Source organism: Duganella fentianensis, assembly GCF_009857835.1.
In the GTDB taxonomy this organism is placed as follows: domain Bacteria; phylum Pseudomonadota; class Gammaproteobacteria; order Burkholderiales; family Burkholderiaceae_D; genus Rugamonas; species Rugamonas fentianensis.
On record NZ_WWCL01000001.1, the window covers coordinates 511,682 to 569,352 of the forward strand.

General features: G+C 62.1%; 48 protein-coding genes and 2 tRNA genes (1 of these 50 cut by a window edge). 22 read left to right on the plus strand and 28 right to left on the minus strand.

The window, feature by feature from the left end; genetic code table 11:
* The 8 genes from GTP23_RS02360 to GTP23_RS02395 form a co-directional block, all read right to left on the minus strand.
* Positions 1-1,749, minus strand: partial view of a TonB-dependent receptor plug domain-containing protein gene (locus tag GTP23_RS02360; RefSeq protein WP_161033687.1) — the 5' portion only. 369 nt of this gene lie to the left of the window's left edge; 1,749 of the gene's 2,118 nt are visible here — the first part of the coding sequence; its start codon is at positions 1,747-1,749; its stop codon lies off the left edge, out of view.
* A 157-nt stretch (positions 1,750-1,906) separates the two neighbouring features.
* Entirely contained in the window at positions 1,907-2,293 is a 387-nt protein-coding gene (locus GTP23_RS02365) for a DUF2946 domain-containing protein (RefSeq protein WP_161033688.1), read from the minus strand.
* Positions 2,294-2,369: 76 nt separating this feature from the next.
* Positions 2,370-3,206: a MetQ/NlpA family ABC transporter substrate-binding protein gene (locus GTP23_RS02370; RefSeq protein WP_161033689.1), complete on the minus strand. Its 837-nt coding sequence runs from the start codon at positions 3,204-3,206 to the stop codon at positions 2,370-2,372.
* A 52-nt stretch (positions 3,207-3,258) separates the two neighbouring features.
* On the minus strand, positions 3,259-3,921 hold the full coding sequence (locus GTP23_RS02375) for a methionine ABC transporter permease (RefSeq protein ID WP_161033690.1): 663 nt from the start codon (positions 3,919-3,921) through the stop codon (positions 3,259-3,261).
* Positions 3,914-4,708, minus strand: coding sequence for a methionine ABC transporter ATP-binding protein (locus GTP23_RS02380; protein ID WP_161033691.1), 795 nt, complete (start codon positions 4,706-4,708; stop codon positions 3,914-3,916). The genes GTP23_RS02375 and GTP23_RS02380 overlap by 8 nt, the downstream gene beginning before the upstream one ends.
* Before the next feature lie 191 nt (positions 4,709-4,899).
* Entirely contained in the window at positions 4,900-5,283 is a 384-nt protein-coding gene (locus GTP23_RS02385; protein ID WP_161033692.1) for a hypothetical protein, read from the minus strand.
* 30 nt (positions 5,284-5,313) lie between these two features.
* Positions 5,314-7,371 carry a sensor histidine kinase gene (locus GTP23_RS02390; protein ID WP_161033693.1) on the minus strand — a complete coding sequence of 686 codons (2,058 nt, stop codon included), beginning with the start codon at positions 7,369-7,371 and terminating at the stop codon, positions 5,314-5,316.
* A 146-nt stretch (positions 7,372-7,517) separates the two neighbouring features.
* Positions 7,518-8,255, minus strand: a complete 738-nt coding sequence (locus GTP23_RS02395; protein ID WP_161033694.1) for a substrate-binding periplasmic protein — start codon at positions 8,253-8,255, stop codon at positions 7,518-7,520.
* A gap of 235 nt (positions 8,256-8,490) precedes the next feature.
* On the opposite strand from GTP23_RS02395, the gene GTP23_RS02400 reads away from it, so the two are divergent.
* A complete protein-coding gene (locus tag GTP23_RS02400) occupies positions 8,491-11,949 on the plus strand; it encodes an EAL domain-containing protein (RefSeq protein WP_161033695.1) in 3,459 nt (1,152 codons plus the stop codon).
* Positions 11,950-11,969: 20 nt separating this feature from the next.
* Here the strand turns inward: GTP23_RS02400 and GTP23_RS02405 are convergent, their stop codons facing one another.
* Together GTP23_RS02405 and GTP23_RS22945 are read right to left on the minus strand one after the other, a co-directional pair.
* Positions 11,970-14,216 (minus strand): putative bifunctional diguanylate cyclase/phosphodiesterase, encoded by a 2,247-nt coding sequence (locus tag GTP23_RS02405; RefSeq protein WP_161033696.1) that lies wholly within the window; start codon positions 14,214-14,216, stop codon positions 11,970-11,972.
* 101 nt (positions 14,217-14,317) lie between these two features.
* On the minus strand, positions 14,318-15,952 hold the full coding sequence (locus GTP23_RS22945) for a methyl-accepting chemotaxis protein (RefSeq protein ID WP_161033697.1): 1,635 nt from the start codon (positions 15,950-15,952) through the stop codon (positions 14,318-14,320).
* Between the two features lie 247 nt (positions 15,953-16,199).
* Here GTP23_RS22945 and GTP23_RS02415 point away from each other — a divergent pair, with 247 nt between their 5' ends.
* Positions 16,200-16,961 (plus strand): substrate-binding periplasmic protein, encoded by a 762-nt coding sequence (locus GTP23_RS02415; protein ID WP_161033698.1) that lies wholly within the window; start codon positions 16,200-16,202, stop codon positions 16,959-16,961.
* An 82-nt stretch (positions 16,962-17,043) separates the two neighbouring features.
* The gene (locus tag GTP23_RS02420; protein WP_161033699.1) at positions 17,044-18,063 is read left to right on the plus strand and encodes a transporter; all 1,020 of its coding nucleotides are present in this window, start codon (positions 17,044-17,046) and stop codon (positions 18,061-18,063) included.
* Between the two features lie 66 nt (positions 18,064-18,129).
* On the opposite strand, the gene GTP23_RS02425 is transcribed toward GTP23_RS02420, so the two are convergent.
* The 5 genes from GTP23_RS02425 to GTP23_RS02445 form a co-directional block, all read right to left on the minus strand.
* Positions 18,130-18,206: transfer RNA gene (locus GTP23_RS02425), tRNA-Met, on the minus strand.
* A gap of 59 nt (positions 18,207-18,265) precedes the next feature.
* Positions 18,266-18,342: transfer RNA gene (locus GTP23_RS02430), tRNA-Met, on the minus strand.
* Between the two features lie 144 nt (positions 18,343-18,486).
* Positions 18,487-19,443: a tRNA (adenosine(37)-N6)-dimethylallyltransferase MiaA gene (gene miaA / locus GTP23_RS02435; RefSeq protein WP_161033700.1), complete on the minus strand. Its 957-nt coding sequence runs from the start codon at positions 19,441-19,443 to the stop codon at positions 18,487-18,489.
* A gap of 13 nt (positions 19,444-19,456) precedes the next feature.
* The gene (gene mutL / locus GTP23_RS02440; RefSeq protein WP_161033701.1) at positions 19,457-21,481 is read right to left on the minus strand and encodes a DNA mismatch repair endonuclease MutL; all 2,025 of its coding nucleotides are present in this window, start codon (positions 21,479-21,481) and stop codon (positions 19,457-19,459) included.
* A gap of 74 nt (positions 21,482-21,555) precedes the next feature.
* A complete protein-coding gene (locus GTP23_RS02445; protein WP_229255895.1) occupies positions 21,556-22,458 on the minus strand; it encodes a peptidylprolyl isomerase in 903 nt (300 codons plus the stop codon).
* A 160-nt stretch (positions 22,459-22,618) separates the two neighbouring features.
* On the opposite strand from GTP23_RS02445, the gene GTP23_RS02450 reads away from it, so the two are divergent.
* Entirely contained in the window at positions 22,619-23,263 is a 645-nt protein-coding gene (locus GTP23_RS02450) for a VTT domain-containing protein (RefSeq protein WP_161033703.1), read from the plus strand.
* A gap of 198 nt (positions 23,264-23,461) precedes the next feature.
* Positions 23,462-24,550 (plus strand): carbonic anhydrase, encoded by a 1,089-nt coding sequence (locus tag GTP23_RS02455; protein WP_161033704.1) that lies wholly within the window; start codon positions 23,462-23,464, stop codon positions 24,548-24,550.
* Positions 24,551-24,553: 3 nt separating this feature from the next.
* Here GTP23_RS02455 and GTP23_RS02460 read toward each other — a convergent pair whose 3' ends face one another.
* Genes GTP23_RS02460 through tsaE form a run of 3 tightly spaced genes read right to left on the minus strand, consistent with a single transcriptional unit; the run spans position 24,554 to position 27,315 of the window.
* Complete coding sequence (locus tag GTP23_RS02460) at positions 24,554-25,399, minus strand: D-hexose-6-phosphate mutarotase (protein ID WP_161033705.1); 846 nt, start codon at positions 25,397-25,399, stop codon at positions 24,554-24,556.
* 48 nt (positions 25,400-25,447) lie between these two features.
* Positions 25,448-26,866, minus strand: coding sequence for an N-acetylmuramoyl-L-alanine amidase (locus GTP23_RS02465; protein WP_161033706.1), 1,419 nt, complete (start codon positions 26,864-26,866; stop codon positions 25,448-25,450).
* Positions 26,830-27,315 (minus strand): tRNA (adenosine(37)-N6)-threonylcarbamoyltransferase complex ATPase subunit type 1 TsaE, encoded by a 486-nt coding sequence (tsaE, locus tag GTP23_RS02470; RefSeq protein ID WP_155432968.1) that lies wholly within the window; start codon positions 27,313-27,315, stop codon positions 26,830-26,832. Before tsaE ends, GTP23_RS02465 begins: the two co-directional genes overlap by 37 nt.
* Before the next feature lie 80 nt (positions 27,316-27,395).
* On the opposite strand from tsaE, the gene queG reads away from it, so the two are divergent.
* Complete coding sequence (gene queG, locus GTP23_RS02475) at positions 27,396-28,490, plus strand: tRNA epoxyqueuosine(34) reductase QueG (protein ID WP_161033707.1); 1,095 nt, start codon at positions 27,396-27,398, stop codon at positions 28,488-28,490.
* Between the two features lie 40 nt (positions 28,491-28,530).
* Positions 28,531-30,309 (plus strand): DUF885 domain-containing protein, encoded by a 1,779-nt coding sequence (locus GTP23_RS02480; RefSeq protein ID WP_161033708.1) that lies wholly within the window; start codon positions 28,531-28,533, stop codon positions 30,307-30,309.
* 21 nt (positions 30,310-30,330) lie between these two features.
* Here GTP23_RS02480 and GTP23_RS02485 read toward each other — a convergent pair whose 3' ends face one another.
* A complete protein-coding gene (locus GTP23_RS02485) occupies positions 30,331-30,918 on the minus strand; it encodes a response regulator transcription factor (RefSeq protein WP_155432971.1) in 588 nt (195 codons plus the stop codon).
* A gap of 3 nt (positions 30,919-30,921) precedes the next feature.
* Positions 30,922-32,961: a sensor histidine kinase gene (locus GTP23_RS02490; RefSeq protein ID WP_161033709.1), complete on the minus strand. Its 2,040-nt coding sequence runs from the start codon at positions 32,959-32,961 to the stop codon at positions 30,922-30,924.
* 128 nt (positions 32,962-33,089) lie between these two features.
* Here GTP23_RS02490 and GTP23_RS02495 point away from each other — a divergent pair, with 128 nt between their 5' ends.
* Positions 33,090-34,076: a TRAP transporter substrate-binding protein gene (locus GTP23_RS02495; protein ID WP_161033710.1), complete on the plus strand. Its 987-nt coding sequence runs from the start codon at positions 33,090-33,092 to the stop codon at positions 34,074-34,076.
* A gap of 95 nt (positions 34,077-34,171) precedes the next feature.
* Here the strand turns inward: GTP23_RS02495 and GTP23_RS02500 are convergent, their stop codons facing one another.
* Positions 34,172-35,563, minus strand: coding sequence for a TRAP transporter large permease (locus GTP23_RS02500; protein ID WP_155432974.1), 1,392 nt, complete (start codon positions 35,561-35,563; stop codon positions 34,172-34,174).
* Positions 35,560-36,207 carry a TRAP transporter small permease gene (locus GTP23_RS02505; RefSeq protein WP_161033711.1) on the minus strand — a complete coding sequence of 216 codons (648 nt, stop codon included), beginning with the start codon at positions 36,205-36,207 and terminating at the stop codon, positions 35,560-35,562. Before GTP23_RS02505 ends, GTP23_RS02500 begins: the two co-directional genes overlap by 4 nt.
* A 602-nt stretch (positions 36,208-36,809) precedes the next feature.
* Here GTP23_RS02505 and GTP23_RS02510 point away from each other — a divergent pair.
* From GTP23_RS02510 to GTP23_RS02520, 3 genes are all read left to right on the plus strand, one after another.
* Complete coding sequence (locus GTP23_RS02510; protein WP_161033712.1) at positions 36,810-37,331, plus strand: methylated-DNA--[protein]-cysteine S-methyltransferase; 522 nt, start codon at positions 36,810-36,812, stop codon at positions 37,329-37,331.
* The gene (gene xerD, locus GTP23_RS02515) at positions 37,307-38,212 is read left to right on the plus strand and encodes a site-specific tyrosine recombinase XerD (RefSeq protein ID WP_161033713.1); all 906 of its coding nucleotides are present in this window, start codon (positions 37,307-37,309) and stop codon (positions 38,210-38,212) included. Before GTP23_RS02510 ends, xerD begins: the two co-directional genes overlap by 25 nt.
* A 68-nt stretch (positions 38,213-38,280) precedes the next feature.
* A complete protein-coding gene (locus tag GTP23_RS02520; protein ID WP_161033714.1) occupies positions 38,281-38,463 on the plus strand; it encodes a hypothetical protein in 183 nt (60 codons plus the stop codon).
* A 61-nt stretch (positions 38,464-38,524) separates the two neighbouring features.
* On the opposite strand, the gene GTP23_RS02525 is transcribed toward GTP23_RS02520, so the two are convergent.
* The 3 genes from GTP23_RS02525 to GTP23_RS02535 form a co-directional block, all read right to left on the minus strand.
* Positions 38,525-41,659 carry an efflux RND transporter permease subunit gene (locus GTP23_RS02525; protein WP_161033715.1) on the minus strand — a complete coding sequence of 1,045 codons (3,135 nt, stop codon included), beginning with the start codon at positions 41,657-41,659 and terminating at the stop codon, positions 38,525-38,527.
* A gap of 2 nt (positions 41,660-41,661) precedes the next feature.
* Entirely contained in the window at positions 41,662-42,879 is a 1,218-nt protein-coding gene (locus GTP23_RS02530) for an efflux RND transporter periplasmic adaptor subunit (RefSeq protein WP_161033716.1), read from the minus strand.
* Between the two features lie 176 nt (positions 42,880-43,055).
* Positions 43,056-44,009 carry an endonuclease/exonuclease/phosphatase family protein gene (locus GTP23_RS02535; RefSeq protein WP_161033717.1) on the minus strand — a complete coding sequence of 318 codons (954 nt, stop codon included), beginning with the start codon at positions 44,007-44,009 and terminating at the stop codon, positions 43,056-43,058.
* Positions 44,010-44,063: 54 nt separating this feature from the next.
* Here GTP23_RS02535 and ybaK point away from each other — a divergent pair, with 54 nt between their 5' ends.
* The gene (gene ybaK, locus GTP23_RS02540; RefSeq protein ID WP_161033718.1) at positions 44,064-44,555 is read left to right on the plus strand and encodes a Cys-tRNA(Pro) deacylase; all 492 of its coding nucleotides are present in this window, start codon (positions 44,064-44,066) and stop codon (positions 44,553-44,555) included.
* A 109-nt stretch (positions 44,556-44,664) separates the two neighbouring features.
* Here ybaK and GTP23_RS02545 read toward each other — a convergent pair whose 3' ends face one another.
* A complete protein-coding gene (locus tag GTP23_RS02545; protein ID WP_161033719.1) occupies positions 44,665-45,522 on the minus strand; it encodes a hypothetical protein in 858 nt (285 codons plus the stop codon).
* 478 nt (positions 45,523-46,000) lie between these two features.
* On the opposite strand from GTP23_RS02545, the gene plsY reads away from it, so the two are divergent.
* From plsY to GTP23_RS22540, 5 genes are all read left to right on the plus strand, one after another.
* Positions 46,001-46,621: a glycerol-3-phosphate 1-O-acyltransferase PlsY gene (gene plsY, locus GTP23_RS02550; protein WP_161033720.1), complete on the plus strand. Its 621-nt coding sequence runs from the start codon at positions 46,001-46,003 to the stop codon at positions 46,619-46,621.
* Positions 46,622-46,711: 90 nt separating this feature from the next.
* Entirely contained in the window at positions 46,712-47,359 is a 648-nt protein-coding gene (locus GTP23_RS02555; protein ID WP_161033721.1) for a DsbA family oxidoreductase, read from the plus strand.
* Positions 47,360-47,458: 99 nt separating this feature from the next.
* A complete protein-coding gene (locus tag GTP23_RS02560) occupies positions 47,459-48,508 on the plus strand; it encodes a sensor domain-containing diguanylate cyclase (RefSeq protein ID WP_161033722.1) in 1,050 nt (349 codons plus the stop codon).
* A complete protein-coding gene (locus GTP23_RS02565) occupies positions 48,501-49,742 on the plus strand; it encodes a metal-dependent hydrolase (protein WP_161033723.1) in 1,242 nt (413 codons plus the stop codon). The genes GTP23_RS02560 and GTP23_RS02565 overlap by 8 nt, the downstream gene beginning before the upstream one ends.
* Before the next feature lie 198 nt (positions 49,743-49,940).
* Positions 49,941-50,117: a hypothetical protein gene (locus tag GTP23_RS22540; RefSeq protein WP_202411897.1), complete on the plus strand. Its 177-nt coding sequence runs from the start codon at positions 49,941-49,943 to the stop codon at positions 50,115-50,117.
* A gap of 35 nt (positions 50,118-50,152) precedes the next feature.
* Here the strand turns inward: GTP23_RS22540 and tsaD are convergent, their stop codons facing one another.
* Positions 50,153-51,193, minus strand: a complete 1,041-nt coding sequence (gene tsaD / locus GTP23_RS02570) for a tRNA (adenosine(37)-N6)-threonylcarbamoyltransferase complex transferase subunit TsaD (RefSeq protein WP_155432987.1) — start codon at positions 51,191-51,193, stop codon at positions 50,153-50,155.
* Positions 51,194-51,345: 152 nt separating this feature from the next.
* Positions 51,346-52,404: a 3-deoxy-7-phosphoheptulonate synthase gene (locus tag GTP23_RS02575; protein WP_155432988.1), complete on the minus strand. Its 1,059-nt coding sequence runs from the start codon at positions 52,402-52,404 to the stop codon at positions 51,346-51,348.
* A gap of 74 nt (positions 52,405-52,478) precedes the next feature.
* On the opposite strand from GTP23_RS02575, the gene ybiB reads away from it, so the two are divergent.
* From ybiB to dnaG, 5 genes are all read left to right on the plus strand, one after another.
* Positions 52,479-53,498: a DNA-binding protein YbiB gene (ybiB, locus tag GTP23_RS02580; RefSeq protein WP_161033724.1), complete on the plus strand. Its 1,020-nt coding sequence runs from the start codon at positions 52,479-52,481 to the stop codon at positions 53,496-53,498.
* 72 nt (positions 53,499-53,570) lie between these two features.
* On the plus strand, positions 53,571-54,779 hold the full coding sequence (locus GTP23_RS02585) for a BaiN/RdsA family NAD(P)/FAD-dependent oxidoreductase (protein ID WP_161033725.1): 1,209 nt from the start codon (positions 53,571-53,573) through the stop codon (positions 54,777-54,779).
* A gap of 97 nt (positions 54,780-54,876) precedes the next feature.
* Complete coding sequence (rpsU, locus tag GTP23_RS02590) at positions 54,877-55,089, plus strand: 30S ribosomal protein S21 (RefSeq protein WP_008451879.1); 213 nt, start codon at positions 54,877-54,879, stop codon at positions 55,087-55,089.
* A gap of 129 nt (positions 55,090-55,218) precedes the next feature.
* Positions 55,219-55,668 (plus strand): GatB/YqeY domain-containing protein, encoded by a 450-nt coding sequence (locus tag GTP23_RS02595; RefSeq protein WP_155432991.1) that lies wholly within the window; start codon positions 55,219-55,221, stop codon positions 55,666-55,668.
* A gap of 116 nt (positions 55,669-55,784) precedes the next feature.
* On the plus strand, positions 55,785-57,581 hold the full coding sequence (gene dnaG, locus GTP23_RS02600; RefSeq protein WP_161033726.1) for a DNA primase: 1,797 nt from the start codon (positions 55,785-55,787) through the stop codon (positions 57,579-57,581).
* The last annotated feature ends 90 nt before the right edge of the window (positions 57,582-57,671 follow it).

Consider the following 57,671-nt stretch of genomic DNA (forward strand, 5'->3'; position numbering starts at 1 on the left):
GCTGTAGGCTGCCGTGCCGTTCAGGTTCAACGCGCCCAGTGCAGCCGGTGCCGCCAGCGGCAGCTGCCAGCTCAGATTGGCGCCGTACAGGCGGGCGTTGTGGTTGGCAAACTGCAGCAGGGCACCATTAGCGGCGGTCTGGCCATAGGGATTGAACTGGCCCAGCACATCCACATCGATGTAGTCCTGCACGCGGTTGTAATACGGGTTGAACTTGACGAACCAGCTGCGCGCGCCGCTACCGCCATGCCAGTGCGCCGTGGCGGCCAGCGTGTAGGCCGTTTCAGGCCGCAGGTCGAGATTGCCCACATAGCCGTTGCCGTCGCCGAACCAGTTGGTCATGGTCATGGCCATCTTGCCGCGTCCCCACGAGTAGCGCTCGTACAGATTGGGCGAGCGGGTCTTGCGTGCTGCTGCCAGCTCGTAGCTGCTGCTAGCATCGGCCTCGTAGCGGGCCAGCGCGGTCAGATCGTAGTTGTTGTCGCGCAGCTTGTGTGCGCGTGCGTTGAATACTTTGGCGGCGGCCGCATCGGCCGCATTCATCATATTGCTGGCATAGGGCTGCACGGCGCCCGTATCCATGCGTACCGACTCCCAGCGGGCACCGAACAGGCTAGTCCACTGCGCGTTATGCCGGGTTTCTGCTTCACCGTACAGGGCCAGCCGGTCGCGCTGGCCGCCGTTGATATTCACATAGGTCTGCGGTCCCATCATCATGGAACCGGCGACGGCTGGCCAGTAATCGTCGAGCCGGAACACATGGTATTCCTGACCGACGCGCAGCAGCGTGCCTTCGCCTTGCGGCAGGCTGGCCTTCAGGCTATAGCCGGTATTGCGGCCTTGCGTCAGCATAGGCATCATGCCCTTGCGTTCGGGCGTGAAGAAGCCCATATCGTGGCTGGTGCGCTCCCAGTAGGCACTGGCATCGAGCTCGCCCCAGCCGTAGCGGGCGTGATAGCTGGCGTTGCCGTAGCGCCCAGTGTTGTCCGTCATATCCATGTACTGGTTGGGGTAGCCCTGATACGGAATATGCTGGGTGCCGAGGCGCACGCTCAGTTGCTGGCCATCGCCGCGCCAGCCCAGCAGCACGGCCTGATTGATGCTCTCGTACAGGCTGGCCAGCACGGTCTGGCCATTGCCATCCTGATAGCTATGGCTGCGTGCATAGGCGGCGTTATAGCCCACGCTCAGCGTATCGCTGGCGACGCTGGCGCTGATGCCGCTGCTCAGGCCATTGCCATTGCTGCGCCCGGAGAAACTCAGCTTGCCACTGCTGCGCAAGACGCCGGCCGTATCCGCATACACGGGGGCGGCGGAACGCACGGTGATGGTACCGCCTATGCTGTCGCCGCCCGCGCTGACGGGCGTGACGCCGGCCAGCACATCGATGTGGCCGACCTGGGTGGGATCGATGTAGGACAGCGGGGCGTTCATGTGGTTGGCGCAGGCCGAGGTGATTTCCATGCCGTCGATGCGGATTTTCAGGCGGTCGTCAGCCAGACCGTTCACGCTGGGCAGGCCGGACACGCCGCCGCCCTGCGCCACGTTATAGCCGGCGATGGCGCTGAGTAGCTGGCTGGTGTCGCCTATGCCGGACGGGCGCGTGGGCAAGCCTTCGGCCATGGCCGTGACGAGCACTTTCAGGCGCGGTTCCTGATGTAGATCACTTTCGGTCTGGGCGTGGGCGCTGGCGGCAAAACTCAGGCCGGCGGCAGCCAGCAGATGCAGGGGGTGTGCAGAGAACTTCATATTATCCTTGGTACGTATCGGTTACTGCGAGCTTGCTGTGTTATGTACGCAGGCCGGCCGCGTACCGGCCTATCGGCCTGGGGTACGGACGTGCAGCAGCCTGCGCCGGACTCGCGGCGCTAGTGAGCGCTTGAAAAAAATGGAGGAAAAGGAGAACTCAGGCGCGCACGGGCGGCGCACGCGGATTTGCGGCCGACCAGACGTGGGCCGTGTGGGCTGAAGAGTAGTAGCGGGCAGGATAGAGCGCGCGTCCGCTCACGGCGGGCAGCACCAGCGTGGCCGTGGCGGGCAGTGCAAGCAGCGGGCTGTGGGTGGCGCAGTACAGGCAGTGTTCGATGCCGGCTTTGGCGGGCGTGCTTTCGCGCTGGCCATCGCCATCGAGCTTGATCAGCTTAGTGCCGCTGGTGGTACAGATTTCGATGCTGCTGCTGCGGCCCTGCTGGTATTCGAGCGCGCGCGTGATGCTGGGCGCGACCAGGCCGAACAGGAAAGTCAGCATGACTATCCATACTTGCAGTAGGCGGCGCTGGGCGAAGAAATTCATGCGCCGATTATAGACTAGCCTTGCCAGAAAGCCTACGCAGCGCTGTGCTGCACGGTCGTCGCGGCGACGGGCTGGGCTAGCGCGCCGCCGCTTGCTGCGTCAGCTGGTAGTCAGTCTTGGCATAGCCTTGCAGATGCTGGTTGGTGTAATCGAGGAAGGCGCGCGAGCGGTAGGCAGCGGCGATGTCGCGCGCATAGGGCTTGTCCTTGTCGGCGCTGCGCACGGCCACCAGATTGATGTAGTTGGGCGAAATCTTTTCCGTGATCAGTGCATCGGTCAGTTTCAGGCCGGAGGCCAGGGCGAAATTGCCGTTGACGAAAGCGTAGTCGCTATCCTGCAGCGAGCGCGGTAGCTGGGCCGCTTCCAGTGCCACCAGCTTGAGCTTCTTGAGGTTGACGGCGATATCTTTTTCCGACGCGCGCAGCGGATCGATCTGGGGGCGCAGGCGTATCCAGCCCAGCTGGTCGAGCAGCACCAGTGCGCGGGCCTGATTGGTGGGATCGTTGGGCATGGTGACCAGCGCGCCTTCACGTACTTCGGTCAGCGCCTTGTGCTTTTTGCTGTACAGCGCTATCGGCGCAGTGGGAATGGTAATCAGCTCGCTGAGCGCGAGTTTGTGTTCGCTGGCGAACTGGCGCAGGTAGACGATGTGCTGGAAGATGTTGGCATCGAGCGCGCCTTCGGCCAGCGCGAAATTGGGCTGGATGTAGTCACTGAATTCCACCACCTTCACTTTATAGCCCTGCTTTTCCAGTATCGGTTTGATGCCGAACTTGACCTGATCGGCATACGGCCCGACGCTGGTGCCGATCACCAGTTCGTGCGGGTCGCGCGCGGCCACGTTGTGGCTGGCCAGCATGGCCAGCGAAAGGCCGAGCAGGCGGCGGCGTACTACGGAACGATGGGATGGCATGGCGGTTCTTTCTCCGTCTATCTAGTCAGGTAATGGGGGGAAGGGATAGGGTTCAGCGCCGGTCGAGGCGGCGCGCCAGCCGGCTGCCGCCGAACTGGATCAGCTGCACCAGCAGCACCAGCACGGCGATGGTGCACACCATCATGCTGGTGTCGAAACGGTAGTAGCCGAAGCGTATGGCCAGATCGCCGATGCCGCCGCCACCCACCACGCCGGCCACGGCCGAGTAGGACAGGAAGCTGATCGCCAGCACCGTCAGCGCGCTGACCAGACCGGAACGGGCCTCCACCAGCAGCACCCTGCGCACGATCTGCCACGGACTGGCACCCATGGCCACCGCCGCTTCCAGCACGCCGCGGGGCACTTCATGCAGCTGCTGCTCGACCAGCCGGGCAAAATACGGCACGGCCGCGCAGGCCAGCGGTACCGAGGCCGCCAGCGGGCCGATGGAACTGCCGACGATCAAACGCGTCAGCGGCACCAGCGCCACCAGCAAGATGATGAAGGGGAAGGAGCGCAAGGTATTCACCAGCCAGCCCAGTACCGCGGCCAGTACGCGCTGCTGCAGGATCTGCCCGGGGCCCAGCAGGAAGAGCAGCACACCGAGCGGGCCGCCCAGCAGCAGCGCCACGCTCAGGCAGATGGCCAGCATCAGCAGGGTCTGGCCCAGTGCCTGCCACAGCTCGGGCGCTATCGTCAGTACGGTGTCAAGCATGCTGCACTCCCGCCCAGCTGGCAGCCAGACCGGCTTCGCTGCGGTAGAAGGCCAGCTCGCGTCCCAGCGCCGTGTGGCGCACGCGGGCCGTATCGGCCGGATCGAACTGTTCGGCGATACGGCCCTCGTCCATCACCACGATGCGGTGACAGAGCTGGCTCAGTGCCGCCAGTTCGTGGCTGACGATGACGATGGTGACGCCCAGTGTCTGGTTGATGTTGCGCAGAGTGGTCAGTATGCTGCGCGTGGTATCGGCATCGAGCGCGGAAGTGGGTTCGTCGCACAGCAGCACTTCGGGGCGGCTGGCCAGAGCGCGGGCGATGGCCACGCGCTGTTTCTGGCCGCCCGATAGCTGGGCCGGATAGCTGCCGGCACGTGCGCTCAGGCCGACGATGTCCAGACATTCGCTGACCCGTGCTGCCAGCCTTGGCGGATTCAGGCGCTCGTGCAGGCGCAGGGGAAAGGCGATGTTGTCGTACACCGTCAGGTTGTGCAGCAGGTTGTAGTGCTGGAACACCATGCCTATCTGCTCGCGTGCACGGCGCAGCTGTGCGGCCGGCATGCGGGTAAGTTCCTGTCCGTTGAGCTGCACGCTGCCGCGCTCGGGCCGCTCCAGCAGGTTGAAGCAGCGCAGCAGGGTGGATTTGCCGGCGCCGCTGCGGCCTATCAGGCCGACGATCTGGCCGGCGGCGATACTCAGGCTGACGTCCTGCAGGACCGGATACTGGCTGCCATCAGGCAGAGGATAGTTTTTACTGACGCCGTGTAGCTGGATGAGATCGTGCATGGTGGCCCGCCGCGCTGGTGTTGGGAAGGTGGCCCATGGCTGCGATGCGAACCATGGGCCGGCCGGCTGCCGGATGTGGCAGCGGGCTATCAGTGCGGCAGTATGCGCTGCGCGGGCGGCAGCGTGAACGAAGATATTCGCGTTAGTAAATGCAGTTTATGCACGAGCATGTACTGGCCCGGCGGAGCGATTCAGGCCGGCCGGCGCTGGCGCCACAGCACCCAGCCGCTGGCCAGCAGCAGGCTGGCCGCCAGCAGGTTGAGCACCACGACGCCGCTGGCCAGATGCAGCACCATGCCGAGGCTGACGCCGGCCTTGACGGCCCACTGGGCACTGCCGTCGTAGGCATAGTAGCTGACCACCTGCACGCCGTAATACAGCAGCGCGCCATACCAGCCTAGCCGCTGCTGCTTGAGGGCCAGCGCGGCCGCGCCTATGCCCAGCATGGCCACGCCTATCAGTATGGCCAGCGGCATGCCGCTATGGGGCTCGCCCAGCCAGCCCAGACAGACGCCCAGCGTCAGCAAGCCATTGAGTAACAGGACTCTGGCCAGCCACTTTTCAAATTCCTGCATCAAGTTGGTGTTTCTTTCCGGTGGAGTGATTCAAGCATCGAGTCCGTCAGGCAGGCGTAACTGGAAGTGGCTGCCGATGCCGGGTGTGCTGTCGAGTATAACCTGACCGCGCATCATGCTGACCACCATGCTGTGCACACTGGCCAGGCCCAGCCCCGTGCCCGTCAGCCCCAGCTGGGTAGTGAAGAAAGGTTCGAACACATGGGACAGATGCTCGGGCGCGATGCCGCAGCCATCGTCTATCCAGTCGATCACCACCGTGTGTTCCTGCAGCGCCGCGCGCACCACGATGTTGCCGCTGGTGCGGCGGGCAAATGCGTGCATCAGGCAGTTATCGAGCAGGTGCTGGAACACGATCTGGCAGGCGCCCGGATAGCCTACCAGCCATAGCTGCTCGGGCATGGCCAGCGTCAGCGTGATGCCGCGCTTGTGCAATGGGGGGCGCCAGTTGTCGGCGCAGTAGCGCAGGCGGTCGCTCAGGTCGAAGCGGCTGGCCACTTCCTGCGCCGGTTCGCCCGACAGGCTCTTGAAACGGTCCACCAGCTGGCTGATCTGATACAGGGCGCGGTCGACCAGCGCGCCGCCTTGCAGCACATCGTCCAGCACCCGATCGAGCTGGCTGCGGCGCAGGCTGCCCGTGGCCACGGTCTGCTGCAGCGTGGCGGCCTGCTCGGTGATGGCGCTGGCCGCCACGCGCGCATTGCCGAGCGGAGTATTGAGTTCGTGCGCCATGCCGACCACCAGCCGCGACAGGCCCAGCTGCTTTTCCTGCTGCATCAGCGAGTGCATGGCCTGCTCCAGCGCTGCCGTGCGTTCGCGCACTTCCTGCTCGAGCCGGTCGTGTGCTGTCTGCAGCGCCGCTTCGGCGGCCTGGCGCACGGCCACTTCGCGCTGCAGGCTGTCCAGCGTCTGCTGCAATTCCTGATTGCGCTGTACCAGCGAATTTTCCAGCACGGTGCCGTGCTGGGCCAGCAGCGCGTTCTGGTAGAGCAGCTGGGGCCGTTCCATCACGGCCGTCAGGGTCTCGCCCAGCGAGGTGGAAAGCTCGCGCTTGTAATAGCGCTCCATCGCCACCTGATCGATGGTGGCCTGCAGCGCCTGTTCCAGATAGCCCCAGCGGCGGCCATAGCGGCGGATTGCATACAGGCTGATTTCGCGCAGCCGGCTAGGGTGCAGCGATTCGCGCGCCAGTGTGGCATCGTAGGACAGCAGATCCTGCCATGCCTGCTGGCGTTCGCCTTCGGCACACTGGATCAGCAGGCGGCACAGGTGCAGCCACGGTTCCCAGTAGCCGTCGTTGCCGTATTTGGCATACACCTGCTGCATGTAGTGGCGGCTGTCGCTGGTCTGCTCGCGCGTGGCCGACACCACGGCCAGATTCAGCAGCGCCACGCATTCCTGCGATTCCAGCCCGAATTTGCGGGTGCACTGCAGCACCTGCACGCGGCGCGACAGACAATCGCTCCAGTGCTGGTCGGCCTTGACGGGATCGCCTTCTTCCAGCGCCAGATAGTAGGAAGCAGAGGCGGAATAATCGAGCAGGGTGGTGTAGATGGCGGGACTGAGCGTGTCGCGCTGGGCCAGCATGGTGGCGCAGAACTGGCGCAGCTCCTCGTGCATTTCCGCGCTCAGCATGACGCGGCAGCGTGCCGCCTTCATCTGCACCACCAGTTCCGGCAGGGCGCAGCGTTCGTATAGCTCGGCGGCGCGGGCCAGGCTGTCCAGCGCTGCATGGTGCAAACGCATGCGCATCTGCACCCAGTGCAGGGCGCGGAAGGCGGCCGCCTGGGCCAGCGGATGCTGTTCGGTCTGGGCTTGCAGCTGCAGCGATTTGGCCGGCATCAGCAGCGCTTCGGCTACGTTTTCCAGATTGGCGGCGCGGTCCAGCAACTGGAAGGCTTCCAGTTCCAGCTTTTGCGAAGCATTGAGTTTTTCCGTCTGCAGCTGCAGCAGCACGGGACGCAAGTGCAGCATTTCATGGCCGGACAGGCAGACCCGCAGTTTGCGCAACTGTAGCTCCGCCCCGGCGATGGCGGCGCCAGTGGCGGCGGCATACGCTTGCGGTGGACGGATTTCAGAAGCAGACATGGCGAGACCTTGTGGTGCACTAGCACGTGCAAGGAGTATCCCATGAAGTCGCTTGCAGCCAAACAGCGAGAGGCGGGCAAGCTAGCCGGGTGTTGCTATTTCGCAGCTAACATAGCAAATCGGCAAACTGTCTTTCAGGACAAGGGCTAGTGGTTTTTCCACTTGCGCTCGATGGCGGCGCGGGTGCCGTTCAGCACGATGGCGGCGTAGCCGCGGTTGAACAGCAGGCGCGCCTGCTCGCCCTGCGGGTGCAGGCTGCTGAAGCCGATATACGAACCCTGCGGCGTGGTTTCGAAAGCGAACACCACCTGCTGTACGCCGGCCTTGCTGATCAGGGTATCGTCGCTCTTGAAGTCATCCATCATGCTGACCACCAGATCGACGTGGCCGACCGCCAGCTTTTTCAGATTGGTTTCTTCCGAGCGGGCCTGCAGCAGATGGATGCCGCGCTCCGTCAGGCGCAGGATGGCGGGCGGATATTCATAGCCGTTGACGATGCCGATGCGCAGGCCGGCTGGCAGCTCGGCCAGCGTGCGGGCCGCCACCGGGCGGCTGGCATGGTAGTAAAAGCGCGGGTAGGCATAGAACAGGGGCAGGCCGGATAGCCGCACCTTGCCCTCCAGCTCGGGGGCATCGGACATGCTGAGGCAGGCCGCGACGGCGCCGCTGAGCACGTATTTCTTGCAGCGCGCATACGGTACTACCGTCAGCTTGACGGGGGTATCCATGGCGGCAAAAGCAGCCAGCACGATTTCATTGGCATAACCGCTGCCGTCCGGATTGGACATGGGCGCCGCCGCATCCTCCACCATGATTTCTATCGGCCCGGCCAGCGCCAGTGCGCTCACCAGACTCCCTATGCAGACTGCCAGCAGACGGCGCATGGCCCGACTCCGTAAACGAATGCCAAATTGCGGAAATAGTTGCGGATCATGGTAGCGTAAACCGTCACCCGCCAGTGCCATGCTTGCTGCAAGTCTGGCATGGCTACAACGGCGCTACGGCAATTTTGGTGGACAAATGGCGCCAAAACGTTCAGATTGGAAGGGCCTGCACTGGTATCGCCCCGAGCTTGCGATATGCTGCCCCGCAGGTGTACTTGCCCTACAGTGAGAATCCATGCGTTTTACCGCCTCTGCCCGCCAGCGTTTCATTTTTTCTGTCACGGCCTCGTACGTCGTTGGCGCTCTGCTCTGGATCTTCCTGTCCGACCAGCTACTGGGGGCCCTGACGGACTGGCAGGCGGTGGTCTGGCTATCCACGGCCAAAGGGGTATTCTTCGTCGCCATCACGGCCGCCCTGTTTTTCTGGGGCCTGAAGTCGGTGCCGGCCAGCGATGCGCCTGCCAACCTGACGCTGATTAATGCCCTGACCAGTGGACTGAGCCAGCAGCGCGGCCGCTGGCCCATGTATCTGGTGGCCGCCACCATCACCCTCAGTACGCTGGCCCTGCATCTGGCCTGGACCACCCAGCGCGACCCCATGCTGATCCTGTTCATGCTGCCCATCGTGCTCAGCGCCACGCTAGGCGGCATGGGGCCGGGCCTGCTGGCCACGGCACTGGCGGCGCTGAGTACCGAATACTGCCTGATTCCGCCCGTGTTCGACTGGCATGTGGGCAATCCCGACATCATGCTGCAATGGGGCTTCATGCTGGTCAACGGCGTGGCCGTCAGCCTGCTCAGCGAAATGCTGCAGCAGGCCATCAACCGGGCCGAAGCCAAGCGCCAGCTGCTCGATGCCGTGATCTCCGGCACTTCGGACGCCATCTTCGTCAAAGACCTGCAGGGCCGCTACCTGCTGGCCAATCAGGCCACGGCCGGTTTTCTGGGCCGGCCCGTGCAGCAGATCCTGGGACAGGATGACTATGCGCTGTTCGATAGCCAGTCGGCCCAGGTGGTCACGGATAAAGACCATGCGGTGATGGCCAGCGGTGCCATCCGCTCGCATGAAGAGCGCCTGACCCTGCCTGATGGCAGCGTGCGCGATTTCTCCGTCACCAAAGGCCCCATCCTCAACCATCTGGGCCAGATCGGCGGCATCTTCGGGATTTCGCGCGATATCACGGAAGCCAAGCAGGCGGCGTTGCAGAACCGTATTAACCAGCAGCGCTTCGAAATGGCCATCGAGGCGACCAGCGACGGTCTGTGGGACTGGGATCTGCGCACCGGCAAAGTCTACCGTTCACCGCAGTACTATGCCGTGACCGGCTATGTGGCGGCGGAAGATACCCATGATCTGGCATTCTTCAAGCGGCTGGTGCATCCGGACGATTTGCCCCACGTTATGGCCGCGATTGAAGCCCATTGCGCCGGCCTGACAGCGGGGGTGGATTTCGAATTCCGTCTGCAGACGCGTAGCGGCGAAATCAAATGGATGCATGCGCGCGGCCGCTCCACCGAATTCAATAGCGACGGCTCGGTCGCGCGGGTGGTGGGCATACTGGCCGATATCAGTGAAAAGAAACAGGCGGCGGCCGCGCTGCGTGAACAGCAGCAGCGACTGTCGCGCGTGATCGAAGGCTCGGATCAGGGCTACTGGGACTGGAATATGCAGACCCAGCAATTCGAAGTCAGCGCGCGCTGGGAAGAAATGCTGGGCTACCGGGCCGGCGAAATGGATATCTCGGTGGGCAACTGGCATAATCTGGTCCATCCCGACGACCTGCCGGCCACCATGGCCTCAATCCAGCGCCACCTGAGCGGCGCCAGTGCCAGCCACGAAGCGGAATTCCGCGCCCGCACCAGGGATGGCGGCTGGCGCTGGATACTCACGCGCGGCCGCATCGTCCAGCACAGTGCCGACGGCCGTCCGCTGATCATGTCCGGCACCCATACCGACATTACCGACCGCAAGCAATTCGAGCTGGCCCAGCGCGAAGCCAGCACCGTGTTCGAAAGCAGCTACGAAGGCATCATGGTGGTCAGCGCCGATCTCTTGATCACCAAGATCAATCCGGCTTTCACACGCATTACCGGCTACACGGCGGACGAGGTGATAGGGCGCTCGCCCAGCATACTCTCGTCCGGCCAGCAGGACCCGGCATACTACCGCGCCATGTGGGAATCGGTACTGCAGAAAACCTTCTGGAGCGGCGAAATCTGGAACCGCCGCAAGAGCGGCGAACTGTATGCCGAACTGCTGTCGATTTCCACGGTGCGCAATAGCACGGGCGAGGTCGAACATTATGTGGGCGTGTTCTCCGATATCAGCCAGCTCAAGGCGCATGAAGCGGAACTCGACCGCATCGCCCACTACGATCCGCTGACGGGCACGCCCAACCGCCGCCTGCTGACGGACCGGATGGAACTGGCGATAGCACGCGCCACCCGCAGCGGGCGCGCGCTGGCCGTGTGCTTCATCGATCTGGACGGCTTCAAGCAGGTCAACGACAGGCTGGGCCACGCGGCCGGCGATACTCTGCTGGTGGGCGTGGCTCACCATCTGCAGCACATGCTGCGCAGCGAAGACACGCTGGCCCGGCTGGGCGGCGATGAATTCGTGGTGCTGCTGTCGGATATCGCCTCGCCGGAAGAATGCATGCTGATCCTCGACCGCGTGCTGCAAGCCATCACCCGTCCCGTGCGGGTGGAGCAGGAAGCCATCAGCGTCACGGCCAGCATAGGCGTGAGCCTGTACCCGACCGATAATTCCGATGCCGATGCGCTGCTGCGCCATGCCGATCAGGCCATGTATCTGGCCAAGGAGGCCGGCAAGAACCGCTACCACCTGTTCGATCCCGAGGCGGATCGGCAGGTGCAGGAGCACCGCCGCTTCCTCGACGCCATCCAGCATGCACTGCACAACAACGAGCTGGTGCTGTACTACCAGCCCAAGGTGCATCTGCGTACGGGCCAGCTGGTGGGCGTGGAGGCGCTGCTGCGCTGGCAGCATCCGGAGCAGGGCCTGCTGTCGCCGGCACACTTCCTGCCCGCCATCGATGGCAGCCCGCTCGAGCAGCCGGTGGGCGAATGGGTGCTGCGCACGGCGCTTAAACAGGGCGCCTGCTGGGCGCGTGAAGGCCGTGCTGTCAGCATCAGCGTGAACATCAGCGCCGACCATCTGCTGCATGGCAGCTTTGTCAGCCACCTGCAGACCATGCTGGCCGAGCATACCGACATGCCGCCCGCAAGGCTGGAACTGGAAGTGCTGGAAACGGCGGCACTGGCCGACATGGAGCAGGCGATCGCCATCCTGCTGCGCTGCCGCGAGCTGGGCGTGCAGTTCGCGCTCGATGATTTCGGCACCGGCTATTCCTCGCTGACCTATCTGCGCCAGCTACCGGTGGACCTGCTGAAAATCGACCAGAGCTTTATCCGCGACATCCTCAGCGACCCCGATGACCGCGGCATCGTGGAAGGCATCATCCGGCTGGCCGGCGCCTGCCACCGCAGCGTGATCGGTGAAGGCGTGGAAACGCTGGAACATGGCGCCGCGCTGCTGCAGCTGGGCTGCGAGCTGGCCCAGGGCTATGGCATCGCCCGCCCCATGCCGGCCGAACAGCTGTTCGACTGGCTGGCCGAATGGCGCCGCGAGCAACCGTGGACCCGGCTGCCGCCCTGGCCTGCACCCGTCTGATCTGTGCTGAAGGTGGCGGCCTAGCCTAGCAGCTGGACCGCGTCGTCCGGGTTCATAGGCTTGCCGAAGCAATAGCCCTGCAGTTCGTCGCAGCCGGCCTGCCTTGCGGCTGCGGCCTGCTCCTGGGTTTCCACCCCTTCCGCCACCACGGCCAGCCCCAGCACGGTGGCCAGTTTGCAGATGGCTTCGACGATGGCCGTGCCTTCGCGCCCGGGCAGGGGATCGATCAGGGCCTTGTCGATCTTGACGGTGTCCAGCGGCAGGTTGCGCAGCATGCTGAGCGAAGAGAAGCCGGTGCCGAAATCGTCGATGGCGATGCGGATGCCGCCGCTGCGTAGTTCGCGCAGCTGGGCACAGGTGTGGTCGAGGTTTTCTACTGCCGCGCTTTCGGTGATTTCCAGCGTCAGCAGCCCGGGCGCCAGCTGGAATTCCTGCAGCATGTCCAGCACCAGCCGGGGGAACTGGGGATTGAGCAGCTGCAGCGGCGAGACATTCACGGCGATCGGCACGCAGGCTTTGCCGGCGGCCAGCCAGCGGGCCTGCTGCTGGCAGGCGCTGCGCAGCAGCAGCGTGCCCAGTTCGGCGATCAGTCCGGTGGTTTCGGCCGCCGCAATGAACACTTGCGGATTGACCATGCCGATGCCGGGCCGGTGCCAGCGCGCCAGCGCTTCGAAGCCGATCAGGCGCTGGCTGGCCGCATCCACTTTGGGCTGGTAGCACAGGTAGACATGGCGTTCGCGGATGCCGGCGCGCAGGGCCTGCTCCAGCGTCAGCATGTCGCTGCTGCCCTGCTCGAAGCTGGCCTGGGCCCGCACGATATTGCTGCCCGGATGGCGCTTGGCCACATGCATGGCCGCGTTGCCGGCCCGTAGCAGCGATTCGTCCAGCGCTCCATCGGCCGGATAACTGGCCTGGCCGATCGAGGTATCGACATAGAATTCGCCGAGCGGCGTCTGTAGCGGGCGCTGCAGGCGCGCCAGCAACTGCTGTTCCAGCTGCTGCAACGGAGCCGCATCGGCCGGCAGGCTGGTGGTCAGGATGAATTCGTCGATGCCGATGCGGTAGAGCTGGCCCACGCCCTCGGTGAGGGCGGCGATGGCTTGTGCATAGGCTTTGAGGATTTCATCGCCGCTGCTGTAGCCGTGCGCCGTATTGAACAGTTTGAAGCGGTCGATATTCAGCAGGTAGAGCGTGAGGTGGGGATGGGCGGCCGGCTCCTGCGCATATTCGTGCAGCCGTTGCATCAGGGCGCCACGGTTGGGCAGACCTGTCAGGGCATCGTGGGTGGCGCGGTGCAGCAGGGCGCGGTTCTGTTCCATGCGCTCCGTCTCATCGGTAATCATCAGGCAGACGGCAAACTGCTGGTCCCAGCGTACGCGGTAGGCAAAGAAGTGCAGATAGCAGGGGCTGCCATCGATGCGCTGGCGCTGGCCTTCCCAGCTGGTGCGCTCGATGCGGCCGGACAGCAGTTGCGGGAATAGTGCGAAGACGCGCTGGCGCTCTTCGGCCGGGGTACTCTCTTCGAGAAACGCCGGGGTCAGTCGGCGTGCATGGTCGGCACCGTAGATGCGCAGGGTGGCCGGATTGGCATACAGCAGCTCGTTAGTCGTCATGATGGCCACGCCCTGCAGCGAATATTCCGTCAGGCGGGCGAAGCGTTCGCTGGCGTGCAGCGATTCGGTGGCCGACAGGTCGAGCGAGACATACAGCACGACAAAGCCCAGTGCCGTGCGCAGCACGGCGCCGGTGGCAAACTGCAGCACGATGGCCTGGGCTTCGCCGCTGGCGGAGATCATGGGGTGGGCGGCCAGCAGCAGCAACAGGGGACCGATCAGCCGGTGCGGACGCGATTTGTGGCGCAGCACGCGGGTGGCCAGCAAGCCTATGCACAGATAGATCAGGGCCACGGCTGTCTGCGAGCCCAGCGCCGCGGGCTGCCAGGCCACCGAGACCATCAGGCAGAACAGGGCAAATGCCAGCACGCGGGCGCGCCAGCCCCGCAGCGGGGCTTCCATCAGATCGAATACGCCGGAAGTGAGGAAATACAGGCTGCAGCTGGCCAGTGCCGGGATCACCAGCAGACTGACGGGGCTGTGCGCAGAGGCATGCTGAAACAGGGCAAACATCAGAATGGACCCGGCTACCCCGAAAAACGACAGCCCCAGATTGCGTGCGAAGGCCTGAGTACGGTTGCGGTGCCATGAAAACAGCAGGCTGATACCGACTACCATCTCTACCGCCGCAGCGAAATAAAAGAGTGCCGTCATACGTTCCCCAAGGAAATAATTCCTTAGATTATAGTGCGGAGTCCGCTCAGGTATTCAGTGTGGCGCGCTGCGGTCGTTGTCCTGCTGGTACAGCCCGCTGCCTAGTACTGGCTGGCCAGCGCCACCAGCGGACGTGCCGGGAGGGCGGCGGCCCTGCTGCGGATGCGCTGCGGCTGCCCGGAGGCGGCCGATGCTGCCAGCTTGAACACATCCACCACATCCACCAGCCGGTGCGACTGATCCTGCAGGGCGCTGGCAGCCGAAGCCGCTTCCTCCACCAGTGCGGCATTCTGCTGGGTGGCCTGGTCCATCTCGACGATGGCCTGATTGATCTGCTGTATGCCCTGGGTCTGTTCGGTGCTGGCCGCAGTGATTTCGCCCATGATGTCGGCCACGCTGCGGATGCTGTCGACGATGATGTTCATGGTGTCGCCCGCTTCGTTGACAAGGCGCGAGCCGCTGTCCACCTTGTCGACCGAATCATCGATCAGCTGCTTGATTTCCTTGGCCGCCGCTGCCGAACGCTGGGCCAGATTGCGCACTTCCGTCGCCACCACGGCAAAGCCGCGGCCCTGCTCGCCGGCGCGGGCCGCTTCCACGGCGGCATTCAGCGCCAGGATATTGGTCTGGAAGGCGATGCCGTCGATCACGTTGATGATATCGACGATGCGGTGCGAAGAACTATTGATTTCACCCATGGTCTGCACCACCTGCGCCACCACGCTGCCACCTTTGACGGCGATGTCCGAGGCGGATACGGCCAGCTGGTTGGCCTGACGGGCGTTGTCGGCATTGTGCTTGACGGTGGCGGTCAGCTGCTCCATGGCGGAGGCGGTTTCTTCCAGCGAACCGGCCTGCTGTTCCGTGCGCGAGGCCAGATCAAGGTTGCCGCTGGCGATCTGGCCGGAAGCGGTGGCGATGTTGTCGGCACCGGTACGTACTTCGTCGACGATGCGGATCAGCGCGCTGTTCATATCGCGCAGGGCGCCCAGCATCTGGCCGGTTTCTTCCTGCGTGTCGACGCGGATCTGCACGGTGAGGTCGCCGTCGGCTACCTGCCGTGCCACGTCGACAGCCTGATGCAGCGGCGTGGTGATGGTGCGCGTGGTCAGCACGGCCAGCGTAACGGCGATCAGGCTGGCGGCCAGTGCAATGGCCACGATCAGCACAATGGTCTGGCTGGCCTGGGCCTGCGATTGCTGGCCTGACGCTGTCATCAGCTCTTCCTGATAGGCGATCAGACCATCGAGCTGGGTGGTGTAGACCAGCAGGATGGGGCGGACTTCATCGAGCAGATTGTGCAGTGCTGCCTCGCGCTGGCCTTTGCGGGTGTTGTCGAGGAAGGTGGTGCGGGCGGCCAGATATTTGCGGCGCGAGTCTTCCAGCGCGCGCAGCTGGACTCTGCCTTTTTCACTGGTGAGTACCTGGTCCAGCTTGGCCAGCGTCTGGGTAATCACGCGCGTGTTGTCGGCGATGCTGGCATATTCCTTTTCCAGATCAGCGGGTTTATCCATCAGCAGCAGATTGCGCATATTCAGCGCCTGTTCGTTCAGCTCATCCTTGACGGTGTGAACCAGCACGGTTTTCGGATAGCGGTCCTGGTTGATCAGTTGCAGGTCGTCGCTCAGTGCACTCACGCGCAGATAGGCGAGGGCAGCGACGATGATCAGCATGCCGATGACGATGGCAAAGCTGAGGCCGAGTTTCTTACCGATGGCTAAATTCCTGAAATTCATAGGGGACTTTCACAGTAACGACGACTTCGAGTGCCGGTCTGCAGCAGACTGGCGCTGGCTCGAACTATCTTGATTTCAATTAAGGAAGATGCACGATAAGTTTTAGATGTAATACTCGGTATGATATGAATCAAAATTTTCAGTAGAAATGGCCGATTTACGTGTTACTACGCAAGTGCCAGCATGGGTGTGATCTAATGCTGAAGTAATGCAAATTGTTTATGCCATGCGTCCGGCCGGAGGAAGTATGCGTTTTCGTCGAGTGCTGCTGTTACTGACCCTGATCTGCCTGCCGCGCCTGCTGTGCGCGCGCGAGATCACTTTGCTGACCACGGAATATCCGCCGTTCTCGATGGCGGCCAAGCCGGGCGGCGGGCTGTTTACGCAGCTGATTACGGAAGCCATGCGGCGCAAGGGCTGGGAGCTGAAAGTCCGTAGCGTGCCGTGGATACGCGTGCCGCTGGAACTGGCATCGGCACGTGCGGCCGGTGCCCTGATCTGCTGGCCGGAAGAAATCAGGCGATTTGATCTGGTGGCTACGCGGCCCGTCTTCATTAGCGAACTGGGCTTTTTCGTCAGGAAGAACGATGCCGACAAGATCAATGTAGCGCTGGCCGGCCTGCGCGGCATGAAGGTGGGCGCCGTGCGCGGCTATGGCTATCCGCCGGCGCTGGAGGCGTCAGCGGCCCAGATCGACTATGTGCAGGACGATCAGACCAATCTGCGCAAGCTGGTGGCGGGACGCATCGATTACGTGGCGCTGGAGCGGCTGGTGGGCGCCTATCTGCTGGAGCGGGAAAGTCCGGCCGAAATCCGCGACAAGGTGGTGTGGAAAGGCCCGGCATTTGCCAATTTGCCCTTATTCGTCGGCATCACGCGCCAGTGGCCGAATGCGGCGGCTATCGTGGCCGATCTGAACGAGGGGCTGGCGGCGATGGAAAAAGATGGCAGTTATCAGGCGCTGCTGCGGGCCTACAATATCGAGGTGCACGGTTTGCCCAGCCCCTAGTGCAGAAGACCAGGCGTTGCACACGCACTGGTCACATAGCTCGGCTACAATCGCGGGCGGGAAAACCAGCGAGCGGAACAACATGGAAGCAATCGACGTCACATATGGTTCGGATACCGCAGGACTGGTATGGGGTTATCTGCTGGGGCCGGAACCGGTACGGCCGCGCGCGCTCAATTCCGCCCAGGCGCTGGCCTGGCTGAATGGCGCAGGGCGCCAGCCGGGCGAGTTCGCCTGGCTGCACTTCAATCTGTCCCATGGGGCCAGCGAAAAATGGCTCAGGGCCTATGCCGGCCTGTCCGACGAGTTTTACGAAACCCTGCATCAGGGCTCGCGTTCGACCCGCATCGAAGTGGCCGACAATGCCCTGATTGCCGTGGTCAATGATGTGCTGCACGAATTCAATTTCGATGCGTCCGATATCTCCACGCTGTGGGTGGGAGTGGCGCCCCATCTGGTGGTCAGCGCCCGCCGTACGCCGCTGCAATCGATAGAGCGGCTGCATCAGGCGGTGCGGCGCGGCGAGCCGGTGCGCTCGTCGGTGGAACTGCTGGTACACCTGCTGCGCGATCAGGCCGATGTGCTGGTAAATATCGTGCGCACGGCCGTCGAGCGGGTGGATGCCATCGAAGATTCGCTGCTGGCAGGGCGGGTCCGCGCCAAGCGGGCCGATCTGGGCAATATGCGCCGCGTGCTGGTGCGCTTGCAGCGCTTGCTGGCGCCGGAACCGGCGGCTCTGCTGCGCTTGCTGCAACGCCCGCCGGGCTGGATGTCCGAGCTGGACACGCAGGAATTGCGCCAGTCCAGCGAGGAGTTTGCCGTGGTGCTCAGCGATATGTCTTCGCTACAGGAGCGCATCAAATTGCTGCAGGAAGAGATTGCGGCGCAGGTCAATGAAGAAACGGGGCGCAGCCTGTTTGTGCTGACCATCGTCACCGTGCTGGCGCTGCCGATCAATATCATCGCCGGTCTGCTGGGCATGAATGTGGGCGGCATCCCGCTGGCCCAGCATCCGCACGGCTTCTGGATTATCGCCGCCGTGGTGATCGCCTTCACCGTGGTGGCGGGCGCGCTGGTGGTGCGCATGCAGAACAAGGACTAGCGGATAGCCTGGGCCAGAAAGCAAAAACCTCCCGGCAGCGGACTGCGGGGAGGCTCTCGGAATTCGTGGTGGTGATAGATGGACTTGAACCATCGACCCCAGCATTATGAATGCTGTGCTCTAACCAACTGAGCTATATCACCGCTGCAAACTGGATTAAAAAAGCCTCTATGCAGATCTGCTTAGAGGCTTCTAGAATTCTTGGTGGTGATAGATGGACTTGAACCATCGACCCCAGCATTATGAATGCTGTGCTCTAACCAACTGAGCTATATCACCTGCAACGCCCGATATTATCGGGGGTGAGCGCTAAGCTGTCAAGGATAGCCCCGGATTTTTTCCAAATATTCCGCGTATTTCGTTTTTTTGGGGAAACTTCTGCGCGAAGTCGTATATTTTTTTTAATCCCGGGGGCGTGCGTGGCTAGCCCAGCCGCCGGCCTATCTGCGCCAGTAACTGGCCCGTGGGATCGGCGCCCAGACAGTCGATCACGCGGCGCTCAGGCATGGAACGTAGCCAGGTGAGCTGGCGCTTGGCCAGCTGGCGGGTGGCGATGATGCCGGTCTCGCGCATGGTGGCGTAGTCGATATTGCCATCGAGGTAGTCCCAGGCCTGACGGTAGCCCACGCAGCGTATCGAGGGCAGGCCCGGATGCAGGTCGCCACGGCGGCGCAGCTGTTCCACTTCCGTCAGCAGATTGCCGTCCGGGCTATCGGCCAGCATCAGGTCGAAGCGGCGCGCGATGCGTTCATGCAGCACGGCGCGGTCGGATGGTTCGAGTGCGAACGACAGCAGCTCGAACGGTAGTTCGGTGTGCTCGCGCTGGGCCAGCAGGGCCGACATGGGCTTGCCGCTCAGCGTGCAGATTTCCAGCGCACGCTGGATGCGCTGGGCATCGGCCGGCGCCAGCCTTGCGGCCGTGACCGGATCGAGCAGGGCCAGCCGCGCATGCATGGCGGGCCAGCCCAGTTGTGCGGCTTCCTCTTCGATCTGCGCACGCAGGGCCGGATCGGCGCCGGGCAGGTCATCGAGGCCATCGGCCAGTCCTTTGAAGTACAGCATGGTGCCGCCCACCAGCAGCGGCAGTTTGCCGCGTGCCACGATGTCGTCGACGAGACGCAGCGTATCGTTGCGGAACTGGGCCACCGAGTAGGCGTCGAGCGGGTCGATGATGTCGATCAGGTGGTGCGGTGCGGCCGCCAGTTCGGCGCGCGTGGGCTTGGCGGTGCCGATGTCCATGCCGCGGAATACCAGCGCGGAATCGACCGAGATGATTTCCGATGGAATGCGCTCGGCGATGGCCAGCGCGGCCGCCGTCTTGCCGGAAGCAGTAGGGCCCATGATGGCCACGGCCAGTGGCCGCTGTACAGACTGGGGCATCTTATCGGCCATCTTATTGGCCACGCAGGAAGAGTTTATCGAGCGCGCCGATTTCCACCTGCACCCAGGTCGGGCGGCCGTGGTTGCACTGGTCGGCCCGTTCGGTACTCTCCATCTGGCGCAGCAGGGCGTTCATTTCCTGCACCGACAGGATGCGGTTGGCGCGCACGGCCGTGTGGCAGGCCAGTGTGCCCAGCAGCTCGTGCTGGCGTTCGATCAGCAGGCGCGAGCCGCCGAATTCGCGTACATCGCGCAGCACGTCGCGCGCCAGCGTCTGGGCATCGGCATTTTTCAGCAGCACGGGCACCGAGCGCACGGCCAGCGTAGTGGGCGACAGGGCGGCAATGTCGAAGCCCAGTGCCTGCAGGGTTTCCTGCTGTTCGTGCACGGTGGCCACTTCGATCGCATCGGCATAGAAGGTAACAGGGATCAGCAGCGGCTGCACCTGCATGGCTTCACCGGCCACATGGCTTTCCAGCGCCTGCTTGAGCTGTTCGTACAGGATGCGTTCATGGGCCGCGTGCATATCCACCAGCACCAGCCCTTTGGCATTCTGGGCCAGGATGTAGATGCCGTGCAGCTGGGCCAGCGCAAAGCCGAGCGGGAATTCTTCCTGCGCCATGGCGGCTGGCGAAACGGTAAACGGACTGGCCTGCGGCAGTGCACGGTCGCTATCGTTGCTCAGGCTATCGCTGCGACTGTAGTCGCCTGCGGTGGCGTGGCTGCGCGCGTCATCGCCGCCGCCGTTGAACAGCGCACCATAGCGCTCTGTGCTCTGGGCCACGCCACCGGTGCGGGCGTCGAAGCGGGGCGCACTGTGCGGCGCGTAGGCTGTGCCGCCTGCGCTACCAGCAGCGCCGCCGCTGGCATTGCCCGGCTTGGCAAACGGCGAGGGCGAGAAGGTCGGCGCGTAATCGGGCTTGAGCAGGGCGCCGAAGCTGGTCTGCTCGCCGCGCCACGGCGTGGTTTCCAGACTGTCGGCTGCCGGCAGGGGCGATGGTGCGCTGCCGTGGGCAGTGGCCGAAGTCTGCGCCAGTGCGCGCTGCACCGCGTGGAAGACAAACTGGTGCACGGCGCGGCTGTCGCGGAAGCGTACTTCGATTTTCGACGGGTGCACATTGACGTCCACCAGCGCCGGATCGAGGTCGAGCGACAGCACATACGAGGGGAAACGGTCGCCATGCAGCACGTCCTGATAGGCCGCCTTGACGGCGTGTACCAGCACCTTGTCGCGCACGAAGCGGCCATTAACGTAGAAGAACTGGCCATCGGCACGCGCTTTGGAGGCAGTCGGCAAGCCCGTGTAGCCGTGCAGGCGCAGCGGGCCGGCTGCTTCGTCGATGTGCAGGCGCGCTTCGGCAAAACCGTCACCGAGAATGTGCGCGCTGCGCTTGGCCATTTCCGTCACGTTCCAGTGGTCTATGGTGCGGCCATTGTGGCTCAGCGTGAAGGCCACGTCGGGGCGGGCCAGCGCAATCCGCCGTACCACCTCGGCACAGTGGCCGAATTCGGTCTGTTCCGACTTGAGGAATTTGCGCCGTGCCGGCGTGTTGAAATACAGGTCCTGTACATCGACCGTGGTGCCGCAGGCGCCCGAGGATGGCGCCACCGTGCCCTGATGTGAGCCGACGATTTCCCAGGCATGGGCCGCATCGGCCGTGCGCGAGGTCAGCGTGACGGAGGCCACGGAGGCGATCGAGGCCAGCGCTTCGCCACGGAAGCCCAGCGTGCCCACGTTTTCCAGATCATCCAGCGAGGCGATTTTCGAGGTGGCGTGACGGGCCAGTGCCAGCGGCATCTGCTCGGGCGGGATGCCGCGGCCGTTATCGGTGATGGCGATGCGTTTTACGCCACCTTCTTCCAGCCGCACATTGATCTGGCTGGCACCCGCATCGAGGGCATTTTCCAGCAATTCCTTGACCACGGCCGAAGGCCGCTCGACCACCTCGCCGGCGGCTATCTGGGAAATCAGCTGATCGGGCAGGGCGCGGATGGGACGCGGGCCTGTGCTGCTAGGGGTAGTATCGGGCGCATTCATCCCGCGATTATAACTGCTTGCAGCGCCCCGTTTGCGGGGCGCTGGCAGGGGTGTTTAGGTAAGCTTAGGGACGCTTAGGGACGCACGCGCACCGGGATAGGCGCGTTGCACAGTTCGACATAGCCGGGCGAGAACTTGTTCCACGGGCCGCCACGGTTGCGCTGGGCGTCGATCACCTGCTGGTAGATAGGCGCTTCGCTGCGCATCACTTCCAGATGGCTGCGTTCGGCCTCGGGCACATCGGCTTCCAGCCGCACCGACTTGATGGCCATGCGGCTTTCCTTGGCGCCGTAGAAGCCCATGGCTTCGCCGCCGCGCGGCAGCGAGGACAGCAGCGGCATGCCGGACAGCACACGGCCCACTAGCGTGATGTTGCGGTCCAGATGGCGCGGCGCGTGGCCCGTCACGGCATACAGCTCGGCGCCATTGCCGCTGTCGGTACCGTTATCGCGGCCCACACCCACCATGCCGTAGCAATGGGCCAGCCAGGTGGTGCCGGCTTTGGGATCGCGCGCCACGGGGAAACCGTTGGAATGGCCGATTTGCGGCGCATAGCCGTCGCGGTCGGGCTGGCGCACAAAATGTTGGTCGTTCTTGAGCGGCACGCTGAATTCGCCCGCTACCTTGGGTTTGGCACTGCCCAGCGGACGCGGATGGTCCGATTCCGCCTGCGGATCGCCCCACTGGGCCACATAGTTATCCTGCGAGCGCAGGATGGCCAGACCGTCGAAATACTTTTCCTTCACCAGCGTTTCGATGTTGGCGATGTTGTTCGGCGCAAAGCCGGGCGCCAGCTCGATGACCACGCGGCCGCTTTCGAGTTCCATGTAGAGCGTGTGCTGCGGGTCGGTAGGGCGCCAGTCGGACGCCTGCGATTGCTTGACGAGGTCGCCGACGCTGGGTTTGATCGGCAGATCGGCAGCGCTGGCTATGCCGCTGGTAAGCAGCGCAGCAGCGGACAAGGATGGTAACAGCATGGTTCGGTACATCCGGTATCTCCCTGGGTAGTGGGCTAAGGGGGCGACGCGCGGCTTGCGCGTTCGTGAAAGATTTTAATCTGGATAACAGCTGGCGGGAAACTGCTCACCTGGCGCCATTCGTGGTGTATGATTCCGGCGCTGACTTTATGGGAAGAATATGGATTTAATGCAATTCTTCGGCATGATTCTTCATGTCGACAAAACGCTCGAAGTGCTGATACAGCAATACGGTACCCTGATTTATGCCGTGCTATTTGCCATCATCTTCTGTGAAACGGGGCTGGTAGTCCTGTTCTTCTTCCCCGGCGATACCTTGCTGTTCATCGCCGGTGCCCTGTGTGCGCTCGGTGAAATGAATCTGTTCCTGCTGATGGGCTTGCTGATTACAGCGGCTGTGCTCGGCAACACCACCAATTACTGGATAGGCGAGGCCATAGGCCAGCGCGTGTTCACCCATGATTATCGCTGGCTCAACAAGGAAGCCTTGCGTCGTACTCATGAGTTCTTTGAAAAACATGGCGGCAAGACCATCGTACTGGCCCGCTTCGTGCCAGTGGTGCGTACTTTTGCCCCGTTCGTGGCCGGCGTATCGGACATGACCCATGGCCGCTTCCAGCTCTACAACATCACGGGCGCCGTGCTGTGGGTGGTGCTGCTGACTACGGCTGGCTACTTCTTCGGCAATATCGCCATCGTGCGTGAACACCTGACGGAAATCGTGCTGGTGGGCGTGGGCGTGGCCATCGTGCCGATGGCGCTGGGCGGCGTCTACAAGCTGGGCCGCCGCATGCTGCGCCGCTAAACTGCCAGAAAGGCCGGGTGGGCCGGAGCCGGGCTGCAGCGCAGCGCGGCAGTGTCTCACCGGCCCGCGCCGCTCTTTGCCGGCAGGCCGAATCCGGCATATTTCACAAATAAATATCTTTCCTGGCCTAGCCGCCGCTCAAGTTTTTCCCAATTGCATCCGTATACCAGTGTGTAATTCTTATACTTCTGGACTGCGATGCGTACTTTACTCACCCTGATCGCCTGCTGCTGCGCGTTTGCCACCGCTGCCAGCGCCAATGAGGCGCGTGAACCGGCGTCGGCCAAAGCTGCAGCATCCACGGTTAAAACCAAGGGCACGCCGGCTGCGGGCGCCAAATCGGAACATGGTGTGAGCGTGGGCGGCGTGCCGCTCAAACAGATTGCGGCAGCGGCAGCAGAAAAAGGCGAAAGCGAGCCGGCATCGGCAGGGCGCAAGGCGTCGGCCTCGGCACCGAGTGCGCGCGAGCGCGAAGCCGAGGCGGAAGCCGATCTGTCGGCCAAGATTGCTGCCCGTCTGGCGCTGATGCGCGCCAACCAGCAGGCCCGCGTGGCCGCTGCGGCCAAGGCCAAGAAGGCCGCTGCCGTGGTGGAAGCGGCACCGAAAGTGTATAGCCACCACTGGTCGTACGAAGGTGAAAACGGTCCCGCCAACTGGGGCAAAATCAATCCGGAATGGGCCAAATGCAGCACCGGCAACCGCCAGTCGCCTATCGATGTGCGTGATGGCATGAAGGTCGAGCTGGAACAGATCACCTTCGACTACCACCCATCCTCGTTCAATGTGACGGACAACGGCCACACCGTGCAGGTGATGCTGGGCGGCGGCAATTTCATCACGGTGCAGAACCGTATGTATGAGCTGATCCAGTTCCACTTCCACCGTCCGTCGGAAGAGCGCATCAATGGCAAGGGCTACGAGATGGTCATGCATCTGGTGCACAAGGATGGCGAAGGCAAGCTGGCCGTGATTGCGCTGCTGCTCGAACGTGGCCGTGCGCAGCCAGTGATCCAGACCGTGTGGAATAATCTGCCGCTGGAAAAACTCGACACCATGGCGCCTTCGTCGGTGATCGATCCTATCGACCTGATTCCGGCCCGGCGCGACTACTACACCTTCATGGGTTCGCTGACCACGCCGCCTTGCAGCGAAGGCGTGCTGTGGCTGGTGATGAAAGAGCCGGTGCAGGCTTCGCCGGCCCAGATGGCACTGTTCGCCCGCCTGTATCCTATGAATGCACGGCCTATCCAGCCCGGTTCCGGCCGCATCATCAAGGAGTCGAATTAAGCCCTAGCTGGCACAGCTGATACGGTGCGTACCGGTCCAGCTGCTGCCGGCGGCCAGCAGCTGCTGGTCGATGCGGGCCGGTTCGATGCAGACGAAACGCAGATACTCCTCATCCGCCAGATCAGTCAGCGCCGCCGCATCGGCCTGACCCGGATTCCACACCACCCAGTTATCAAATCCCTGCTGTTCCAGATGCAGCGTGGCGTTGGCCGTGTTCAGCGTCAGCGTAGGCGTGGACTGGTACAGGCGGTCGTGCTTCTGGTTGAAGTGCAGGGCAGGGTAGTCCTGCGTGGCTGTCTGCAGATGATGGTCGGTATAGCATTGGCCCTGCAGGCCGCTGATGCTGGTGGCTTCGAGCTGGCCCACATCGTAATAGGTATGCAGTGCCACGCCGAAGGGGAATTCGGCCGTGCCGCTGTTATGCACCGTGTAGCGCACGTCGAGCGCATCACCTTGTAAGGTATAGCGCAGCGTCAGTTCAAATGCGTGCGGCCATGCTGCCGCGTGTTCGGCCGCCAGATCGTGCTGGTTCAGCTGCAGCTCGACATAGGCATGGCCGCCATCACCGCCACTGGCGCTCATGCGCCACTGGCTGACGCGGGCAAAACCGTGGCGCAGCCCGGGGCCGCGCACATTAAACTGGGGGAAGATCACGGGCACGCCGCCCCGTATGGCTTTGCTGCCATCGAGCGGGGTCTGGCTGCTGACGAACAATCGCTGTTTGCCGTCGCCGGTTTTCCATGAAAGCAGATGGGCGCCGAACAGCGACACCGTGATTTCGGCGCCATCGGCCGCCGTGATCTGCACTGCGGGCAGTGCGCCATATTCTGTCATCGTTGCTACAGCCATGTGGGTTCCGTAAAAGTGGTGTGATAGCGCCGCGCTTCAGGTCCGGCCTCAGGTCAGGCGGTTCTTGGCCAGCGGCGGGTTCTTGGCGAAATAGCGCCGTATGCCTTTGACGATGGCATCGGCCAGCTGGTTCTGGTAGCCCTCATCCAGCAGCTTGGCCTCTTCTTCCGGATTCGAAATGAAGGCCGTTTCGATCAGGATGGAAGGAATGTCGGGCGCTTTCAGCACGGCGAAGCCGGCCTGCTCCACCGAGCCTTTGTGCAGGCGGTTGATGCCGCCGATTTCACCGAGCACGGACTTGCCCAGCTTGAGCGAGTCATTGATCTGGGCCGTGGTGGACAGATCGATCAGCACACTGGCCAGCTGGCGGTCGTGGTTGCGCACGTTGACGCCGCCTATGGTGTCGGCCAGATTCTCCTTGTCGGCCAGCCAGCGCGCGGCCGTCGAGCTGGCGCCTTTTTCCGACAGCACGAACACCGAGGAGCCGCGTGCCGTGGGCTGTACAAAGGCATCCGCGTGGATGGAGACGAACAGGTCGGCCTGCACCTTGCGGGCTTTTTCCACGCGCGTGCCGAGCGGCACGAAGTAATCGCCATCGCGCGTCAGCATCACCCGCATATTCGGGATTTCTTCGATGCGGTTCTTGAGGCGCTTGGCGATGGCCAGCACGATGTCTTTTTCGCGGCTGCCATTCTTGCCCGAAGCGCCGGGGTCTTCGCCGCCGTGGCCGGGGTCCAGCACCACCGTCAGCATGCGTACCAGCTTGCCGTTGTGGTCGTATTTTTCCGCCGGCTTGGCCGCCACTTCGGCCGTCCTGCCTTCGTGTTCGGGCCGCGCCGTTTCCGCTGCCGTATTGGGTGCGGCCGGTGTGGCGGGTGTTTCTACGGCTGCCACCTTGCCGCCGCTGCTGGCGCTGTCGGTCTTGCTGCTCTTGCCATCGTTGGACCAGTCGCCTTTTTCTATCATGGCGGCGATAGGGTCGGCTTCCTTGACGGGATACAGGTCGAAGATCAGGCGGTGCTTGTAATTGCCGGCCGGCGCCAGCGTGAACACCTGCGGCCGCACTTCCTCTTTCAGGTCGAATACCAGCCGCACCACATTGGGCCGGTTCTGGCCCACCCTGACCTGCTTGATATACGGATCGTTGGACTGGATCTTGGCCACCAGACTTTTCAGGGTGGGATTGAGTTCCAGCCCTTCGATATCTACCACCAGCCGCTCCGGGTCTTTTACGGTGAAGTGGGTGGCTTTGAGGATGGCGTCGTTTTCCAGCGTAACGCGGGTATAGTCCTCGGCCGGCCAGACGCGCACGGCGAGAATTTGCGCCGCCATGGCACGGCTGGGCGCCAGCACGGACAGCAGCAGGGCACCACCGGCTTTGAGCACGGTGCGGCGTGTGCGCGCGTCCGGCTGGGCGGAACTGGCGTCGCTCACAGATTGGGCGCGAATTTCAGGCGTTGCAGACATGAGTGACCGGCAGGAGTGGATGCCCGCAATTCTACATCACGACCGGCGCCAGCCACGCTCAGGTTGACATCGAGATCGGCCGGCGGCAGTACGCCGTCGGCCTTTTCCGGCCATTCGACGATGCAGATGTTGCTGCCGTTGAAATCTTCGCGGAAGCCTGCATCCAGAAACTCTTCCGGGCTGCCCATGCGGTACAGATCGTAGTGGATCACGCTGATGGCCTGGCCGGCCAGCGTAATCGCATACGGTTCGGACAGGGTGTAAGTGGGGCTTTTCACGGTGCCGACATGGCCGGCCGCGTGCAGCAGCGCGCGCGTGAGCGCAGTCTTGCCGGCCCCCAGATCGCCATGCAGGTAGATGACCAGACCGGGCGCCATAGCGTGCGCCAGCGAGACCCCGAGGGCGGCAGTGGCAGCTTCGTCGTGGAGATGGGCTTGAAAGTGCGGCATCAATTAGAATATGAGGTTGTCAGGTTGCTTGGTACACCATTGTAACCGCCTGCGCCCATTCTTACATTGTTACTCCGCCCATGCCGCATTCCCTGTCCGAAACCGAATTAGCCGAACTGGCCGCCAGCATCAAGCGCTGGGGCACGGAGCTGGGCTTTGCCGAAGTACGCATCACCGATATTGATCTCAGCCATGCGGAAGCGGGCCTGCAAGCCTGGCTGGACGCCGGCTTTCACGGCGAAATGGACTATATGGCGGCGCATGGCATGAAGCGGGCCCGCCCGGCCGAGCTGGTGCCCGGCACGGTGCGTGTGGTCAGTGCCCGCATGGACTATCTGCCCACCGATACGCCGCCCGACTGGCGCGAGCGCGAAGCACAGCGGCTGGCCGACCCGCAGGCCGCCGTGATCTCCGTGTATGCGCGCGGACGCGACTACCACAAGGTGCTGCGCGCCCGCCTGCAGCAGCTGGCCGACAAGGTCAAGGCGCAGATCGGCGAATTCGGCTACCGCGTGTTCACGGATTCGGCGCCCGTGATGGAACTGCCGCTGGCCGAGAAGGCAGGGCTGGGCTGGCGCGGCAAACATACGCTGCTGCTGTCGCGCACGGCCGGTTCCACCTTCTTTATGGGCGAGTTTCTGCTCGATCTGCCGCTGCCGGTGGACGCGCCCACTGGCGCCCACTGCGGCCAGTGCACGGCCTGCATCGATGTCTGCCCCACGGGTGCCATTCTCGCGCCGGGCAAACTGGATGCGCGGCGTTGCATCTCCTACCTGACCATAGAACTGAAAAGCGCGATACCGGCCGAACTGCGGCCCCTGATCGGCAACCATATTTACGGCTGCGACGATTGCCAGACGGCCTGCCCGTGGAACAAGTTCGCCCACAAGGCGGTGCTGCCCGATTTCGACGAGCGCCATGGCCTGGGCAGCGCCAGCCTGCTGGAACTGTTTGCCTGGACCGAGGAAGAGTTCAACCGCAAGATGGAAGGCAGCCCGATACGCCGCATCGGCCATGAACGCTGGCTGCGCAATATCGCGGTGGCACTGGGCAATGCGGCCAGCGCGGGCGCCCGCGGCGATGGCGCGATAGTGGCTGCACTGACGGCGCGCTGCGACGGCGCTACGCCGCTGCTGCGCGAGCATCTGGAATGGGCGTTGGCCTGCCACCGCTGAACTGCGCTACACTCGTATGATCGACTTACAGAGGAAGATCATGCACACTCCCCGCCGCTCCATCGTTTTTCTTGCCAGTGCCAGCGCCGCGCTGAGTTTCAGCGTGAGTCTGGCCGCGCAGGCTATCAGCTTTGACCAGTGGGCTGACAATCTGGCCAGCGTCAAGGTGCGCAACGATCCGGAGCAGGCCACGCTCAAGCAGTATTTCAACGGCAAGGAGCAGGATGGTCTGGACCGCAAGCTGACGCCGAATTCCATTGTGCAGCGGGCGCGCGATGTCGCCGCTGCCAAGAAGGCGCTGGCGCAGCTGGACAAGATGAATCTGCAAAGCCTGAGCGTGCAGCAGCGCGCCAGTGCTGCCACCATACGCTGGAATCTGCAGAACCAGATCGACAGCTACCCTTACGCCGACTACAACTTCGTCTTCAACCAGTTCGGCGGCCTGCATGTGCAGCTGGTGAACTTCCTCAGCCAGGCCCACCCTATCCGCAACCAGCGCGATGTGGACAACTATCTGGTACGCTTGCAGGCCGTGGCCGGCAAAATCGACACGGGCATCCTGCAGGCGCGCGGGCTCGGTGCGCGCGGCATCCTGATGCCGACCTTTCTGACCCAATCCGCCATCGGCCAGCTCGATCGCTTCCTTGAAGGCGGTGCCGAAAGCAATGTGCTGGTGGTATCGCTCAAGCAGCGCATGGCGAATGTAAAGGAGCTCACCCCGGAAGCCCAGCAGCAGGCCGCCGCCAGCGCGGAAGCCATCGTGCGCCAGTCCGTCATGCCATCCTACCAGCGCGTGCGCACGCTGCTGCAGGAGCAGCTGCCGCAGACCAGCAACGATGCGGGGCTGTGGCGTTTACCCAATGGCGACAAGGCCTACGCCTTGCTGCTCAGGCAGATGACCTCGAGCAGTTACACGCCCGAGCAGGTACACCAGATCGGCCTGCGCGAAGTGGCGCGCATCGAGAAAGAGATGGATGGTCTGCTGGTTTCGCAGGGCTATACGGAAGGCAGCATCAAGGAGCGCATGGCCAAGCTGGAAAAGGATGTGCAGCCGAAAGAGGCCGATCCCCGTCCGGCCTTGCTGGCGCGCTATGAAGAAGTGCTGCGCGACGCCGAGCAGCGCTCGCGCGAGCTGTTCGACATCACGCCGAAAGCGCCGGTGGTGGTGAAGCGCGAACCGCCGTTCACGGAAAAGACCGCCGCTGCCCATTACACGGGGCCGGCCAATGACGGCACCCGTCCCGGCATCTTCTGGGCACCCATGCCGGGGCCGGTGTTCCGCATCGTCGGCCTGCGTACCCTGACGTATCACGAGGGTGTGCCGGGCCACCACTTCCAGATCGCGCTGCAGCAGGAAAACAGCAAGCAGCCGCGCTACCGGCGTGACCGCGTATTCCCCGTCGGTTCGGCTTATGGCGAAGGCTGGGCCCTGTATGCAGAGCAGCTGGCGGTGGAAAACCACTGGTATGACGGTGATGTGGTGGGCCACCTGGGCCAGCTCGATGCAGAGCTGTTCCGCGCGCGCCGGCTGGTGGTGGATACCGGCCTGCATGCGATGAAATGGACCCGTCAGCAAGGCATAGACTACGGCATACCGGCAGTGGAAGTGGAGCGCTATGTGGCCATGCCGGGCCAGGCCTGCGCCTACAAGATAGGCATGCTGCGCATACTGGAACTGCGCGCCCGCGCCCAGCATGCGCTGGGCGAGCGCTTCTCGCTGAAAGCCTTCCACAACACCGTGCTGGAAACGGGCAATGTGCCGCTACCTGTGCTGGAGCAGGTAGTCGATGAATGGATAGCGGCGCAGAAGAAGAGCTAGGGCGTAGAAGAAAAGCTAGATCTATTTCAGCAGGCCGGCCAGTTCGACCGCCGTTTTCACCTGCATCTTGTCGAAGATATGCGCACGGTGTACTTCCACCGTGCGCATGCTGATGCCCAGTTCATCGGCCACCACCTTGTTCATCTTCCCCGCCAGTATCAGGTCCAGCACTTCCCGTTCGCGTGCCGACAGGGTGGCGAGGCGGGCGTGTACCTGCGCCATTTCGCCGGCCTTGCGCGAACCGGCCAGCCCTTCCTGCACGCGGTCCATCAGCTGGTTGTCATTGAACGGTTTCTCGAAGAAGTCGAACGCGCCGCGCTTGAGCGCATCGACTGCCATCGGCACATCGCCGTGGCCGGTGAGGAAGATCACCGGCATGCGCTGCGTCAGCCCGCGAGTCGAGAGCTGGTCGAAGGCGGCGATGCCGTTCATGTCCGGCATACGCACGTCGAGCAGCACGCAATCGCCTTCCGGATCGAACTGGCCGCTATCGGCATGGCGTAGCAGCTGCAGCGCCGAAGCATAGCTGCGCGAACTGATGCCGCGCGAGGTGGCCAGCCAGGTCAGTGCGTCACGCACCACTTCTTCATCATCAACGATATGCAGCATGCTTCAGGTCTCCGTTTCCGTGTTCTCTGCCAGTGCCGGCAGCACGAAGGTAAATATGGTGCCCCCTTGCGGGTTGGCGCTATGTGTCAGTGTGCCGCCGTGGAATTCTATCGCGGTCCGGCAGATGTTGAGTCCCATGCCCATGCCTTCGGCCTTGGTCGAGAAGAAGGGCGAGAACAGGCGCTGCGCCACGTCTTCCGGTATGCCGTGGCCCTGATCGATCACGGCCACGCTGACCTGCGCCGTCTCGGGCAGGTAGCTGGCCTGCACTTTCAGCAGGCGGCGCTGGGGCGGTATGTGCTGCATGGCTTCGATGCCGTTGCGGGTCAGGTTGAGCAGCACCTGTTCTATCATCACGCGGTCGGCCAGCACAGGCGGCAGCTGGTCGGGAATGCTGGTCTTGAACGATACAAAAGCCTGGCGCGCCTGCAGTTCGATCAGCGTGCGTATGCCTTCCAGTAGCGGGCCGATGGCGATCTGCTGGCGCTGCGGTTCGCTCTTCTTCACGAACTCGTGCACGCTGCGGATGATCTGTCCGGCCCGCTGCGCCTGGGTGCTGGCCTGTTCCAGCGCCGGTATCAGCGCTGTTGCCTGAACCGGCGCATGCTGGCTGTCGGCGCGTTTGAGGATATTCAGCGCGCCCGTGGTGTAGCTGGAAATTGCGGCCAGCGGCTGGTTCAGTTCATGCGCCAGCATGGACGCCATTTCGCCCATGGTGGCGAGGCGGGCGCTGGACTGCAGTTTTTCCTGTTGCTGGCGGTTGAGGTCTTCCACCCGCTTGCGGTCGGAGATGTCGAGGATGGAGCCCATCCATCCGGTCTGCTTGCCATTGTTATCGACCAGCGGTGCTTCGAAAATCAGTACGGGCACGCGTTCGCCATTGGGCCGCTGGAAATAGGTTTCGAACTGGGGCGTGACTTTACCGGCCAGCACGGAAGCGAAGCGGGTCTGGTATTCGGCCATGGCTTCCGGCGCCCAGTAGGGCATGGGCGGCAGCTTGCCGATGATTTCTTCGGCCGGGTAGCCGACGATCTGGCAGAAGGCCGGATTGACGTAGGTGATGCGGCCTTCCAGATCGCGTGCGCGCAGGCCCGTCACCAGCGAGTTCTCCATCGCCGTGCGGAACAACATCTGCTGGCGCAGCGCGCCTTCGGCCGCCAGCCGGCGCGAGATGTGGCCCCACAGGGCCAGCAAGCTCCATAACAGTCCCAGTGACAGCACGATGACGGAACCGACCAGCAGATTCGGCAGCAGCTTGGGTTCGCTCTTCACGCTGTCCGTCACCAGCGTGAGGTTGGCGCCGGGCAGATCGAGCGCGCGCTTGTGGGTGTAGACGCCGTGGCCGGGACCGGCGGCCGCGCGGCGTGCCAGCACGCGGTCGTCGCGGTCGATCAGCGAGACCTGATTATCCTGCGCGAACCACCATGGCACCATTTCGTCCAGCAGCACGCTGGTCTGGTAGGTGGCCACCAGATCACCGAGATACTCGTCGCCGCGGAACAGCGGGATGTGGTAGTCCATCAGCACGGCGGCCGGTGCCGCGCTCTGGTTGCCGCTCTGGACTTCGGGCTGGGTGTACATGGGCTTGCGCGTCTTGCGCACCAGTTCCATGGTGGCTTCGGAAGCCTGGGTCAGGCGCACGGGCAGGGGGATGGCGTCGCTGCTGGCGTGCAGGCTGCCATCGGGCCGCAGCCACACCACACGTAAAAATTCGTGACCATTTTTCAGCAGGCGGGTCAGGCGGGCTTTGAGCTGCTCGTCCGACAGGTGGACAGCGCCGATTTCATAGGCCAGTGCGCGCAGCGATTCTTCGTCGCGTCCCAGCTGGAAGCGTATGGTCTGCTCGACCCACAGCGTATCGGCGATCAGCTGTTCCTGCCGCTCCGTGCTTTCCATCTGGCGCGCCTGCCATGGCAACCAGATCAATATTGCCAGAAAAAACAGTACCAGTACGATGGGCAGCAGCCAGCGCAGCGCGCTGCTGGACAGGCCACGCCGGAGGCCGCGCCGGCGCGCGGTAGGGGAGCTGTTAGATTCGGTCATGGGCGTTCAGGGTATCGCCTTGCACGCTGCTCGCCATTGTGGTTTTCCACAGTTGCAGGGCTTGTCACGGTTGGTGAGAATCGATCACACTACAACAATACCGCATTTTCCTTCCTTCTGGAGACTCCATGAAACTCAATGCCATGCTTCTGGTTCTGGGCGCCGCCCTGAGCATCAACGCCTACGCCCAGGCGCCTATCGTGATCAAATTCAGCCACGTGGTGGCAACCGATACGCCGAAAGGCCAGGCAGCAGAACGCTTCAAGCAACTGGCCGAAAAAGCCACCAATGGCCGCGTCAAGGTCGAGGTGTATCCGAACAGCCAGCTGTATAAAGACAAGGAAGAACTGGAGGCGCTGCAGCTGGGCGCCGTGCAGATGCTGGCGCCATCGCTGGCCAAATTCGGTCCGCTGGGCGTGAAGGAATTCGAAGCCTTCGATCTGCCATACATCTTCCCATCCAAGACGGCGCTGTACAACGTGACGGAAGGCGAAATCGGCAAAGGCCTGCTGAAGAAGCTGGAGCCGAAAGGCATTACCGGTCTGGCCTTCTGGGATAACGGCTTCAAGGTGATGTCGGCGAATAAGCCGCTGCATTCGGTAGCGGACTTCAAGGGCCAGAAGATGCGTATCCAGTCGTCCAAAGTGCTGGACGCGCAGATGCGCGCACTGGGCGCCAACCCGCAGGTGCTGGCGTTCTCGGAAGTGTATCAGGCGCTGCAGACGGGCGTGGTAGATGGTACCGAGAATCCGCCGTCGAATATGTACACCCAGAAGATGCACGAAGTGCAGAAGCATGTAACCGTGTCCAACCACGGCTATCTGGGCTATGCCGTGATCGTCAACAAGAAGTTCTGGGATGGTCTGCCAGCCGATATCCGCGCCGCGCTGGATAAGGCCATGAAGGACGCCACCACCTTCGAGAAAGCCATCGCCCAGCGCGACAACGATATGGCGCTGGACGCCATCAAGAAGGCCGGCAAGACGGAAATCTACACGCTCAGCGTGAAAGAGCAGGCCGAATGGCGTAAAGCCCTGCTGCCGGTGCAGAAGGATATGGAAGGCCGTATCGGCAAGGACTTGATCTCGGCGATTAACAAGGAAGCCGCCAAGTAAGCATAAGTGGAATACGGCGGATCTCGCGGTCCGCCATAATAAAAAACCCCGTGTGGCTGTCAGGCCACACGGGGTTTTGTTTTAGGCCGCAGCCCTTACATCAGGCCCATGGCTTTCGGCAGCCACAGCGACAAGCCCGGCCAGTAGGTGACGATGACGAGGAACACCAGCATGGTGAGCAGCCACGGCATGACGGCCACGGTCAGCTCGGAGATGCTCATCTTGGAGATGCCGCTGGCCACATACAGGTTCAGGCCCACGGGCGGGTGGCACAGGCCCACTTCCATATTGGCGTCGATCATGATGCCGAAATGGACGGCGTCGATGCCCAGACGGATGGCGGCAGGGTGCAAGATCGGTGCCATCACCAGAATGATGGACGAAGGTTCCATCACGTTACCGGCCAGCAGCAGCAATATATTGGTGAAGAACAGGAAGCCGGCCTGACCCAGATCCTTGGCGAGGATCCAGTCTGCCATCGCCTGCGGAATATTTTCGTGCGCCATCAGGAAGGAGAACAGCACGGCGTTGGTGATGATGTACAGCAGCATGGCGCTCAGGCTGGCCGACTTCTTCAGCACTTCCGGGGTTTTCTTCAGCGGCATGTCCTTGTAGACGAACACGGAAATGATGAAGGCATACACGGCGCTCATGGCGGCCGCTTCGGTCGGGGTGAAGATACCCTTGGTGATACCGCCGATGATGATTACCACCAGCATCAGGCCCCACACGCTTTCCTTGAAGGCTTTCAGGCGATCGCCCCAGCTGGCTTTGCGCATGCGCGGATAGCCGTTCTTCTTGGCCAGCACCCAGGTAGTGGTGCACAGCATCACCGTCAGCAGGATGCCGGGGAACAGACCGGCCAGGAACAGCGCACCGATCGAAGTGTTGGTGGAAATCGCGTAGATCACTTTCGGAATCGACGGCAGCATCAGGATGCCCAGCGAACCGGCCGTGATGATGACGCCGGCGCCGAAGCGTTTCGGATAACCCTGCTTGACCATGGCCGGCAGGATGATGGAGCCGATCGCCACCACCGTGGCTACCGAGGAGCCGCACACCAGCGCGAACATGGCGCAGGCAATAATCCCTGCCAGCGCCAGACCGCCATGCCAGTGGCCGATCAGGCTGGTGGCAAACTTGATCATGCGTTTGGCCACGCCGCCGTGGGTGAGGAAGTTACCGGCCAGAATAAACAGCGGGATGGCCATGATTTCGAACTTCTCGATGCCGCTGAACAGTTTCAGCGCCACAGCTTCCACCGGAACGTGGGTCAGCAGATACATAAACATCAGCACCGTCAGGCCGAGTGCGATGGAGACGGGGATGCCGGTCAGCATCAGCGCCAGCAGCAGGGCGAACACGATGCCGACCTTGCCGCCGATGAAGCACAGGGCCAGCAGGATGGCGCCTATGCCCAGCAGCCATGCAGCGGCGCGCTGCTTGCTCATCTGGGCGACGGCGGTGAGAGCGTTAGCGTGGCTCATTGCGCACCTCCGTGGGCTGGTTTGGCGACGGCAAACATTTCGTCATCGCTGTCGTCTTCCAGACCGTCTACCTGCGATTCGTCCTGATGCGGCATTTCACCCGTGCGCCAGAAGGCGATGGTGACCTGGATGAAGCGCAAGCACATCAGATAGGAACCCATGGGCACGACGGAATACACGAACCAGGTCGGCCATTCCAGATCGGGCGTGGTGGGGCCTTCCGTGAGCGCACTTATATCAAGACCAAGCTTGTTGTAGATGGCGTAGTGCATGCCGTTTTCCCACACAAAGGTCAGGCCCAGGGTGCCGATGATGCCGGTGAACAGCATGCCGCAAGCCAGCGCCACATAGGTGGCACGGTTGCGCCATTCGGTCGGCAGACGGCTGACCAGCACGTCCACGCCCACGTGCACGCCCATGCGCACGCCATAGGCGGCGCCGAATTTGGCCATCCACACGAACATGATGATGGCCAGTTCCTGGGCCCATTCGAAGTGCAGGCCTAAGAGAAAGTCCTGTACGCCCGGTATGGCCAGGCCGGTGCCATAGCGGTGCGCAACGGAAAGGAAGATAATGAATGTAGCCCCACCCATGAGGAAGGTGATCATCCATTCCTCGAGGTGGTCGAGTAGTTTGCTTAGCATGATATGTCTCGACTTTTATGTTGATTCCGGGAAATCCGGTGCTCTTGTAGGCTCAAAATAAATGGCTGCGCCCGGGCTGGCAATGAGGGGAACTACTAGGTCGGCAGAGTGAAAAACTGCTTACCACAACTTTCGGAATCCGCGTAAAAATTGGTTCAGACTTGAAGTATGGCTGTACGACCGTGCTTAAAATAGTTGGTCAAAAACGAAAGCCTTACGTTATGATGGCGTCGCTCTCAAGGAATAAAGCATAAGGATATGTAGCCTTGTAGCAAGAGCACAGAATTGTAGGTGGGGAGTGTGTAGAGAAACGGCAATCAATGCCGGCGATGGAACGAGGAGACACACGTTTTACAGAATGTCGTTGTGATAGAGGCTGCAAGCCGCCATAAGCGCGCTACGGCATCACGCAAACGACCGGGAACGTGAAGCAGTATTTGAAAACGCACCTGAGGGTGCGTTTTTTTTTTGCGCGCTGCCTGGCGGGCGCGCTTAAAATGCTGTCAGCCAGCCACCTATGCGATTAATGCAATATGATGAAATCGCAATATGTTGGTGCATTTTTACAACGTTGCCCATCCTTTTTTGGTGCATGAGCTGTGATGAAAATACAACAGGAAACACAATTGTTTCAGGCCGTAGTGGACTTGCCACTTGGAAAAATCGGCGTGCGCACCGAGGCGGGCAAGATTGCCGAGCTGTGTTATCTGCCGCCCCATTTTGATGCAAAAGCGCCACAGGACGCTGTGGCAGAAATTGCTGTACATCAATTGCGGCGTTATTGCGACGATGCCGACTATGTGTTCGACCTGCCGCTGTGCACGGTGGGCACGCCGTTCCAGCAGCGTGTGTGGGACGCCATCCGTTCCATCCCGCGCGGCAGCGTGCGCACCTATGGCGAGCTGGCCAGCCACCTCGGCTCCGTACCCCGTGCCGTAGGGCAGGCTTGCGGCGCCAACTGGTTCCCCGTGGTGATCCCCTGCCACCGCGTGACGGCCGCCACAGGGCTGGGCGGCTTTTCCCGTAGCGACGATCCGAACGGCTATCTGCTGGGCATCAAGCGCTGGCTGCTGGCCCACGAAGGCTCGAGCGAATACGCATGGCAACAGACCACGCTGCTCTGATCGACGAGTTCTGCGACAGCCTGTGGCTGGAGGACGGACTATCGAAGAACACGCTGGAAGCCTACCGGCGCGACCTGCGCCTGTTCGCCCAGTGGCTGGCCAGCCAGCGTGCGCAGATAGACGGGCTGGCCGCCGTGGCCAGCCACGACTTGCAGGCGTATATCGCGGCGCGCCATCAGGATAGCGGCAAAGCCACTTCATCCAACCGGCGCCTGTCCGTGCTGCGGCGTTTCTACCAGTGGCTGCTGCGCCAGCACCGCATCAGCGCCGATCCCACACTCAAGCTGGTATCGGCCAAACAGCCGCAGCGCTTCGTCCACACGCTGAGCGAAGCCCAGGTGGAAGCCCTGCTGGCGGCACCCGAGGTGGCCACGCCGCTGGGCTTGCGCGAACGTACCATGCTGGAACTGATGTATGCATCCGGCCTGCGCGTGTCGGAACTGGTCAGCCTGAAGCTGCTCGATCTGGGCCTGAACGAGGGCGTACTGCGCATCACGGGCAAGGGCGCCAAGACGCGGCTGGTGCCGTTCGGTGCGCAGGCACGCCTGTGGCTGGAACGCTATCTGCACGAGGCCAGAGGCCAGATACTCAACGGCCAGCAGGACGATGCGCTGTTCGTGACGGCGCGCGGCGGCGCCATGACGCGCCAGATGTTCTGGATCCTGATCAAGAAGCATGCGCACAAGGCCGGCATCACTGTGCCGCTGTCGCCGCACACGCTGCGCCATGCGTTTGCCACCCATCTGCTCAACCACGGCGCCGACCTGCGCGTGGTGCAACTGCTGCTGGGCCATGCCGATATTTCTACCACCCAGATCTACACCCATGTGGCGCGCGAACGCCTGAAACAGCTACATGCTCTGCATCATCCACGTGGATGAATCAGCAAGGCAGACCTTAACTGGTTCATAATGGGATGACTAACGTACCGGATACTGAGAGGCGGCCCATGGCAAAAACCAACTTCGCATATGAAAAGCGCCAGCGCGAGCTGGAAAAAAAGAAAAAGGCGGAGGAAAAAGCCCGCCGCAAGGCCGAGGCGAAAGCCAACCCCGGTCTGGCTGAATCGGAGCAGGAGCAGGCGCTGGACAGTGACGACGATGCCGATCAGGCTGGCATGACGGGTGGTTGAAGTATAAAAGTACAAAACCGGGCCAGGCCCGGTTTTGTTTTGATACTGGTAGCGTCAGTCCTTACGCTACTTCGGCGATATCAGCCGGTTTGACGGGGTGTAGGTGTTCTTCTTCCTCGTCATGGGCGCGGCCACGGAAGTAGCGTGCGCAGCGTTTGCCCAGCGTATCGAGGTAGGTGTAGGCCACCGGCACCACCACCAGCGTCAGCAGGGTGGAGGTAATCACCCCGCCGATCACGGCCCGGCCCATGGGCGCTTGCGTTTCGCCACCATCACCCATGCCTATGGCCATAGGCAGCATGCCGAAGATCATGGCCAGCGTGGTCATCAGGATAGGGCGCAGCCGCACCTGCCCTGCATTCATCAGTGCCTCGATCTGGCCCATGCCTTCGCGCTGGGCGTGGTTGCTGAAGTCCACCAGCAGAATCGCGTTCTTGGTGACCAGACCCATCAGCATGATGAAGCCGATCACGGAGAAGATGTTGAGCGTACTGCCCGTCACCAGCAGGGCCACCAGCACGCCGATTAGCGACAGCGGCAAGGACATCATGATGGCGACCGGCTGCAGGAAGCTGCCGAACTGGGACGCCAGCACCAGATAGATGAAGATCACGGCGATGCTGAGCGCGATCATGGCCGAGGACATGCTCTCCTCCATATCCTGCGCATTGCCGCCCACGTCGAAGCGTACGCCGGCTGGCAGCTCGATTTCCTTCATGGCCTTGCGCACATCGCTATCCACGTCGCCAGCCGGACGGCCTTCGACGGACGCATACACGGCGACGCGGCGCTGCAGGGCCTGACGTTTGAGTACCTGCGGGCTGAACGACGGCACGAATTCCACCACCTGACGCAGCGGCACCATCAGCGGACGCCCATCCGGACCCAGCTTGGAGGAAGCCAGCGACAGGTCGGCCAGATCGGCAATCTTCTGCCGGCCCGATTTGGGCAGCTGTACATTGACGTCATAGTTCTGGCCATCGTCGGCCAGGAAGTGGCTGGTGGTATCGCCCGCCACGAAAGGCCGCAGTGCCGTACCGATCTGCTGCACGCTCAGGCCCAGATCGCTGGCCAGCTCGTTGTTGATGCGTACCGTGGTGGACGGGTTGGCGCCTTCCTGGCTGTATTCGAGGTCGGCCACGCCTTTAATCTTGCGCATCTTGTCCATCAGGCGGTGGGCCACGGCGTCCAGCTTGCCTTCGTCCGTACCCAGAATGGCGATGAAGATAGGTTTCCAGCCCACCGACATGGTGATGCCGGCGATGCGGTTGAGCCGCGCGCGCACCGCGCCTTCCAGTTCCTTCTGGCTGCGCCGCTTGAAGGTCTTGCGGTCCTGCAGCTTGACGTCCACCTGCGCCGTGTTGCGGCCATCCTGCGTGCCGACCACGGCGATGACCTTGGCCACTTCCGGGAATTCCTTCAGGGCCAATTCGACCTGCTTGACCTTGCTATCGGTGTATTCGATGCTGGAGCCGACCGGGGTTTTCAGGCGCAGATTGATCCAGCCATTGTCCTGCTCGGGGAACATTTCGCCGCCTATCATGGGCACCAGCATCAGGCTGCCCGCGAACAGGGCGAAGGCGATGGTCAGCGTCAGCTTGCGCCAGCGCAGCGCCAGTGCCAGCACCTTGCCGTACCAGACGTGCAGATGTTCGATGCCATGCTCGATGATGTGCATGAGCTGGCCCAGCCACGGCACATATCTGAAGCGGTTTTTCACGGGGTCGGGCCAGACCGAGGACAGCATGGGGTCCAGCGTGAAACTGACGAACAGCGATACCAGCACGGCCACGGCCACGGTAATGCCGAACTGCAGGAAGAAGCGGCCTATGATGCCCTGCATGAAAGCCACGGGGATGAACACGGCCACGATGGCAAAGGTGGTGGCCATTACGGCCAGACCGATTTCATTGGTGCCGTCCTCGGCGGCCTTGCGGTGGTTCTTGCCCATGCCGAGGTGGCGTACGATGTTTTCGCGCACCACGATGGCGTCGTCGATCAGCAAGCCTATGCACAGCGACAGTGCCATCAGGGTCAGGAAGTTGAGCGTAAAGCCGAAGAACTTCATGGCGATGAAACTGGCCATAACGGAAATCGGCAGCGTCAGCCCGGTGATGATGGTCGAGCGCCACGAGTGCAGGAAGAAGAACACGATCACCATGGTTAGCACGGCGCCTTCCATGATGGTTTCCTTGACGTTGTCGAGCTGGCTCTGGACTTTCAGCGATTCGTCGTTGAGCACGGTGAGGCTGATGTCGGAAGGCAGGGTTTTCTGGAGTTCCTCCGCCACTTTCTGGATGCGCCGGCCCACTTCCACCACATTGGCATCCTGCACCTTGGTGATATCGATGGTGACGGCGCGCTGGCCGTTCAGGCGCGAGATCGACAGTTCTTCCTGCGCACCATCTACCACGGTGGCCACCTGATCCAGATACACGGGGCCATTGGCACGGCGTGCCACAATGATGCGGTTGAAATCGCGCGCATCTTTCATCTTGCCTTCGATACGCACCAGCTGCTCGTTGCCGGCAAAGCTGATCGAGCCGGCCGGCAGGTTGGTGTTGGTGGCCTGAATCGCGTTGATCACTTCATCGACGCCGATGGCTTGCGCCGTCAGGTCCTGCGGGCGCAGGCTGATCAGGATTTCGCGCGCCGACATGCCGTTCAGGCGCACCTGCCCCACGCCGGCCACGCCCTGGAAGCGCTTGCCGATCAGCTGATCGGCCATGGTGGACAGTTCGCGCAGCGTGTGATTGGTCGCCGTCAGGCCGATCTGGGCGATGGGGCGGCTGTTCTCGCCTTCGAAGCGTACGATGAAGGGGTCTTTGGCTTCACGCGGGAAGCGCGGACGCACTTGCGCCACCTTGTCGCGCAAGTCCTGCATGGCCTTGTCCATATTGGTGGACAGTTCGAAATCGATGTAGACGCCGGAACGGCCTTCCCACGAGTTGGCACGCAGGGTCTTGATGCCGCTGACGGTGTTTACCACGTTCTCGATAGGGCGGGTGATGTCGTTCTCCACTGCCTCGGGCGAAGCACCGGGATACTTCACTTCGATCATGGCGCCGGGTATGTCCACATTGGGCATGGCTTCCAGACCGAGGCCGCGGTAGGAGAACAGGCCCAGCACCATCAGCGCCACCATCACCATGGTAGCGAACACGGGGTTCTGGATACTGGTTTTAGTAATCCACATGATCAGCCTTTCTTGCCGGCTTCGGCGCTGGCCTGACGGCTGCTATCCTGCGTCGCGGCTGGCAGCTTGACGGGCGTGCCCGGCTTCAGCGCTTCCAGTTTGGCGACGATGACGTGGGCGCCAGCCTGCAGGCCATCGCGTACTTGCACCAGTCCTTCGTCTTCGTTGCGCAGGCCCAGTTTGACGGGCTGGGCTACCACCTTGCCTGCCACGATCTGGTACACCACGGGTTCATTCTGGTTGCCGCGCAGGGCCGTCAGCGGAATGATGGGCGAGACATCGGAACGGTCGGTGACGATGCTGCCTTTGGCGAACATGCCGGCGCGCAGCGCGCTATCTTCATTGCGCACGGCGATGTAGACCAGCATGGCGCGCGAACCGGCTTCCGTGGCCGGATTGATGCGGCTCACTTTGCCGGCGAACTCGCGGCCCTGGAAACCATCGACCCTGAACTTCACTTCCTGGCCGATTTTCACGCGCGGGATTTCGGCCGCCGGCACTTGCGCTTCCAGCGTCAGTTCGGACAGATTGACGATGCTGAACACGGGCATATCGGGCGCCAGCTTCTCGCCGGCCTGCACATGGCGCTTGCTCACCACGCCGCTGATGGGCGCGCGGATCACGCCATCGTTGAGGGCGATGCGGGCGATCTCCACCAGCGCGGCAGCGGATTTGACGTTGGCGCGGGCCAGATCGACGCTGTTCTGGGTGGCATCGTAAGCGGTCTGGGAAATGAAGCGCTGCTTGAGCAGGGCCTGGCTATTGTTTTCGTTCTTGCTGGCCAGCGACAAGCGGGCCTGGGCTTCGTCCAGCGCGGCCTGCTGCTGTTGCAAACGGGCGCGCAGGTCGGCCTGATCGATGCGGGCCAGCACCTGGCCTGCGCTGACAGCCATGCCTTCCTGCACGGTAGTGGTTTCCACCACGCCCGAGACCTTGGATTTGATGGTGGCCGAACTCAGTGGCGCCAGCGAACCGGAGAGCGGCAATTTCACATCGAGCGCGCGCGCATCGACGGCAGTCACGTCGGTGCCGGCCAGCTCCAGAACTTCGGGCGCCTTGTCCTTGGCAGCGACGGGGGCATTAGTCGCGGCCGGCTTGTTCTGCATCACGCTCCAGCCCCCGCCTGCGGCAGCCAGCACGACGAGGATGGCCACCGGCTTGCGCCAGCGTCGGGTGGTACGCGTGGGGTGCTGGGTGTGGGGCAGGGTCTCTAGTTTCATTTGTATTTATCCTTGAAGGGCCGCAGCGAGCAGAGAGCGGCATGGCGCATGTTGCCACTGTATGAAATTACAAGGCTGCTTACCAGTCCCGTGCGACAGGCGGTGCGAATTTCGCGCTGAAATGCGAAATACGGGGGGCGAAAGTGGCAATGTTGCTGAGGTAGGCTGCAGGCGGCCTAGTCGAGCTGTACGTGCACCAACACCTGCCCATGGTCGGAAGCGCCGGGACTTGCATCGGGCAAGTGCTCGTTGAAATAGCGCACGGATAATACCTGTCCCAGCGCCTGTGGGGCGGCCGGATGGAAATGCTCGGATACCAGCACATGGTCTATCGTCATGCGCAGGTCTTCGTGCAGGATGGTGTAGCCATGGGCCGAGCTGCTGGGGTCGCGCTGGATGCGGCGGCTATCGTAATAGCGGCCGGCTGTTTCGCTGCCCCCTTCGCCCATGATGATGGAAGTGGTGACGGCATCGACGCTATCGTTGAAGTCGCCCAGCACGATACGCGGGCGTGGCGCGTCGCGGTGCAGCTGGCACAGCAGCGAACGCAGGGCGACGGCTTCCGTGCCGCGCCGGATCAGCGAGCGCAGCTGGGCCTGGGCATGGCACATGGGGTTGTCGTGAGCTGCTTCGCCATCGTAGTCGGGGCGCTTGGATTTCAGATGCAGCACGATCACATCGAGCTGGCGCTGGTCATCGAGCTGCAGGGTGACGCGCAGCAGGGCACGGGCATAGCTGAGCGCATCGCGGCTGCCGGCTGGCAGCGTCACGCCGGCCGGAAAATCGGTGTGGATGGCGGCCGGTGCGGCCAGCGGCAAACGCGAGATCAGCGCCACCTGCGGCATCTGGCGCGGCACTCCCGTGACCGGGTCGGGCGCCGTGCTGACGCCGCACAGGGCGGCCTCGCGGTAATGGCGGCTGTGTGCCAGTACGTCGTGCAGGGCTTGCAGGCAGAACACTTCCTGCAGGCCGATCACATCGGCATCGAGGCGGTCCAGCTGCTGCGCCGTCCATTGCACTTTGGCAGCATAGTCCTCGGGGCTCAGGGGTTCCAGATTGTCATACAGTTTTGCGCCGGGCTGGGAAAGGTTGCATACATTGAAAGTGGCAAAACGTATTTCCTGCGGCATAATGACAGCCTCCCTTGCTAACCTTAACCCCGATAGATTGGCAGCGTATCACGCATGGCAAAAAAAGAGCATATCTCCGAGACGCCGGCCACGCAGTTTCTGCGTAAGCACGGCGTCTCCTTTAGCGAACATCCTTACGACTACGAGGAACATGGCGGCACCAGCGTGTCGGCACGCGAACTGGGCGTGGATGAACACGCTGTCGTCAAAACCCTGATCATGGAAGATGAGGCGGCCAAGCCGCTCGTCGTACTGATGCATGGCGACTGCAAAGTGTCGACCAAGAATCTGGCGCGCCAGATCGGCTGCAAGAAAGTCGAACCGTGCAAGCCCGAAGTGGCGAATCGCCACACCGGTTTTCTGGTCGGCGGCACCAGCCCCTTCGGCACGCGCAAGCAGATGCCGGTTTATCTGGAAAAGACCGTACTGGAGCAAACCATCATTTACATAAATGGCGGAAGGCGCGGCTTTTTAGTGGGCATCAATCCGCATGAACTGGTCAGGCTGCTGCAGCCAGTTTTGGTTGAGGCAGCCTTACCTGCTTAGACTAGATAGTCCTGCTGCGCGCAACTCGGCGGTGCAGCAGGATGGATGCCGAGACGGCGAGCACTGATTAATCAAGGAATTGGACGCGCAAATCGAATTTGAACTTGGCTTAGATTTTTCCGCAAACCTTGCTGATGGCGCCAGAAAGAACCGAGTTTCCATTTAATGCAACGTCATATTTCTCCGTGACTTTTCCGTCGAAACTCAGATCGTAGACAACGCCATAGCCGCGTTTGCAGCTTGCCAATTCAAAGATAAATTCTCCGTAGATTTTTTTATTACTCTTCACCATATCGTATCTGTATATCGCGGATACAACCGGCTTGTTGTTATATTTTGTTTTCCGCACCATGTCGTTCCTGATGAAGTATTTGTCTCCACTTTCAACTGCTTCAGCAACATTCTCCCAGGCTTCATTGTTTGCAACTAGGGATTTTTTCCCCGTTAGGCTATCCCACGACGTGCACGCCATGCTGCCCAGGGCATCCGCTACGGTTTCACCAAAACGGATGAACTGGTCTTTTCCAGTAAATTCGCCCTCCATATTGTTGTAATAGACGTAGCCATATCCTTTGCTGCAGGAAGTTAGCTCAACAAATACTTTGGCATATTTATAGCGATTTCCTTCCTTGGTTTGCATAATATAAAAATAGGAATTATTTTTTTTATTGTCGAAATTTCCTATTTCGCCGCTATTCTTCTTTCCCAGCCACTCCATATTAGTTGTGCTGGTGATATGGACCCAATCATCTGTAATTTCACCCGCCCAGGCAGCAGTGCTGAAAATAAAAGCAGGGAAGAAGAACAATAATTTATTTTTCAATCGGAACTCCATATATTTATTGTTAAACAAGGGTGGAATCAAAACACCATGAGCGGATAATGTGTGAAACCACCAAATTGCAGGAAGCTGGCTCTTTTGATACAACGGACTGTGGCTGGACTCAGGTGACAATGACCATTCCATGCTGTTGCACCAATCTGGAATTCATAAAGCCGGAAGCCTGATGTATAGAGATTGGACGGAATATCCAGCCAGTTGTTCTGGTGCGCAGCTTTTCCTTATCAGAAAATATAGTTTCTTTTGGGAAAATTGTAGCGGATTTTTTGCCGATTTTTCACATTCAGGCTAACTTTTTTTTTGACTGCAAGTAGCGCGACAGATGATGGCCTGGTCGTCCAGTGTTACAGCATTGACTTGAAATATAGCCGCAACGGCATGATCGAGCTGTGATTGAGCAGGTGTTCAGGCGGCGAGCGGCCAGCGTGGCTGCGATGACGCGTGCAGGCTCTGACGGGCGTGAATAAGCGCTTCACTTTGGCAAGTAGCGTTATGCCTGCAAGTAACTTGGCGAGGTGGGACTCTGGTCGGCGCACGGCGGACAGTGTATATTTTAGTGTTTTGGGCAATTTTTCTGCCCGCGCGGACATAACCTGAGGAAACAATGAATACAGTTTGGATGACCGTAGCCGCCTATCTGATCGGCTCGATCTCGTTTGCAGTGGTAATGAGTAAAGTGTTCCGTCTGGCCGATCCGCGCACCTACGGTTCGAAAAACCCCGGTGCCACCAATGTGTTGCGGAGCGGCAATAAGGCTGCTGCCATCGCCACCCTGATCGGCGACGGCGCCAAAGGCTGGCTGGCGGTGTGGCTGGCGATCCGCTATCAGACCCAGTTGCAGATCGGCGACATGACGATCGCGCTGGTGGCCATCGCCGTGTTCCTCGGCCATCTGTGGCCCGTGTTCTTCCGCTTTGTTGGCGGCAAAGGCGTGGCCACGGCGCTGGGCGTGCTGCTGGGTCTGAATCCATGGCTGGGGCTGGCCACGCTGGTAACCTGGCTGGCCGTGGCATTTGCCTTCCGCTACTCGTCGCTGGCCGCACTGGTGGCGGCCCTGTTCGCACCGTTCTACTACGGCCTGCTGTTCGGCGCCGATGCCGAGCTGGTGGCCGTGTTCGTGATGAGCGCACTGCTGGCCTTCCGCCACAGCAAGAACATTTCGAATCTGCTGGCCGGCAAGGAAAGCCGTATCGGCAGCAAGAGCGCCGACGCCAAGAAAAAATAAGCCACGGGGAACGGGCGCTCCGTTCCCTGACTTGATTTTTGCCGCTGCATCGCCATATGCTGGACTTTCACCTGTTGAGCAAAGGCCGATATGAGCAAGCCCCTTACGATCGATTTCGTTTCTGATGTTTCCTGCCCGTGGTGCGCGATCGGGCTGAAATCGCTGGAACAGGCCCTGCATAATCTCGGCGAGGAAGCCGATGTGGCGCTGCACATCCAGCCTTTCGAGCTGAACCCGCAGATGGGCCCGGAAGGCCAGAATATCGATGAACACCTGAGCGAGAAATACGGCTCGACCCCGCAGCAGCAGGAACAGGCCCGGGCCATGATACGCGCGCGCGGTGCCGAAGTGGGCTTCGACTTCGCCATGGGCAAGCGCGACCGGATTTACAACACTTTCGACGCCCACCGCCTGCTGCACTGGGCGCAAGCCGAGGGCAAGCAGCTGGCGCTCAAGGGCGAGCTGTTTGCCGCCTACTTCAGCCGCGGCGAAGACCCCAGCTCGCATGAAGTGCTGCTGCGCGCAGCCGAAGCCGTGGGGCTGGACCGCGCGGCGGCGGCAGCCGTACTGGGGTCGCAGCAGTATGCCGACGAGGTACGTGAAGCCGAGCAGTTCTTCCAGCGCCATGGCATCAATTCCGTGCCGGCCGTGATCATCAACCAGCGCCACCTGATCGCCGGCGGCCAGCCCGTGGCCGTGTTCGAAAAAGCCCTGCGCGAAATCCTGGCACAAAGCTAAGCCTGTTTCGGCTAAACTGTCTGAATTGCATTATTGGTGGACGCCGTGCAACGGTGTCCAGTGCCTATTCATCGCAGTTCGTAGCCGTACAGGAAGCCCATGCAGGTCGCTGAAAACGTTACGTCCCTTCCGCTTGCCCGTCCGCAGACGGAGCAGTTCCGCCTGGCTGCCCTGCAGCGCTACCAGATTCTCGACACCGGCCCCGATGCCGACATCGATTTCCTCACCAGCCTCGCTGCCCGGCTGTGCGGCATGCCGCTGGCCTGTGTCGCGCTGGTCGATAGCGAGCGGGTCTGGTTCAAATCCGGCCATGGCGTACCGACCCACACGCTGGCGCGCGATGACAGCTACTGTGCACTGGCCGTGCTGGGCGAGGGCATGACGGAAATCAGCGATGTGCAGCAGGATTACCGCACGGCAGCCATGAGCTGGAGCGTGCAGGCGCCGCAGGTACGCCACTATTGCGCAGCGCCCCTGCTGTCGCCTGATGGCTATCCGCTGGGCACGCTGGCCGTGCTCGCCGACCAGCCCGGGCAGCTCGACGAGCAGCAGCGCAGTACGCTGCAGCAGTTAGCGCGCCAGATCATGGCCATACTCGACCGCAACGCGGCGCAGGCGGAGCTGGCCCGTGTGCTGCAGGAGCGCGAGCTGCTGGCCACTACCGACGAGCTGACGGGGCTGCATAACCGCCGCTCGCTGCAACAGAAACTCACGTTCGAAGTGGCCCGTGCGCGGCGTTTTCGTTCCCATCTGTCGGTCCTGATGCTGGAACTCGACGAGCTGGCCGGACTGCGCGTCACGCTGGGGCCAGCGGCCGCGGAGCAGGTGCTGGCCAGCGTAGGCCAGCTGCTGCGCGACAATGTGCGCGTGATCGATGTGCCCAGCCGCTACAACGATACCCAGTTCTGCATCCTGCTGCCGAATACGCCACCCGACGGCGCACACATCCTGGCGGGCAATCTGCGCCGCAAGATCGCAGCGCAGCCGCAGCAGCTGGCCCAGCGCGCGCTGACGCTGACGGCCAGTGTGGGCGTGGGCGCACTGGACTTCATGGACATCAATGATGGCGACAGCCTGCTGCAACAGGCTGAACGCGCCCTGAACCTGGCCAGTAGCAATAGCGCTGGCGCTCGTCCTCTGCATGGATAATCTCAGCCATAGCGTCATCGGCGCCGCAGTGGGCGCCCTGGTGCAGCGTAGCTTGCCGGCCGAAGCCGACAGCAGCGCCCAGCGGCTGCGCCAGCGCTTGTTGATACTGGCTTGCGTGCTGGCCAGTAATTTTCCCGATCTCGATCTGCTGCTATCACCGCTGCTCCAGCAGCCGCTAGGCTATCTGCTGCACCACCGCGGCTTTACCCACACGGCCTTGCTGGCCATCCCGCAAGGCTTGCTGCTGGCCGCCTTGCTGTGGCTGCTCTGGCCGGCAGCGCGTGCATTGCTGGGCAGCAGCCGTACAGCAAGGCGCGGGCTGGGGCTGGCCATCGGCAGCGGGCTGGTCCTGCATCTGCTGATGGACTACAGCAATTCCTACGGCCTGCATCCGTGGTACCCGTTCGATACGCGCTGGTTCTATGGCGACATGGTGTTCATCGTCGAGCCGCTGTTCTGGGTAGTGCTCGGCGTGCCGCTGGCCATGCTGGTGCAGCGCCCGTGGCTGCGCTATGGCTGGCTGCTGGCGCTGGCTGGCGTGATACTGGCATGTGCCGTCCGGGCTTATCTGCTGTGGCCGGCCGTGCTGGTGCTGGCGGTGCTGGGCGCCAGTGTGGCGCTGCTACAGCACCGTGCCGGCGCACAGGGGCGGGCCGGTTTGCTGCTGGGGCTGGCGTTGGGCGTGGCTTTTCTGGGACTGCAGGCCGGCACTTCCGCGCTGGCGCGCCAGGCGGTAACGGCTGCCTTGCAGCAGCACGATCCGAAAGCACAGGTGCTGGATGTGGCCATGACGGCCTTTCCCAGCATGCCGCTGTGCTGGTCTTATGCGAGTGTGGAGAGTAACCCCCGGCATGGTTATTACCGCTTGCGCCGCGGCGTGCTCAGTCTGGCGCCGGCGCTGGCCTGTCCGGCGGCGCTAGTGGGCGAGGAACCTAGTCAGGCATTATCGCCGCAGGTGGGCGAATTTGCCCATGTAATGGCGCCTCTAGCCGCGCTGCAGCAGCTGAAGCAGAGCAACTGCGTGGTCGATGCCTGGCTGCGTTTTGCCCGCTTGCCGGTGCTGATACTGTCGACGGGGACACTGAGCGACTACCGTTTTGCCGCCACGCCCAAAGGCAATTTCACCACGCTGAGCACGGCCGGCCAGCCGGCCGCTGGCTGCCCCGCCGGGGTGCCGCAATGGGAGTATCCGCGCCAGGATATGCTGACCCAGCCGACTATCGGCATATTTTAGATTTGAAGTTGATTCGCGGAAACCCGCATGGCAGGCTGCTTGCACGACTTTGGTGCTGGTGCAGTGCAATAACTGTGGCATGTTCACCACAAAAGTGCTAGAAATTCCTGATTTCGCGCAATTTCAGACAATGTTGCATGGCATGACAATTGCAATGCCTTCGGGAAAGTAAGATGATCTTTCCATATGGAGGCAGTTATGAATAAGACAATCGAACAAAAAAACACCACGATCACCCATGAATCGCCGGCCGACGAGCACCGTTCGCGCAGCGAACGCATCGCCGCACAGGGCGTGCGTCTGGGCAAAGCCAACTACCTGATTCCACTGGTGGGACTGGCCGTGCTGGCCGGGATGGCTTTCGCGCAGGCCTGAGGCCTGCAGCGCCGTACCACGCCATGCCTGCGCGTCTAGATGACGCGCAGTTCTTCCAGCGGCCAGCGTGGCCGCACGTTGAAACTGTAGTCCTTCTTGGCCGCATCGGGATTGATCTTCAGGCGCATGGCGCCGGCAAACGCGATCATGGCACCGTTATCGGTGCAAAACTCGAGTTCGGGGTAATACACCTTGAACTTCTTCTTGGCCGCCGCCGCGTTGAGCGAGGCGCGCAGCTGGGCGTTCGCGCCTACACCACCGGCGATCACCAGCCGCTTCAGGCCTGTGTGGCGCAGTGCGGAAACGCACTTGGCCGTCAGCACGTCCACGATGGCATCGACGAAACCACGTGCGATGTTGGCTTTGTCCTGCTCGCAGATATTCGCCACCACTTGCTGTTCGTGGTTTTTCACCACCGTCAGCACAGCGGTTTTCAGGCCCGAGAAGCTGAAGTTGAAATCCTTGGTGTGCAGCATGGGACGGGGCAGCTTGTAGGCGGCCGGATCGCCGAATTCGGCCAGACGGGAAATCGCCGGACCACCGGGATAACCGAGGCCCAGCAGCTTGGCTGATTTGTCGAAGGCTTCGCCGGCTGCATCGTCCAGCGTTTCGCCCAGCAGGGTGTACTGGCCCACGCCATCGACCCGCATCAGCTGGGTGTGGCCGCCCGAGACCAGCAGGGCGATAAACGGAAACTCGGGCGGCTGCGAGGCCAGCAGGGGCGACAGCAGGTGGCCTTCCAGATGGTGTACGCCCAGCACAGGGCGATCCAGTGCCAGCCCCAGACTGCAGGCCACGGACGAACCGACCAGCAGCGCGCCGGCCAGACCGGGACCTTGCGTGTAGGCGATGGCATCGACATCGGCCAGCTGTTTGCCGGCCTGATCCAGTGCCTGGGTCAGCAGCGGCAGGGCACGGCGGATATGGTCGCGCGACGCCAGTTCCGGCACCACGCCACCATATTCTTCATGCATGGCCACTTGCGAATACAGGGCATGCGACAGCAGGCCGCGCTCCGTGTCATACAGTGCGAGGCCGGTTTCATCACAGGAAGATTCAACGCCGAGAACGATCATAAGATGCAGAGAATGCGAGAGAACAATCCGCCATTGTAATGGAAAGCCGTGTCGGCCACTGCTTAGGGCGTGGGCGGCAGGCCGAATAAAAAGGCACGCGGCCCTTGCGGAGCGCGTGCCTGACAGGCGGGATGAGGCCGTAGCGGTAAGGCTTAAGGGCGGTTTTTCAGCTGCTGATGGGCATCGCGCAGCATCTTCTCCGTGGTGTCCCAGTCGATGCAGCCGTCCGTCACGGAGCAGCCGTATTTCAGTTCGCTCAGGTTGGCCGGTATTTTCTGGTTGCCGCCAACAATGTTCGATTCGATCATTACGCCCACCAGCGACTGGTTGCCCTGCGAGATCTGATGGATCACGTCGGCCATCACCAGCGGTTGCAGTTCCGGTTTCTTGTAGCTGTTGGCATGCGAGCAGTCGACCACCAGATTGGCCGGCAGCTTGGCTTTGTGCAGGGCCTGCTCGGCAATCGCGATGGAAACGGAATCGTAGTTGGGACGGCCGTCGCCACCGCGCAGGACCACGTGGCCGTAGGCATTGCCGCGGGTGCGCACGATGGCCACATTGCCCTGGGCATTGATTCCCAGGAAGGAGTGCGGATGGGCCGAGGACAGGATGGCGTTGATGGCTATGCCGATATCGCCGTCCGTACCGTTCTTGAAGCCGACCGGGGTGGACAGGCCGGACGACATTTCGCGGTGGGTCTGCGATTCCGTGGTGCGCGCGCCGATGGCGGTCCAGGCGATCAGGTCGCCCAGATATTGGGGCGAGATCGGGTCCAGCGCTTCGGTAGCGGTGGGCAGGCCCAGTTCGCACACATCGAGCAGGAACTGGCGGGCTTTTTCCATGCCCACGTCGACGCGGAAGGAATCGTCCATATCCGGGTCATTGATATAGCCCTTCCAGCCGGTGGTGGTACGCGGCTTCTCGAAATACACGCGCATCACCAGCAGCATGGTGTCGGCCACTTCTGCCTGCAGCGCTTTCAGACGGCGCGCATAGTCCAGACCGGCAACGGGGTCGTGGATGGAGCAGGGGCCTACCACGACAAACAGGCGTTTGTCCTTGCGGTCGATAATGTTGCGCAGGGCTTCACGGCCCTTCATCACGGTGTCCGACGCGGCGTCCGACAGCGGCAGCTTGCTATGCAGGGCTTCCGGCGTCGGCATGGGCGCGAACGAGGTGACGTTGATGTTTTCGATATCTGGGGAAATCATGACTCTCTAGCTCGTTTCATTGCGGGGGAGGGATAGTGTAGCCGAAATGGGCCGGACTGGTTTAAGCTGCGCCTATGACGACCGCTAATTTCACCCCTACCTCCGCCCATACCACCGCCGACGCGCCATTCCCGACCGCCCATCTGATCAAGGAGATCGGGCGGGGCAAGAACGGTGCCCGCAGCATGAGCCGCGACGACGCCCGTGAACTCTACCGCGCCATGCTCGCTGGCAGGGTGGGCGAACTGGAGCTGGGCGGCATCCTGCTGGCGCTGCGCATCAAGGGTGAATCCATAGATGAACTGGCTGGCTTCCTCGATGCAGCCGAAGCCTCGTTCGCGCCGCTGCAGGCGCCGGCCGGCCAGTATGCGCCTGTCTGCATCCCCACCTACAACGGTGCGCGCAAGATGGCCAACCTGACCCCGCTGCTGGCGCTGCTGCTGGCGCGCGAAGGCGTGCCCGTGCTGGTGCATGGCGTGCTGCGCGATGCGGGGCGGGTCAGTACGGCCGAAGTGTTCGAAGCGCTGGGCGTGTTGCCGGCAGCCGACAGTGGCGAAGCGGAACAGGCACTGGCGCAGGGCAAGGTAGCGCTGATGACTATCGACACGCTGGCGCCCAGGCTGGCTTATCTGCTGTCGCTGCGCCGCCGTCTCGGCGTGCGCAATTCCACCCACACGCTGGTGAAAATCATGCAGCCGTTCGCCGGACCGGCGTTGCGGCTGGTGTCCTACACCCACCCCGAATATCTGGAGTTGCTGGGCGAGTACTTCACGGGCTCGGCCTTGCCGGAACGCGGTGATGCCTTCCTGATGCGGGGCACGGAAGGCGAAACCGTGGCCAATGCCAACAAGGCCCAGCAGATCGACTGGTTCCATGGCGGCCTGCGTACCACACTGGTGCCCAAGCAGACGCTAGTGGGCGAGCTGCCCGTGCTGCCGGCCGAGCGCGACGCCGCTACCACGGCAGCGTGGATCAAGACCGTGCTGGCGGGTGAGGTTCCTGTGCCGCCATCGATTGCCGAGCAGGTCGCACAGTGCCTGCTGGTATCGCGCACCTTGCACTCGCGCCAGCGCATACAGGAGCCTATCGTCTAGCCGACCATAGCGGGCTACTGTCGGCCTCAGGTGTGTCTCAAGTACAATACGCCTTTGGACGATAGGATAGTTATGGCTAAGTTTGACGTGGTGGTAATCGGCGCAGGTGCTGCCGGCATGATGTGTGCAGCAACGGCAGCCCAGCGCGGACGGCGCGTGGTGCTGATCGACCATGCGAGCAAACTGGCCGAGAAAATCCGTATCTCCGGTGGCGGGCGTTGTAACTTCACCAATATCAACGCCGGTCCGGCCAACTATCTGTCGGAAAATCCCCATTTCTGCAAAAGTGCGCTGTCGCGCTACACGGCGGCGGATTTCATTGCGCTGGTCAAAAAGCACCGCATCGGCTACCACGAGAAGCACCGTGGCCAGCTGTTCTGCGATGATTCGGCCGAACAGATCATCGATATGCTCAAGGAAGAATGCAGCCGAGGCGATGTGCACTGGCGCATGCCCTGCACGGTGACCGCGCTGGAGCAGGCGGCCGAAGGCGGCTTTGTGCTGCAGACGGATCAGGGCGAGATCGAAGCGGACAGTGTGGTGATCGCCACGGGCGGTCTGTCGATTCCGAAAATCGGCGCAACCGACTTCGGCTACCGCATCGCCGAGCAGTTCGGCCTGCGCATGGTGGCGCCCCGTCCGGCGCTGGTGCCGCTGACCTTTGAAGCGCAAAGCTGGGCGCCGTTTGTGGAAATGGCCGGCATTGCGCTGGAAGTGGATGTGGAAACGGGCTCCCTCAAAGGCCGCAACCCGACGGGCGCGCGCTTCCGCGAAGACCTGCTGTTCACCCACCGTGGCCTGTCCGGTCCGGCCATCCTGCAGATTTCGTCCTACTGGACGCCCGGTACGCCCATCATCATTAACCTGCTGCCGGAACTCGATCTGGCGGCCACGCTGATCGAAGGCAAGGGCACGATCAAGAAGCAGCTGGGCAATGTGCTGGCACAGTGGCTGCCCGCCCGTCTGGCCGAAGGCTTGCTGCATGCCCATGGTTTTGCTGCCGACGCCCGTCTGGCCGATATGCCGGACGCCCAGCTGCGCAAACTGGGCGCGGCCATCAACCAGTGGACGCTGACCCCTAGCGGCTCGGAAGGCTATAAAAAAGCCGAAGTCACGCGCGGCGGCATCGATACGCGCGAACTGTCGCAGCAGAGCATGATGGCGAGCAAGGTACCAGGCCTGTACTTCATCGGGGAAACCGTGGATGTGACGGGCTGGCTCGGCGGTTATAACTTCCAGTGGGCCTGGGCTTCGGGAGTAGCCGCAGGGCAATCCGTCTGATATACTGCGCGCCCGGTGCGACAAGCGGCTTCCATTTTCCGGAAAAAGCTGCTATAGTCTCATTCTTCCTATAACCTCTAACGGTTTGAATTTTTACATGACCACTATTCGCCTTAAAGAAAACGAGCCGTTCGAAGTCGCCATGCGTCGCTTCAAACGCACCATCGAAAAAACCGGTCTGTTGACCGAACTGCGCGCACGCGAGTTCTACGAGAAGCCAACGGCTGAGCGCAAGCGCAAGCTGGCAGCTGCCGTTAAGCGTCACTACAAACGCATCCGCAGCCAACAGCTGCCGAAAAAACTCTTCTAAGACTGCTTCACGGAGTCAACCCGGCAGTATGGCGCTTACGCCTCGGGTTGTCTCTTGCGGCATCAAGAGATACCCGCCCCGGTTCGCCGCGGCGGGTTTTCGCATTTTTACTCCTTCTGAAAGATCGCCATGGGCCTGAGAGAACAAATTACCGAAGATATGAAAACCGCGATGCGCGCTAAAGACGCTGGCCGTCTGGCCACCGTGCGTCTGATCCTGGCGGAAATCAAGCGCAAGGAAGTGGACGAGCGTATCGAAGTCAACGATGAGCAGACTGTTGCCATCGTGGAAAAAATGATCAAGCAGCGCAAGGATTCCATCACCCAGTTCGAAGCCGGTGGCCGTGCCGATCTGGCCGACATCGAAAAAGCTGAGCTGGCCGTGCTGGTCAACTATATGCCGGCTGGCCTGTCGGATGAAGAAGTGGCGGCCGAAGTGGCAGCTGCCGTGGCCGCCTCGGGCGCTGCCGGTCCGCAGGACATGGGCAAGGTGATGGCCATCGTTAAGCCCAAGCTGGCTGGCCGTGCTGACATGACCGTGGTGTCCGCTCTGGTGAAAAAGGCACTGGCTCCGGCATAATTGCTGCCAGTACGAGACTGGGCCGCGGTATGCTGCCCAGCAGTCGCATCTGATCCGGCGCAATACCGGATCGCTGCGGCGGTATAGCCTGATTCACAACAAGACTGCGTAGCCCTGTGATCCCACAATCATTTATTGCCGATTTGCTGAACCGGGTCGACATCGTCGACGTGGTCGGCCGTTATGTGCAGCTGAAAAAAGGCGGCGCTAACTACATGGGCCTGTGCCCCTTCCACAGCGAAAAATCCCCCAGCTTTACGGTCAGTCCCACCAAGCAGTTCTATCACTGCTTCGGTTGCGGCGCCCATGGCACCTCGATCGGCTTCATGATCGAGTACTCGGGCATGGGCTTTGTCGATGCCGTGAAAGAGCTGGCGCAGAATGTGGGCATGGTGGTGCCTGAGCAGGACGACAAGATCCCGCCGGCCCAGCGCGCCCAGATGGCGGCGCACAGCATGGCGCTGACGGAAGCCATGACCAAGGCCTGCGATTTCTACCGCGCCCAGCTGCGCGGCGCCACCAATGCAATTACCTACCTGAAAGGCCGTGGCCTGACGGGCGAAATTGCTGCCCGCTTCGGCCTCGGCTATGCGCCGCCCGGCTGGGACAATCTGCGCAGCATCTTCCCTGATTACGAAGCCGTGGTGCTGGCCGAGGCCGGGCTGGTGATCGACCGGGTGGACGAAGATGGCGGCAACCGCAAGCGCTATGACCGTTTCCGCGAACGGGTGATGTTCCCGATTAAAAACACCAAGGGGCAGGTGATTGCATTCGGCGGCCGCGTGCTCGATCAGGGCGAGCCGAAATACTTGAATTCGCCCGAAACGCCATTATTTTCCAAGGGTCACGAGCTGTATGGCCTGTTCGAAGCCCGTCAGGCCATCCGCGATGCCGGTTATGTGCTGGTGACGGAAGGGTATATGGATGTGGTGGCACTGGCGCAAATGGGTTTCCCGCAGGCGGTGGCTACGCTGGGCACGGCGTGTACGCCTTTCCACGTGCAGAAGCTGTTGCGCCAAACCGACAATGTGATTTTCAGCTTCGACGGCGACAAGGCCGGGCGGCGTGCCGCGCGGCGGGCACTGGAAGCCTGTCTGCCCCATGTGACGGACAACAAGACCATCCGCTTCCTGTTCCTGCCCACCGAGCATGATCCGGACAGTTATGTGCGCACTTACGGCAAGGAAGCCTTCGAGCAGGAAATCCACGAAGCCATGCCGCTATCGCAGTTCCTGATCAAGGAGGCAGTGGGCGAGCATGATTTGCAGAGCCCGGAAGGACGGGCGCGCGTGCAGTTCGACGCCAAGCCCATGCTGCAGGCCATGACGCCGACAGCGCTGCGGTTGCAGATCGTGCGCGGACTGGCCCAGCTGACCCAGACCACGCCGTCCGAGATCGAGGTGCTGTACGAGCTGGCCAAGCCGGTGGCGGTAGCGCGGCAGGCGCCGGCCCGCACGGGGCGGCCCGTGCCGGTGGGGCTGGAATTGCAGATCGTGCGCATCCTGATCGCCCACCCGCCGCTGGCGCAGGAAGTGGACGGGGCTGCGCTGGCCGCCTTCCAGTATTTCGGCGCGGAGCCGGCCGAACGTCTGGCGCAGCTGGTAGCGCAGGCGCAGGCACTGGGCGAGCAAGGAAGTTTTGCAGCATTTGCGCAACATCTGAAAGCGCAGGGCGACGAGTACGACAGCATCATTGCCGAAATCGTGCAGGAGCCTGAATCGGAATTCGATGCCGTGCGGCTGTTTTTGCGCGGCGCCATCCGGCAGGTAAAGAATGATGCTTTAAAGCAAGAGTTAAGCCAGTTGTTCGCGGCCGGGCTGTCGTCCGAACAGATCGGCGTGCGCTACCGCGAGATCACGGCGCAGCAGGATCAATTGCTGCGTGAAGCGCAGGCGGAAACGGCGCACCGTTGATCTGGCTCAGGCTCCGCACAGTCTGGCTGTGCGACTGGTGACAGAGGGCGTAGCATGGTTCCGCCCTCTGGAAATTGAAAAGTGGCGTGC

Bases quoted from the DNA above. Each gene is read 5' to 3' on its own strand.
- mutL (WP_161033701.1), bottom strand. From the start codon at position 21,481: ATGAATGCGCCCGATACTACCCCTAGCAGCACAGGCCCGCGTCCCATC.
- ybaK (WP_161033718.1), top strand. From the start codon at position 44,064: ATGGCAAAAAAAGAGCATATCTCCGAGACGCCGGCCACGCAGTTTCTG.
- ybiB (WP_161033724.1), top strand. From the start codon at position 52,479: ATGACGACCGCTAATTTCACCCCTACCTCCGCCCATACCACCGCCGAC.
- GTP23_RS02380 (WP_161033691.1), bottom strand. From the start codon at position 4,708: ATGCACGATCTCATCCAGCTACACGGCGTCAGTAAAAACTATCCTCTG.
- GTP23_RS02565 (WP_161033723.1), top strand. From the start codon at position 48,501: ATGGATAATCTCAGCCATAGCGTCATCGGCGCCGCAGTGGGCGCCCTG.
- GTP23_RS02480 (WP_161033708.1), top strand. From the start codon at position 28,531: ATGCACACTCCCCGCCGCTCCATCGTTTTTCTTGCCAGTGCCAGCGCC.
- GTP23_RS02465 (WP_161033706.1), bottom strand. From the start codon at position 26,866: ATGTCTGCAACGCCTGAAATTCGCGCCCAATCTGTGAGCGACGCCAGT.
- rpsU (WP_008451879.1), top strand. From the start codon at position 54,877: ATGACCACTATTCGCCTTAAAGAAAACGAGCCGTTCGAAGTCGCCATG.
- GTP23_RS02415 (WP_161033698.1), top strand. From the start codon at position 16,200: ATGCGTTTTCGTCGAGTGCTGCTGTTACTGACCCTGATCTGCCTGCCG.
- GTP23_RS02365 (WP_161033688.1), bottom strand. From the start codon at position 2,293: ATGAATTTCTTCGCCCAGCGCCGCCTACTGCAAGTATGGATAGTCATG.
- queG (WP_161033707.1), top strand. From the start codon at position 27,396: ATGCCGCATTCCCTGTCCGAAACCGAATTAGCCGAACTGGCCGCCAGC.
- GTP23_RS02545 (WP_161033719.1), bottom strand. From the start codon at position 45,522: ATGGAATGGTCATTGTCACCTGAGTCCAGCCACAGTCCGTTGTATCAA.
- GTP23_RS02400 (WP_161033695.1), top strand. From the start codon at position 8,491: ATGCGTTTTACCGCCTCTGCCCGCCAGCGTTTCATTTTTTCTGTCACG.
- GTP23_RS02395 (WP_161033694.1), bottom strand. From the start codon at position 8,255: ATGCGCCGTCTGCTGGCAGTCTGCATAGGGAGTCTGGTGAGCGCACTG.
- GTP23_RS22540 (WP_202411897.1), top strand. From the start codon at position 49,941: ATGAATAAGACAATCGAACAAAAAAACACCACGATCACCCATGAATCG.
- GTP23_RS02585 (WP_161033725.1), top strand. From the start codon at position 53,571: ATGGCTAAGTTTGACGTGGTGGTAATCGGCGCAGGTGCTGCCGGCATG.
- GTP23_RS02450 (WP_161033703.1), top strand. From the start codon at position 22,619: ATGGATTTAATGCAATTCTTCGGCATGATTCTTCATGTCGACAAAACG.
- GTP23_RS02420 (WP_161033699.1), top strand. From the start codon at position 17,044: ATGGAAGCAATCGACGTCACATATGGTTCGGATACCGCAGGACTGGTA.
- plsY (WP_161033720.1), top strand. From the start codon at position 46,001: ATGAATACAGTTTGGATGACCGTAGCCGCCTATCTGATCGGCTCGATC.
- GTP23_RS02535 (WP_161033717.1), bottom strand. From the start codon at position 44,009: ATGCCGCAGGAAATACGTTTTGCCACTTTCAATGTATGCAACCTTTCC.
- GTP23_RS02455 (WP_161033704.1), top strand. From the start codon at position 23,462: ATGCGTACTTTACTCACCCTGATCGCCTGCTGCTGCGCGTTTGCCACC.
- GTP23_RS22945 (WP_161033697.1), bottom strand. From the start codon at position 15,952: ATGAATTTCAGGAATTTAGCCATCGGTAAGAAACTCGGCCTCAGCTTT.
- GTP23_RS02500 (WP_155432974.1), bottom strand. From the start codon at position 35,563: ATGAGCCACGCTAACGCTCTCACCGCCGTCGCCCAGATGAGCAAGCAG.
- GTP23_RS02510 (WP_161033712.1), top strand. From the start codon at position 36,810: ATGAAAATACAACAGGAAACACAATTGTTTCAGGCCGTAGTGGACTTG.
- GTP23_RS02385 (WP_161033692.1), bottom strand. From the start codon at position 5,283: ATGCAGGAATTTGAAAAGTGGCTGGCCAGAGTCCTGTTACTCAATGGC.
- tsaD (WP_155432987.1), bottom strand. From the start codon at position 51,193: ATGATCGTTCTCGGCGTTGAATCTTCCTGTGATGAAACCGGCCTCGCA.
- GTP23_RS02490 (WP_161033709.1), bottom strand. From the start codon at position 32,961: ATGACCGAATCTAACAGCTCCCCTACCGCGCGCCGGCGCGGCCTCCGG.
- GTP23_RS02575 (WP_155432988.1), bottom strand. From the start codon at position 52,404: ATGATTTCCCCAGATATCGAAAACATCAACGTCACCTCGTTCGCGCCC.
- GTP23_RS02530 (WP_161033716.1), bottom strand. From the start codon at position 42,879: ATGAAACTAGAGACCCTGCCCCACACCCAGCACCCCACGCGTACCACC.
- GTP23_RS02485 (WP_155432971.1), bottom strand. From the start codon at position 30,918: ATGCTGCATATCGTTGATGATGAAGAAGTGGTGCGTGACGCACTGACC.
- xerD (WP_161033713.1), top strand. From the start codon at position 37,307: ATGGCAACAGACCACGCTGCTCTGATCGACGAGTTCTGCGACAGCCTG.
- GTP23_RS02560 (WP_161033722.1), top strand. From the start codon at position 47,459: ATGCAGGTCGCTGAAAACGTTACGTCCCTTCCGCTTGCCCGTCCGCAG.
- GTP23_RS02390 (WP_161033693.1), bottom strand. From the start codon at position 7,371: ATGTCTGCTTCTGAAATCCGTCCACCGCAAGCGTATGCCGCCGCCACT.
- GTP23_RS02460 (WP_161033705.1), bottom strand. From the start codon at position 25,399: ATGGCTGTAGCAACGATGACAGAATATGGCGCACTGCCCGCAGTGCAG.
- GTP23_RS02445 (WP_229255895.1), bottom strand. From the start codon at position 22,458: ATGCTGTTACCATCCTTGTCCGCTGCTGCGCTGCTTACCAGCGGCATA.
- miaA (WP_161033700.1), bottom strand. From the start codon at position 19,443: ATGCCCCAGTCTGTACAGCGGCCACTGGCCGTGGCCATCATGGGCCCT.
- GTP23_RS02375 (WP_161033690.1), bottom strand. From the start codon at position 3,921: ATGCTTGACACCGTACTGACGATAGCGCCCGAGCTGTGGCAGGCACTG.
- GTP23_RS02555 (WP_161033721.1), top strand. From the start codon at position 46,712: ATGAGCAAGCCCCTTACGATCGATTTCGTTTCTGATGTTTCCTGCCCG.
- GTP23_RS02525 (WP_161033715.1), bottom strand. From the start codon at position 41,659: ATGTGGATTACTAAAACCAGTATCCAGAACCCCGTGTTCGCTACCATG.
- GTP23_RS02505 (WP_161033711.1), bottom strand. From the start codon at position 36,207: ATGCTAAGCAAACTACTCGACCACCTCGAGGAATGGATGATCACCTTC.
- tsaE (WP_155432968.1), bottom strand. From the start codon at position 27,315: ATGCCGCACTTTCAAGCCCATCTCCACGACGAAGCTGCCACTGCCGCC.
- GTP23_RS02495 (WP_161033710.1), top strand. From the start codon at position 33,090: ATGAAACTCAATGCCATGCTTCTGGTTCTGGGCGCCGCCCTGAGCATC.
- GTP23_RS02520 (WP_161033714.1), top strand. From the start codon at position 38,281: ATGGCAAAAACCAACTTCGCATATGAAAAGCGCCAGCGCGAGCTGGAA.
- GTP23_RS02370 (WP_161033689.1), bottom strand. From the start codon at position 3,206: ATGCCATCCCATCGTTCCGTAGTACGCCGCCGCCTGCTCGGCCTTTCG.
- GTP23_RS02595 (WP_155432991.1), top strand. From the start codon at position 55,219: ATGGGCCTGAGAGAACAAATTACCGAAGATATGAAAACCGCGATGCGC.
- GTP23_RS02405 (WP_161033696.1), bottom strand. From the start codon at position 14,216: ATGACGGCACTCTTTTATTTCGCTGCGGCGGTAGAGATGGTAGTCGGT.